This window comes from Streptomyces sp. NPDC053474 (genome assembly GCF_044544845.1).
Classification (GTDB): Bacteria; Actinomycetota; Actinomycetes; order Streptomycetales; family Streptomycetaceae; genus Streptomyces.
In genome coordinates this window covers 173,015-230,685 of record NZ_JBITXV010000015.1, presented here as the reverse complement: position 1 = coordinate 230,685, position 57,671 = coordinate 173,015, and the positions used below count along the sequence as shown (strand labels likewise).

Annotated in this window: 43 protein-coding genes and 1 pseudogene (2 of these 44 running past the window's edge); 30 read left to right on the top strand and 14 right to left on the bottom strand. The window is 73.8% G+C overall.

Translation table 11 applies throughout. The features are described from left to right. Positions 1-332, top strand: the 3' portion of a protein-coding gene (locus tag ACIG3E_RS31460) for a hypothetical protein (RefSeq protein ID WP_399622961.1). The gene continues 232 nt to the left of window position 1, outside the view; the window shows 332 of its 564 coding nt (coding positions 233-564); the start codon falls outside the window, past its left edge; its stop codon occupies positions 330-332. Between the two features lie 513 nt (positions 333-845). Here the strand turns inward: ACIG3E_RS31460 and ACIG3E_RS31455 are convergent. Next, positions 846-2,069 (bottom strand): IS701 family transposase, encoded by a 1,224-nt coding sequence (locus ACIG3E_RS31455; protein ID WP_399622960.1) that lies wholly within the window; start codon positions 2,067-2,069, stop codon positions 846-848. A gap of 1,335 nt (positions 2,070-3,404) precedes the next feature. On the opposite strand from ACIG3E_RS31455, the gene ACIG3E_RS31450 reads away from it, so the two are divergent. Further along, positions 3,405-4,094, top strand: a complete 690-nt coding sequence (locus tag ACIG3E_RS31450; protein ID WP_030688264.1) for an LmbU family transcriptional regulator — start codon at positions 3,405-3,407, stop codon at positions 4,092-4,094. A gap of 258 nt (positions 4,095-4,352) precedes the next feature. On the opposite strand, the gene ACIG3E_RS31445 is transcribed toward ACIG3E_RS31450, so the two are convergent. Continuing rightward, on the bottom strand, positions 4,353-4,997 hold the full coding sequence (locus ACIG3E_RS31445; protein ID WP_399622959.1) for an FMN-binding negative transcriptional regulator: 645 nt from the start codon (positions 4,995-4,997) through the stop codon (positions 4,353-4,355). 388 nt (positions 4,998-5,385) lie between these two features. Between ACIG3E_RS31445 and ACIG3E_RS31440 the strand changes: the two genes are divergently transcribed. Then, positions 5,386-6,711, top strand: a complete 1,326-nt coding sequence (locus tag ACIG3E_RS31440; RefSeq protein ID WP_399622958.1) for a lysine N(6)-hydroxylase/L-ornithine N(5)-oxygenase family protein — start codon at positions 5,386-5,388, stop codon at positions 6,709-6,711. A 211-nt stretch (positions 6,712-6,922) separates the two neighbouring features. Here the strand turns inward: ACIG3E_RS31440 and ACIG3E_RS31435 are convergent, their stop codons facing one another. Beyond that, a complete protein-coding gene (locus ACIG3E_RS31435; RefSeq protein WP_138962850.1) occupies positions 6,923-7,147 on the bottom strand; it encodes an MbtH family protein in 225 nt (74 codons plus the stop codon). A gap of 683 nt (positions 7,148-7,830) precedes the next feature. Here ACIG3E_RS31435 and argJ point away from each other — a divergent pair. The 5 genes from argJ to ACIG3E_RS31410 all read left to right on the top strand — a co-directional run bounded on the left by argJ (position 7,831) and on the right by ACIG3E_RS31410 (position 13,761). Then, positions 7,831-8,985 carry a bifunctional glutamate N-acetyltransferase/amino-acid acetyltransferase ArgJ gene (argJ, locus tag ACIG3E_RS31430; protein WP_399622957.1) on the top strand — a complete coding sequence of 385 codons (1,155 nt, stop codon included), beginning with the start codon at positions 7,831-7,833 and terminating at the stop codon, positions 8,983-8,985. Continuing rightward, positions 8,982-9,893 carry an acetylglutamate kinase gene (gene argB / locus ACIG3E_RS31425; protein ID WP_399622956.1) on the top strand — a complete coding sequence of 304 codons (912 nt, stop codon included), beginning with the start codon at positions 8,982-8,984 and terminating at the stop codon, positions 9,891-9,893. Before argJ ends, argB begins: the two co-directional genes overlap by 4 nt. Positions 9,894-9,993: 100 nt before the next feature. Beyond that, positions 9,994-11,232: an acetylornithine transaminase gene (locus ACIG3E_RS31420; RefSeq protein WP_399622955.1), complete on the top strand. Its 1,239-nt coding sequence runs from the start codon at positions 9,994-9,996 to the stop codon at positions 11,230-11,232. Positions 11,233-11,466: 234 nt separating this feature from the next. Beyond that, positions 11,467-12,306, top strand: a complete 840-nt coding sequence (locus ACIG3E_RS31415) for a DUF4097 family beta strand repeat-containing protein (protein WP_399622954.1) — start codon at positions 11,467-11,469, stop codon at positions 12,304-12,306. A gap of 231 nt (positions 12,307-12,537) precedes the next feature. Then, positions 12,538-13,761 (top strand): cytochrome P450, encoded by a 1,224-nt coding sequence (locus tag ACIG3E_RS31410; RefSeq protein WP_399622953.1) that lies wholly within the window; start codon positions 12,538-12,540, stop codon positions 13,759-13,761. A 163-nt stretch (positions 13,762-13,924) separates the two neighbouring features. Here ACIG3E_RS31410 and ACIG3E_RS31405 read toward each other — a convergent pair whose 3' ends face one another. Further along, entirely contained in the window at positions 13,925-14,398 is a 474-nt protein-coding gene (locus ACIG3E_RS31405; RefSeq protein WP_399622952.1) for a hypothetical protein, read from the bottom strand. A 759-nt stretch (positions 14,399-15,157) separates the two neighbouring features. Between ACIG3E_RS31405 and ACIG3E_RS31400 the strand changes: the two genes are divergently transcribed. Then, entirely contained in the window at positions 15,158-16,114 is a 957-nt protein-coding gene (locus ACIG3E_RS31400) for an ATP-binding cassette domain-containing protein (protein ID WP_399622951.1), read from the top strand. A gap of 42 nt (positions 16,115-16,156) precedes the next feature. Here ACIG3E_RS31400 and ACIG3E_RS31395 read toward each other — a convergent pair whose 3' ends face one another. Next, positions 16,157-17,653 carry an amidohydrolase family protein gene (locus ACIG3E_RS31395; protein ID WP_399622950.1) on the bottom strand — a complete coding sequence of 499 codons (1,497 nt, stop codon included), beginning with the start codon at positions 17,651-17,653 and terminating at the stop codon, positions 16,157-16,159. Positions 17,654-17,752: 99 nt separating this feature from the next. Between ACIG3E_RS31395 and ACIG3E_RS31390 the strand changes: the two genes are divergently transcribed. Further along, complete coding sequence (locus ACIG3E_RS31390) at positions 17,753-18,751, top strand: Ppx/GppA family phosphatase (RefSeq protein ID WP_399622949.1); 999 nt, start codon at positions 17,753-17,755, stop codon at positions 18,749-18,751. Between the two features lie 86 nt (positions 18,752-18,837). Here the strand turns inward: ACIG3E_RS31390 and ACIG3E_RS31385 are convergent, their stop codons facing one another. From ACIG3E_RS31385 to ACIG3E_RS31370, 4 genes are all read right to left on the bottom strand, one after another. Then, entirely contained in the window at positions 18,838-19,899 is a 1,062-nt protein-coding gene (locus ACIG3E_RS31385) for a mechanosensitive ion channel family protein (protein WP_242726562.1), read from the bottom strand. 143 nt (positions 19,900-20,042) lie between these two features. Then, positions 20,043-20,942, bottom strand: a complete 900-nt coding sequence (locus tag ACIG3E_RS31380; protein ID WP_399622948.1) for a hypothetical protein — start codon at positions 20,940-20,942, stop codon at positions 20,043-20,045. Next, a complete protein-coding gene (locus ACIG3E_RS31375) occupies positions 20,939-21,967 on the bottom strand; it encodes an SPFH domain-containing protein (RefSeq protein ID WP_399622947.1) in 1,029 nt (342 codons plus the stop codon). Before ACIG3E_RS31375 ends, ACIG3E_RS31380 begins: the two co-directional genes overlap by 4 nt. Positions 21,968-22,118: 151 nt before the next feature. Next, positions 22,119-22,952: an SAM-dependent methyltransferase gene (locus ACIG3E_RS31370; protein ID WP_399622946.1), complete on the bottom strand. Its 834-nt coding sequence runs from the start codon at positions 22,950-22,952 to the stop codon at positions 22,119-22,121. 274 nt (positions 22,953-23,226) lie between these two features. Between ACIG3E_RS31370 and ACIG3E_RS31365 the strand changes: the two genes are divergently transcribed. From ACIG3E_RS31365 to ACIG3E_RS31340, 6 genes are all read left to right on the top strand, one after another. Next, positions 23,227-24,354, top strand: coding sequence for an ROK family protein (locus tag ACIG3E_RS31365; RefSeq protein ID WP_399622945.1), 1,128 nt, complete (start codon positions 23,227-23,229; stop codon positions 24,352-24,354). Positions 24,355-24,400: 46 nt separating this feature from the next. Next, entirely contained in the window at positions 24,401-25,669 is a 1,269-nt protein-coding gene (locus ACIG3E_RS31360; RefSeq protein ID WP_399622944.1) for an ABC transporter substrate-binding protein, read from the top strand. Then, a complete protein-coding gene (locus ACIG3E_RS31355; RefSeq protein WP_399622943.1) occupies positions 25,666-26,613 on the top strand; it encodes a carbohydrate ABC transporter permease in 948 nt (315 codons plus the stop codon). Before ACIG3E_RS31360 ends, ACIG3E_RS31355 begins: the two co-directional genes overlap by 4 nt. Positions 26,614-26,650: 37 nt before the next feature. Beyond that, positions 26,651-27,511 (top strand): carbohydrate ABC transporter permease, encoded by an 861-nt coding sequence (locus ACIG3E_RS31350; RefSeq protein ID WP_399622942.1) that lies wholly within the window; start codon positions 26,651-26,653, stop codon positions 27,509-27,511. Positions 27,512-27,596: 85 nt separating this feature from the next. Then, on the top strand, positions 27,597-28,613 hold the full coding sequence (locus tag ACIG3E_RS31345) for a Gfo/Idh/MocA family protein (RefSeq protein WP_399622941.1): 1,017 nt from the start codon (positions 27,597-27,599) through the stop codon (positions 28,611-28,613). After that, positions 28,610-29,626: a Gfo/Idh/MocA family protein gene (locus tag ACIG3E_RS31340; RefSeq protein ID WP_399622940.1), complete on the top strand. Its 1,017-nt coding sequence runs from the start codon at positions 28,610-28,612 to the stop codon at positions 29,624-29,626. Before ACIG3E_RS31345 ends, ACIG3E_RS31340 begins: the two co-directional genes overlap by 4 nt. Positions 29,627-29,687: 61 nt before the next feature. On the opposite strand, the gene ACIG3E_RS31335 is transcribed toward ACIG3E_RS31340, so the two are convergent. Further along, positions 29,688-31,118 (bottom strand): CAP domain-containing protein, encoded by a 1,431-nt coding sequence (locus ACIG3E_RS31335; RefSeq protein WP_399622939.1) that lies wholly within the window; start codon positions 31,116-31,118, stop codon positions 29,688-29,690. 316 nt (positions 31,119-31,434) lie between these two features. Here ACIG3E_RS31335 and ACIG3E_RS31330 point away from each other — a divergent pair, with 316 nt between their 5' ends. The 6 genes from ACIG3E_RS31330 (at position 31,435) to ACIG3E_RS31305 (ending at position 36,295) form a co-directional block, all read left to right on the top strand. After that, entirely contained in the window at positions 31,435-32,778 is a 1,344-nt protein-coding gene (locus tag ACIG3E_RS31330; protein WP_399622938.1) for a radical SAM protein, read from the top strand. Between the two features lie 121 nt (positions 32,779-32,899). Beyond that, positions 32,900-33,097, top strand: coding sequence for a hypothetical protein (locus ACIG3E_RS31325; RefSeq protein ID WP_399622937.1), 198 nt, complete (start codon positions 32,900-32,902; stop codon positions 33,095-33,097). Between the two features lie 111 nt (positions 33,098-33,208). Next, the gene (locus ACIG3E_RS31320; protein ID WP_399622936.1) at positions 33,209-33,934 is read left to right on the top strand and encodes an SDR family NAD(P)-dependent oxidoreductase; all 726 of its coding nucleotides are present in this window, start codon (positions 33,209-33,211) and stop codon (positions 33,932-33,934) included. Positions 33,935-33,953: 19 nt separating this feature from the next. After that, positions 33,954-34,532 (top strand): GNAT family N-acetyltransferase, encoded by a 579-nt coding sequence (locus ACIG3E_RS31315; RefSeq protein ID WP_399622935.1) that lies wholly within the window; start codon positions 33,954-33,956, stop codon positions 34,530-34,532. Positions 34,533-34,641: 109 nt separating this feature from the next. Continuing rightward, positions 34,642-35,772 carry a hypothetical protein gene (locus ACIG3E_RS31310; RefSeq protein ID WP_399622934.1) on the top strand — a complete coding sequence of 377 codons (1,131 nt, stop codon included), beginning with the start codon at positions 34,642-34,644 and terminating at the stop codon, positions 35,770-35,772. Between the two features lie 43 nt (positions 35,773-35,815). Beyond that, positions 35,816-36,295, top strand: coding sequence for an ankyrin repeat domain-containing protein (locus tag ACIG3E_RS31305; protein ID WP_399622933.1), 480 nt, complete (start codon positions 35,816-35,818; stop codon positions 36,293-36,295). Here the strand turns inward: ACIG3E_RS31305 and ACIG3E_RS31300 are convergent. The 3 genes from ACIG3E_RS31300 to ACIG3E_RS31290 all read right to left on the bottom strand — a co-directional run bounded on the left by ACIG3E_RS31300 (position 36,253) and on the right by ACIG3E_RS31290 (position 40,017). Then, positions 36,253-37,224 carry an ArsR/SmtB family transcription factor gene (locus ACIG3E_RS31300; RefSeq protein ID WP_399622932.1) on the bottom strand — a complete coding sequence of 324 codons (972 nt, stop codon included), beginning with the start codon at positions 37,222-37,224 and terminating at the stop codon, positions 36,253-36,255. The genes ACIG3E_RS31305 and ACIG3E_RS31300 overlap by 43 nt on opposite strands. Positions 37,225-37,397: 173 nt before the next feature. Then, positions 37,398-38,924 (bottom strand): amino acid permease, encoded by a 1,527-nt coding sequence (locus tag ACIG3E_RS31295; RefSeq protein WP_399622931.1) that lies wholly within the window; start codon positions 38,922-38,924, stop codon positions 37,398-37,400. A gap of 97 nt (positions 38,925-39,021) precedes the next feature. Continuing rightward, positions 39,022-40,017: a hypothetical protein gene (locus ACIG3E_RS31290; protein WP_399622930.1), complete on the bottom strand. Its 996-nt coding sequence runs from the start codon at positions 40,015-40,017 to the stop codon at positions 39,022-39,024. A 326-nt stretch (positions 40,018-40,343) separates the two neighbouring features. Between ACIG3E_RS31290 and ACIG3E_RS31285 the strand changes: the two genes are divergently transcribed. The 4 genes and pseudogenes from ACIG3E_RS31285 (at position 40,344) to ACIG3E_RS31270 (ending at position 45,869) form a co-directional block, all read left to right on the top strand. After that, the gene (locus ACIG3E_RS31285) at positions 40,344-41,792 is read left to right on the top strand and encodes an FGGY family carbohydrate kinase (RefSeq protein WP_399622929.1); all 1,449 of its coding nucleotides are present in this window, start codon (positions 40,344-40,346) and stop codon (positions 41,790-41,792) included. Between the two features lie 93 nt (positions 41,793-41,885). After that, complete coding sequence (locus ACIG3E_RS31280) at positions 41,886-43,340, top strand: FAD-dependent oxidoreductase (protein WP_399622928.1); 1,455 nt, start codon at positions 41,886-41,888, stop codon at positions 43,338-43,340. Between the two features lie 50 nt (positions 43,341-43,390). Continuing rightward, positions 43,391-44,368, top strand: a pseudogene (locus tag ACIG3E_RS31275) (NAD(P)/FAD-dependent oxidoreductase); the annotation flags it as partial. Positions 44,369-45,116: 748 nt separating this feature from the next. After that, complete coding sequence (locus tag ACIG3E_RS31270) at positions 45,117-45,869, top strand: BTAD domain-containing putative transcriptional regulator (RefSeq protein WP_399622927.1); 753 nt, start codon at positions 45,117-45,119, stop codon at positions 45,867-45,869. A gap of 72 nt (positions 45,870-45,941) precedes the next feature. Here ACIG3E_RS31270 and ACIG3E_RS31265 read toward each other — a convergent pair whose 3' ends face one another. Next, positions 45,942-47,459 carry an AMP-binding protein gene (locus ACIG3E_RS31265; RefSeq protein ID WP_399622926.1) on the bottom strand — a complete coding sequence of 506 codons (1,518 nt, stop codon included), beginning with the start codon at positions 47,457-47,459 and terminating at the stop codon, positions 45,942-45,944. Between the two features lie 386 nt (positions 47,460-47,845). Between ACIG3E_RS31265 and ACIG3E_RS31260 the strand changes: the two genes are divergently transcribed. From ACIG3E_RS31260 to pabB, 4 genes are all read left to right on the top strand, one after another. Next, entirely contained in the window at positions 47,846-48,871 is a 1,026-nt protein-coding gene (locus ACIG3E_RS31260) for a 4-aminobenzoate N-oxygenase (protein ID WP_399622925.1), read from the top strand. A 145-nt stretch (positions 48,872-49,016) separates the two neighbouring features. Beyond that, positions 49,017-50,081 carry a 3-deoxy-7-phosphoheptulonate synthase gene (gene aroF / locus ACIG3E_RS31255; RefSeq protein ID WP_399622924.1) on the top strand — a complete coding sequence of 355 codons (1,065 nt, stop codon included), beginning with the start codon at positions 49,017-49,019 and terminating at the stop codon, positions 50,079-50,081. Further along, entirely contained in the window at positions 50,078-55,924 is a 5,847-nt protein-coding gene (locus ACIG3E_RS31250) for a type I polyketide synthase (RefSeq protein ID WP_399622923.1), read from the top strand. The genes aroF and ACIG3E_RS31250 overlap by 4 nt, the downstream gene beginning before the upstream one ends. A 56-nt stretch (positions 55,925-55,980) precedes the next feature. Continuing rightward, a protein-coding gene (gene pabB / locus ACIG3E_RS31245) for an aminodeoxychorismate synthase component I (protein ID WP_399622922.1) crosses the window boundary here: on the top strand, positions 55,981-57,671 show its 5' portion. It continues 397 nt past the right edge of the window; 1,691 of the gene's 2,088 nt are visible here — the first part of the coding sequence; its start codon is at positions 55,981-55,983; its stop codon lies off the right edge, out of view.

Below are 57,671 nucleotides of genomic sequence, written 5' to 3'. Positions count from 1 at the left end.
AGCTGCCCCCGCAGGACCGTTTCTTCGGTGGGGAGGACGACCGGGACCACGACCGTGGGCACACGGGTGTGGTGCCATCCTTGGTGTCACTGGCGCCACTGACGGCGAACGGGGACGAGGGGGCGACATCACGCATCAACTTCCGGCCGCCGGAGCACCTCAAGGCGAGGATCGAGGAGGCCGCGGGCCGGGAGCAACTGTCGGTCAACGCCTGGCTGGTCCGGGCGGTGTCCGCGACGCTGGAGCACGACGACCGCGGCCGTCGGGCCGACCGGCGCGTCCCGCACGGCGCTCCGGCGAGCGCCCAGCGCTTCACGGGCTGGGTGAACTGACCCGGTGACGCGCGGCCGAGCGGTACCGTGCCCGGTTCGACCCCGGCACGGGCCGCGTCCCTAGAAGCTTCGGCCCGCTGTGCTGCCGCGCGGCGGACCGATCCAGCGGCCCTGGAGACCGACCTCCCCCGGCGGTTTCCAGGGCCGCACCCTTCCGGCGTGGGCCGGTGCACTGATTATGCACGCCGTTCCTGTGAACTCGGCCGCGCGGCGCCCTTGTTCGGAAATCCGCCGGGCTCTCCCGCGTCATCGCGGAGTGGCTTCTCCGTGAACTGCCGACGCCATGCTCCCATTTCGGCCAGGCCCCGCACTGAGGCATATCCATCGAGGCGCCGTCGTATGCCGCTCCGCTGCGCCGAGTTCGGTGTTCGGCGTACGCGCATATGTCCTTGAGCGGGGCTTCAATTGCGGAGCGGAACGTGGCGTTAGAGGGGCAACGCTGTCAACGTGGCCACCGGGAAATTCCACTTAACGAACGGAAACGGGAAGGCGGCGAGCGGACCGCGAGGAGGGCTAGCGGTCCGCCAAGTGCAACCGTTCCCGGCCGTTCTGCGGCAGGGGCGTCGGGCAGCACGGAAGGTGTCGCGGGACGGGCCGATGCGTGAGCCGCTGATACGTGTACGCGGCCGAAACCAAGGTCATGTGGTGATACCAGCCGGGGAACGAACGGCCCTCGAAGTCGAGGAGGCCGAAGTGCCGCTCCATGCCCGCGACGGCCGCGGTGGTGCCGTGACGACGCGTGGCCAGTGAGGCAACGTTGTCGAGGCGGCGATGCGTGAGGCTGGTGAGCCACATGACCCCTTGGCCGCCTTCGGGGAGCACTTCGGTGAAGAGCCTATAGGGGTATTCCGGGGTGGCCCCGGCCCGCGCACCCGGCATCCGTACCAGGATCGACTGGACCATCAGCTCCTGCTGGCGGCCGTCCGGGGCGGTCACCAGGACGGTCTCGGTGTTGCCCTGCGAGACATGGGTCCGCGCGCTGACCGGCTCCGGGCCGTTGGGGGTGCGCTCGCCGACGGGCAGGACCTTCAGGTGCGGGGGGACGGCGACGACGAAGTCGCGGGCGCGCAGGCTGAGACCGCGCAGGAAGAGCGCGACGTCGGGGTCGTCGCTCATGTCGGCGACCACCGGCGCGGTCGTCGGCTCGGTCCTGGCCTCCAGGGTGTCGACCAGGTCCAGGGCCTGCGCCCACAGCGGGCGGTGGGACACCTCGTCGGGGATCCGGGCGCGGCGGCGCAGCTGCGGGTCCTCGGTCCAGGCAGCGGGCAGCAGCAGCCGCCATTCGACCGGGACCTGGAGGGCACCGATGCAGAGGAACGCGCCGAGACCGAGCTGGCAGTTGAGGGTGCGGCCGGTGGCCGGGTCGAAGTAGCGGTGCACGCCCACGGAGCGGTCGCCGCGCTTGGGCAGCACCGCACGGCCGATCGCCCAGGTGGGAGCGGGTCCGTGGCCCTCCGCCCAGCGGGTCAGCTCGTGCATCACCGGCTCCCAGTCCCAGGGGCTGAGGCTCACGAACTGGCGCAGGGACTGCACCGCGGTGGGAGAGGCCGAGACGGCTCCGGCCAGGCGGCGCACCGACTTCTTGCCGGGAGTGATGAGCAGCCCCGCCAGATAGGCGCCGGCCCAGCGGCGCTGGTCCGCGCGGCGCAGGTTCTGGAAGACCTGGTCGGTGAAGTCGCTGAAAGGTGACGCGAGATGGGGGTCGGGTACCTCGCTGACCGGAGTCGATAGTGGCAATGCGCAGGGCACAACCATGTTGCAATCCCTCCCGGACATCCCTGAGCGGCGGCTGCCGAGCGTTGAGTCTAGGATCCGAGAGCGCCGCGCACCATCTTGCTGCGGGCGTGACAGATGTGACAACCACGGCTGCAAATTGGGGCGTAGACGCCTCTTCGGGGCACTCGGCACGTCGGCGGACCGCCCGCGCCCGAGCCCTCCGCCGCGGTGTCGCGCGGTCGACGGCCGCCCCGGTCACGAGCCGGGCGGAATGTCGCTTGCCGATTCCACTGGTCCTGGCCACCCTCGCCCGCGCGGCGGAATTCATGATTCCGACATCGGGCGATCGCCCGGGCGCCTCCGCCGCGCTCCGCTTCCCCCCTTTCACCTCCCGGGTCGCCGGAGAGCTCGAACTCCGCATGACCCTTCTCGTAGTTGCTCTCGGCGGGCGCCGGTGGCGCGGTGACGCCAGGGATCGCGTTAAGGGCGTTAAGAATCCGTATGGATAATGCTAGTGTTCCCTGACGAGCCCGAGATTCCGCTACAGCGCACAAGTGGTGAGGGTCGGCACTGTTTGCCATGGCTGAGCCAGCAAACTTGAGGACTCGCCCCGTCCTCCCGTGTGCCCCCTTCTCGTGTGCAACTGTTTGCCCGTCGTGGATTTGGCTCAATTCTTGCCTTGACTGGCGGAAGATAATCGCCAATGCGGTCCCCGCGAGTGCCGCGGAGAGATCCACGCCACCCATGACAGGGATAGCGAAGTTGGGCTAGCTTGTTCGAACTTCGAAAAGTCGCGACGAGCGACGGCCTCTTCCTTGAATCTCCAACAGGTGCCGGGTTCTACTCGGGTAGGCCTTTGGAAGAGACCACTGCGAATCCGGGTCGTCGGGACCGACGGGGGACACGTCGGGACCGACGGGATGGAACGGAGTGGTCCAGGCGAACGGGGCGAGTAGTTGAACGGGGCGAGTAGTTGATGTACGTATCCACACACATGCCGACTGAATGCCTTCCGCGCAGCCTTGAAGGGTGCGCCGAACGGCCGGACCTGCCCGTGCTCAGCGCCGGAGGCCGCCTCGGCTAGAGGCTGCCTGACGGCGGGATGCGCGCGTGGCCACCCCGACAGGTCCATCCGTCCGTCGACGGAACGATGACGACCTGCCGCGGAGAGCGGCTCGAACGAGCTTTCATCCGGCCGATCGGCTGTGATCGATTGGCATGCCTGTGCCTCGCGTTGTGCGACGGCGACCGATCCCCAGGGGATCTTGGACATGGCTGCCAAGCCCGCATGGCTTTTTCCCGATCGAACGCGGTCCGTTATGCCCGCGTTCGTTCGAAGTTCATTCACATGGAGGCATGATGACGAACCAGGTCAGCGACCTCGAGGGCTCGAAGGTTGTGCTGTTCCGTAGAAACGCGAATTCCGTCCCGCGGCAGCGCCGAGTGGACGAGCGTCGTGGCCAGGTACTGACGACGAAGGTGGGCCTCCAAATGCCCGCCGGGCTGACCTTCGAGGACTGGGAGCGGGCCGGACGCCAGCTCTCCGGGATTGTGAACTCCTCTTCCTGGTGGCTGGGGGACTGGCTGGTATACGGCAAGGACCACTACACCGACCGCTATCAGCGCGGAATTCGCGCGGCGGGGCTGCAGTACCAGACGCTGCGCAACTACGCGTGGGTTTCGCGGCGTTTCGACTTCAGCCGTCGGCGCGCGGCGCTGAGCTTCCAGCACCACGCCGAACTGGCGTCCCTGCCGGTCGACGAGCAGGAGCTGTGGCTCGACCGCGCGGAGCAGCTGCAGTGGACCACCAAGCAGCTGCGCAGCGCGATCCGCATGGCGCGCGAGGACGAGGTGCGCGACGGCACGCCGACCCCTGAGACGATGCGGCGCCTCGCGGTGCCGGGCAGTCGGCTCCAGTGGTGGCACAAGGCCGCCGAGCAGTCGGGCATCGACTTCGAACAGTGGGTGCTCGCGACGCTCGACAACGCCGCCGAGCGCGCCCTGGAGGAGGAAGAGGAGCAGGAGAAGGCGGGCATCAGCGCCTGATCCGACGCACCACCACGCGCGTAGGGCCCGCACCCGGGAGGGTGCGGGCCCTACGCGCGTGCGCCGACGCTGTCGGGTGCGGTCAGCCGTGGTGCCATGGCTGACCGCACCCGACAGCCGCGTACAGGTCGCGCGCACGTCTCACGTCGTGCGCGCGACTCCCGTGCGCGGCGGTGGGTGCCGACGGTACGGGCCCCTCGGGCCCGTGAGTGTGGCGGGCGCTGCCCGTACCGTCGGCCGTATTTCGGGGGCGGAACCTCAGGGCAGCTTGCTCATGAGGCTCGCCGTCGCCTGGTACCGGGTGCACTCACGCTCGCCGAACGAACGGCGCACCCGCTCCTGCACCTCGTCCGGCTGCTCCTGGCTGAGCTTGAACATGCCCTCGGCGCTGGTCACCCTGAATTGGAAGGCGCCCACGGCGGGCACGATCTTCCGGAAGTACTCCAACGATTCGGACATGTCCCAGCCGTCACCGAAGGCGCCTTCATAGGCCCGCACCGTCGCCTTCACGACGTCCAGGGTGTTCTCGATGCCCTCGATCTTCTCGACGACGCCGTGCACATGGACGGAGGTGAAGTTCCATGTCGGCGCGGCCGGCGTCACGTCGTAGACCGTCGGGGAAACGTAGCCGTGCGGTCCGGTGAACGTCAGCAGGTTCACGGTGCCCGACTCGAGCGCCTTCCAGTGCGGGTTCGCCCGGTTCATATGGCCGAGCAGCCGGCCGCCCGAGAGGTCATCGGACCATTCCCCGTTCCACTCCGGATCCCGGATTACCGGCAGATGCGTGGCGAACGGACCCGCTTCCGCGGTGCCGTTGCTCACGAACAGGGCCAGGGGATTGCCGTGGATCAGGTCAACCATCCATGAACTGTCCGGTTGGCGGTACTGGCTCGGAACAAACATCCGGAGCTCACCCTTTCGTTGAAATCACTCACGGTGCGGCGCGCCAAGTCGCCGACGTTACCCACGCTTCGCGTGGCACGACCCGAATTGGGGACGAGCGGCTCGGCTGTCCTGTCGACGGGACAGCGGTGCCCGGCCAGCCGCGGCCGCCGGGGCCTCTTGAAAGGTCCGCCCGGCCCCTCTAAGTTGGCGTGGCGGTGTTCTCCAGCGCAATACTCAATGCGTGTTCTTCCGGACCACCGGTCGAGATGTTCGAGACCATCAGCCGCACTTCAGAAACGACAGTTGACAGCATTTCCGGCCGAGGTCCTCTCGGGCAACCGCAGCACTGAAACCTCAGCGATTACGCGGAAGTCCCTGTCGAAGCTACACCAGCGGGAGATTATCTATGGGTACTCGTGAACACGAGATATACGACATCGTTGGCATCGGGTTCGGCCCGTCCAACCTGTCCCTGGCCATCGCCCTGGAGGAACACCAGAACAACGCGTCGGGCCGGCCGGTCAAGGCCGCCTTCTTCGAGCGCCAGGCGGCCTTCGGCTGGCACCGCAACATGCTGCTTCCCCAGGCGACGATGCAGATTTCGTTCCTGAAGGACCTGGCCACTTTCCGTAATCCCGTGTCGCGGTACAGCTTCGTGTCGTACCTGCACGCCTCGAACCGCCTCGTGCAGTTCGTGAACAACCAGGACTTCTTCCCGACCCGCCAGGAGTTCCACCAGTACCTGGAATGGGCCGAGTCGAACTTCAGCGACCGCGTCACCTACAACTCGGAAGTCACCGACATCCGCCTTCCCGAGGACGCGGGAACGGGCCCCGAGCAGTATCTCGAAATCACGGTCCGGGACACCGCGAGCGGCGCGGCCCGCGTCGTGCGGGCCCACAACGTCGCCGTCTCGACGGGCCTCGTGCCGCGCATGCCCGAGGGCATGGAGCGCGACGAACGCGTCTGGCACAGCTCGGAGTTCCTGGCGAAGTACGGCCGGATGGACCCGCAGGAGCTGCGGAACGTGGCGGTGGTCGGCGCCGGGCAGAGCGCGGCCGAGATCACCAAGTACCTGCACGACATGCTGCCGCACGCGCAGGTGTCGGCGATCCTCCCGTCGTACGGCTACTCCGTGGCCGACGACACGCCCTTCGCCAACCAGGTGTTCGACCCGGACGCGGTCGACCACTACTACTTCGGCAGCGAGACGACGCGTGACGCGTTCTGGCGCTACCACAAGAACACGAACTACTCCGTCGTCGACGACGACGTGATCCGTGAGCTGTTCCGGCGCTCCTACGAGGAAGAGGTCGCGGGCGAGAAGCGCCTGCACTTCCTGAACCTGACCCGGGTCAAGGAAGTGAAGCGCTCCGGCGGCGACACCCGCGTCGTGCTGCACTCGCTGCTGGGCGGCGAGGCCCAGCAGGAGATCGACGTCGACGCGCTCGTCTTCGCCACCGGCTACGAGGGCATGGACCCCACGAACCTGCTCGGCGACCTCGACCGCCTCTGCCGCCGCGACGCGCAGGGCCGCCACCAGGTGGAGCGCGACTACCGCGTGGTCACCGAGCCAGGTCTGTCCTGCGGCATCTACCTCCAGGGCGGCACCGAGCACACCCACGGCCTGACCTCGTCGCTCCTGTCGAACATCGCCATCCGCAGCGGTGAGATCGCCGACTCCATCGTCGAGCGCCGCGCCGAGCCGGCCCGGGTCGGCAGCGAGGCCTAGGCGCCCGCAGGGTCCCTCCGCACCCGCTCCGCACCGCGGCCCGTCAGCCCTCCGGCTGGCGGGCCGTACGCGTACGAAGAGGAATACGGGTACGGGGTCGTCGGTGCCCGGCGCGGACCCGGTCAGGGCGGACAAGGGGCAGCCGAGGGGCAGACGAGAGGGCCCCGGCACCGTTCCCGGCGTCGGGGCCCTCAGGGGTGCGCGGAGCGCGTCACGCAGCCTTGTCCGCCGCCATGGCGTCGCGGAGGCTCTTGGGACGCAGGTCGGTCCAGTTCTGCTCCACGTAGTCCAGGCACTCCTGGCGGCTCGCCTCACCGAACGTGACCCGCCAGCCGGCGGGCACCTCGGCGAAGGACGGCCACAGCGAGTGCTGCTCCTCGTCGTTCACCAGGATGTAGAACCGGCCGTCCGCGTCGTCGAACGGGTTGCTGCTCATAGTCACTCCAATTCGAAAGGTCTGGTCACCGGCCGGACAGGTCCTCGGGCCCCGCGGAATCCGTCTGCCGCGGTGCACCGGCGAAGGAGAAACCCCCCGGCGGGCCGGGGCCCGCCGCCGCGGCCAAGCCGTCCGCGGGCCGGGTACCGGCTCCGCCATTGTCGTTCGCTGCGGCCCCGGCGTCCAGATCCGCCCGTCTCCGGGGAATTGCCGGGGACCGTCCCGGGACGATACTGCGCCGACGGGAAATCCGTATCGACGCCGGGGTGAAAAGTCAGGCGCGAATCCGGACCGCCCCGGCCCCCACCACTACGGAGACCGGCGGGGCCGCCGCCGCTATGGCACCCGCCGCTCGCCGCACGTCCTGTGGACAGGACAGCGCACCGGTGCCGCGCGCCGGAATCGCGGGTAGTTTGTTGCGAGCCGCCGGTCGGTCCCGCCCGACGCTCCGCGCACTTCCCCGAAGCCCGTCGGCGAGCCGCGCGACCAGTCAGCGGGCGGGCAACGCAAAGGAACCGGCAGCACGTTGTTGAGTTTCGACGCCGAGCCGTCGGAGTCGTCAGAATCGAGGAATGGGGCGGCGTCGACCAGGCAATGTCAGGGCCGTGGTCGACGCCCTTGCCAATGGCCCCCCTCGGCCTTCCCGGGAAGCCGGGAACTTCCGCTTGAGGAGAAGCAGAGCCATGAGCGTCACGGCACCACGAGGTTTTTCGGCCGCAGGCGTCGCGGCCGGAATCAAAAGCAATGGAAATCCTGATCTGGCCCTCGTCGTGAACAACGGCCCGTGCCGGGCCGCAGCCGGTGTCTTCACCGCGAACCGGGTGAAGGCCGCCCCCGTGGTGTGGAGCGAACAGGTCATCAGGGGCGGCACCGTGAGCGCCGTCATCCTCAATTCCGGCGGGGCCAACGCCTGCACGGGCGCACCCGGATTCCAGGACACGCGGGCCACGGCCGAGAAGGTCGCCGAGGTCCTCGAAGGGCACCGCGCCGGAGAGGTCGCGGTGGCCTCCACCGGACTCATCGGCACCCGGCTTCCGATGGACCGGCTCCTGCCGGGCGTCGAGACCGCGGCGGCCGCCCTGTCGCAGGACGGCGGCGAGCAGGCCGCCATCGCCATCAAGACGACCGACAGCGTGCACAAGACGGCCGTCTTCGAGGGCGAGGGCTGGACCGTCGGCGGCATGGCCAAGGGCGCGGGCATGCTCGCCCCGGGCCTCGCCACCATGCTGGTCGTCCTCACCACGGACGCCGACCTGGAGCGCAAGACCCTGGACCGGGCGCTGCGCGAGGCGACCCGGCTCACCTTCGACCGGGTCGACTCCGACGGCTGCATGTCCACCAACGACACCGTGCTGCTGCTCGCGTCCGGCGCCTCCGGGAAGACCCCGGGCTACGCCGCGTTCGCCGAGGCGGTCCGCGCCGTGTGCGAGGACCTGGCCAGGCAGTTGATCGGCGACGCCGAGGGCGCCAGCAAGGACATCCGCATCGACGTGGTCAACGCGGCCACCGAGGACGACGCGGTGGAGGCCGGGCGGTCCATCGCCCGCAACAACCTCCTCAAGTGCGCCATCCACGGCGAGGATCCCAACTGGGGCCGCGTCCTGTCGGCCATCGGCACCACCGGCGCCGCCTTCGAGCCCGACCGGCTGAACGTCGCCATCAACGGCGTGTGGGTCTGCAAGGACGGTTCGATCGGCGCGGACCGCGACGGCGTGGACATGAGCGGCCGTGAGGTCGTCATCACCGCGGACCTCGCGGCGGGCACCGAGGCGGCCACCCTGTGGGCGAACGACCTGACGGCCGAGTACGTCCACGAGAACAGCGCGTACTCGTCATGAGGAGCGCCACCCACGAACACCCCGCACTGGTGAAGGCGCAGTCCGTGATGGACGCGCTGCCCTGGCTGAACCGCCACCAAGGCAAGATCTGCGTCATCAAGTTCGGCGGCAACGCCATGGTCGACGACGAGCTGAAGGCCGCCTTCGCCCACGACGTCGTCTTCCTGCGGCACGCCGGGCTCAAGCCCGTCGTCGTCCACGGCGGCGGCCCCCAGATCAGCGCCGCGCTGCGGCTGCACGGCATCCCGAGCGAGTTCAAGGAGGGCCTGCGGGTCACCTCGCCGGAGGCCATGGACGTCGTCCGCATGGTCCTCGCCGGACAGGTGCAGCGCGAGCTCGTCGGGCTCATCAACCAGCACGGACCGCTCGCCGTCGGCCTGACCGGCGAGGACGCCGACACCATCACGGCGACCAAGCACCGGCCGAAGAACGAGGACGGCGAGCGCGTCGACATCGGCCGGGTCGGCGAAATCGTCGGGGTCAACCCCGGCGCGGTCGAGGCGCTGCTCGACGACGGCCGCATCCCGGTGATCTCGCCCATCGCCCGCAGCGTCGACGACGAGTACGTCTACAACGTGAACGCCGACACCGCCGCCGCCGGGGTCGCCGCCGCCCTCAACGCGCACACGCTGGTGTTCCTCACCGACGTCGAGGGCCTGTACCGGGACTGGCCGGACAGCGACGAGGTCATCAGCAGGCTCAGCGCGAGCGAGCTGGAGAAGATCCTGCCCGATCTGCACGACGGCATGGTGCCGAAGATGGCCGGGTGCCTGCACGCGGTCCGCAACGGCGTGGGCAGCGCGCGCGTGATAGACGGCCGCGTCCAGCACTCGGTGCTCCTGGAGATGTTCACGCGCGAGGAGATCGGCACCCTCGTCATGCCGGACATCGAGGAGGGCTTGCGATGATCGGGGCCGAAGGACGACGGCGACCCGCCCCCGCGACCCGGGGCGACGGGCGCCGCCGCACGAGGGCCGCGACGGGCGCGGCCGTGGAAGAGGGGACGCGATGAGCGAGGACATAGGCGACGCCGGACGCGCGGCCGGGACCGGCACGGGCGGGCAGGCGGCGGCGCTCACCGAGCGCTGGCAGGCGTCGTTGATGGACAACTACGGCACGCCGCGGGTGCCGCTGGTGCGCGGCGAGGGCGCCGCGTTCTGGGACGCGGACGGCAAGAAGTACCTGGACTTCCTCGGCGGCATCGCCGTGAACTCCCTGGGCACCGCGCACCCGGCCGTGGTCCGCGCCGTCAGTGAGCAGATCGCCCGGCTCGGCCACGTGTCGAACCTGTTCATCGCCGAGCCGCCGGTGCTGCTCGCCGAGCGGCTGCTCCGCCTCACGGGCCGCTCCGGCCGGGTGTTCTTCTCGAACTCCGGCGCCGAGGCCAACGAGGCGGCCTTCAAGATCGGCAGGCTCACCGGCCGCCGCCGGATGGTCGCCACCGAGGGCGGCTTCCACGGCCGCACCATGGGCGCGCTCGCGCTGACCGGGCAGCCCGCCAAGCGCACGGCCTTCGAGCCGCTGCCCGGCGAGGTCACCCACGTGCCCTTCGGTGACGCCGAGGCGCTGCGCGCCGCCGTCGACGCCGACACCGCGCTCGTCGTCATCGAGCCGATCCAGGGCGAGAACGGCGTCGTCGTGCCGCCGCCCGGCTATCTCGCGGCGGCCCGCGAGATCACCCGTGCCGCCGGGGCGCTGCTCGTCCTCGACGAGGTGCAGACCGGCATCGGCCGCACCGGGCACTGGTTCGAGTGCCAGGCGCAGGGCGTCGAGCCGGACGTCCTCACGCTCGCCAAGGGGCTCGGCGGGGGGCTGCCGATCGGGGCGACGCTCGCCTTCGGCCCGGCCGCGGACCTGCTGTCGCCCGGCGCGCACGGCACCACGTTCGGCGGCAACCCCGTCGCGTGCGCCGCCGCGCTCGCCGTCCTCGACACGATCCACGGCGACGGCCTCCTCGACCACGTCAAGCGCCAGGGAGAGGCGCTGCGCCAGGGCATCGAGGCGCTCGGCGACCCGCTGGTGGACCGGGTCCGCGGGGCCGGGCTGCTGCTCGGCATCGTGCTGACCGAGCCGCTCGCCGCGCAGGTGCAGCAGGCGGCCCAGGACGCGGGCCTCCTGGTGAACGCCGTCGGGGCCGACACGATCCGGCTCGCCCCGCCGCTGATCGTGGGCGAGGACGAGGTGACCGCGTTCCTGCGCGCCCTGCCCGGCGTCCTTGAGCGGGCGCGGCGCGGCGCCACGCGCTGACCGACAGCCGACCCAGGCCGCTCGCCATCGGCGGGCGGCCTTCCGGCGATCCGGAACGGCCTCCGTCGCACCCACTGGCGCCTACCAGGCGTCGGCGCGCGCCAGTATCGGCTTGCAGTGGCGCCACAGTGATGCCATCATGGCGTCGCGGAGGGTGTGCCGCCGGTCGGCACGCCGCCTCCCCTCGCCGTCCCACCGGGGACGCCCGGCAGAACCCATGAGGACGGGGCAGCCATGCCAGCCTTCGACACCCCCGAGCCGATCTCGGTCTCGTTGCAGCTCAACGCCGGGGTCCTGCGCTTCACCGCGGGCGCGGGCGCCCGTACCGTCGTCGAGGTCAGCCCGAGCAGCGGCTTCAGCCAGGCGGACCGCAGCGCCGCCGAGCAGACCCGGGTCGAGTTCGCCCACGGACGCCTGCTGATCAGGGCGCCCAAGCGGCGCAGCCTCTTCGGCTCCGGCGGCTCCGTCGACGTGACCGTCGACCTGCCCGCGGGCTCCGACGTGTCGGGCGACGCCATCGTGGCCGACCTGTACGTCGAGGGCGAGCTGGGGGAGTGCGCGTTCAAGACGGAGGTCGGCAAGATCCACCTGGAGCGCGCCGGGCGCCTCCAGCTCAACACCGGCTACGGCGACGTCAGGATCGGCAGCGCCACCGGCGAGGCCGACATCCGCGTCGCCTCCGGCGACATCTCGGTCGGCCGCGTCGACGGCCCGCTCACCCTGAGGAACTCCAGCGGGGACTCCGCCATCGACGAGGTCACGGGCCCGCTGCGGGTGACCGTGAACCGCGGCGACATCACCATCGGCCGCGTCCACGACGCCGTCGCCGCGCGTTCCGTGACCGGTGACGTCCGCCTCGGCGAGGTCTCCCGCGGCCGCGTCGAACTCCGGGCCGCGACCGGGCAGTTGGAGATAGGGGTCAAGAGCGGCACGGCCGCCTGGCTCGACATCCACACCAAGGTCGGCCACATACGCAACTCCCTGGGCGCGGCCGACGCCCCGGAGGAGCCCGGCAAGGCCGTGGAGATACACGCCGTCACCAGCCGCGGCGACATCGTCATACGCCGGGTCTGAGCACCCGCGCCGGGCCCCGGCCACGGCACTCGCCCGGCGGCCCCGCCTTGGGCGGACCGCGCCTGGTGACGCCCGCGCGACGGCGGCCTCCGCCGTGCCCGCCCGGCCCGCCCCCTCGGCCTGATGGCCTTGCGTGTCCTCGCCGCCGCCCCCTCGTGCCCCGCGGCGCACGACCACCCCCTGCCTCCACGCGCTCTGGAACGACGCGCGACCTGAAACAGGTGATTTTTCATGACGTATCACTCAACGTGCTCCTCGCCGCTCACCCTGCTCGTCGACGCATGGGGAGCGCACCCGCTGCACTTCTGGCTGCGCGGTCAGGAGCCCGCGCGGGCCGTCGAGTTCGACGAGCGGCTCGGCGTCTGGAACGTGTACGGCCACCGGGAGGCCGTCGAGGTCTTCGCCGACCCCGGCGCCTACTCGTCCGACGTCGTACGCCACTTCGCGCCCGACGCGCCGGAGTACGAGCGCGGCGGCATGCTCACGCAGCTCGACCCGCCCGAGCACCGCAAGCTGCGCAGGATCGTCAGCCGCGCCTTCACGCCCCGGCTCGTGGCCGGGCTCGGGCCGCGGATCGGCGCCCTCACCCACGAGCTGCTCGACCGGGTCGAGGGCGCCCCGGCGATGGACCTCGTCGCGGACCTCGCCCATCCGCTGCCGGTGACCGTCATCGCCGAGCTCCTCGGGGTGCCGGGCGAGGACCGGGAGCTGTTTCGGCAGTGGGCCGAGGAGCTGCTCGCGCGCACCGAGGTGGCAGCGGCCGGTGGCACGGCGGAGACCGCGGAGACGGTCACGGCCGTCCTCGACCTGTCGGCGCGCATGAGCGCGTACTTCGGTACGCACGCCGAGGAGCGCAGGCGGCGCCCGCAGGACGACCTGCTGACCGCGCTCGTACAGGCCGAGGTGGACGGTGAGCGGCTGAGCGCGGCGGCCCTCGGCAACTTCGCCCAACTGCTGCTCGTCGCCGGGCACATCACGACGACGATACTGCTGGGCAACGCGGTGCTCTGCCTGGACGCCCACGCCGGGGCCGGGGAGCGGGTGCGGGCGGACCTGGCCCTCGTCCCCGGGGTGATCGAGGAGGCGATGCGGCTGCTGCCGCCCTTCTCGATCTTCTACCGGGCGACGACCCGCGCGGTGGAGCTCGGCGGGCGGCGGCTGCCCGCGGGGCAGGTCGTCGCGCTGTGGCTCGGCGCGGCGAACCGGGACGCGCGCGTCTTCGCCGATCCGCACGGCTTCCGGCCGGAGCGCGACCCCAACCCGCACCTGGGCTTCGGGCGCGGCATCCACTTCTGTCTGGGCGCGCCGCTGGCCCGGTTCGAGGCGCGGATCGCCCTGGAGATCCTCCTTGAACGCTTCCCCGGGCTGCGCACCGACCCGCACCGCCCGCCGGTCTTCCAGACGACGCCGGAGGTGGTGGGGCCACGGACGCTGCCGCTGCTCACGACGGTCTGAGCGCCGTGCCGGAGCCAAGCGGTCTTGTGGAAGTGCGGTGCGGTTCGGCAGCGCCCGAAGGGGCGCGGGGCTGTGCCGATATGCGGCTCCGCCGCGCGGGCACGACCAGCCACGACGGTCCGCAGGCGATCGACGGCCCATCGCGGCAATCCCAGCGAAGCGCTTAGCGGCCCGGGTCCTCGGGGTCCAGGAACGTGGAGACGACCTCGCCGAGGCCGGGCGTGTGCACGGTGATCGCGGTGATCTCGATGCCCGCCTCGTCGAGCACGCCGAGGACGGCACGCAGCCTGGCCGCGGTGCCGTCGCCCGGCACTTGGAGGGCGAGCACCTCGTGGTCGGGCACGGCGCAGTCGAACAGGGCGGCGGCCGCGTCCAGATCGCCCGGGCTTGAGAGCTGGAGCCGGATGTAGCCGCCGGAGAGGGCCGCGCTGAGCAGGCCGAGGGGGATCCCGCGGGGCGGCGTGCCCGGGGGCGGTTCGGACGGGCGGTGGTGCCAGGCGAGGTCCTCGGCGTGCGGCGCGGACGGGTCCGGCGCCGCACGGCGGTCCCCGCCGGGGGTCCACCCTCCCTCCCCGCCCGCGTCCGCTGCGACGACGAACCCGTGCCGAAAATCATCGACGTATGGCGTGAAGTTCATGACGCCATGATGGCACATGGGTGGCGCCATTCAAGTGGGGTCCCGGCCGGGGCCCCGTGCGGTGGCTGATTCTGAACGCTGCCCTCCGCTTGATTCCCGACGAAAGGGCATCTTCGGGGCGGAGTCGTGCCTGCTGTTTCCGTTTCAGGCACAGGGCTTCCCGGTATCGCCCAGGGCGGCGACGTGCCCGATGGTTCCTCCGGGGGCGTTCTGTGCGCCCCGGTCGCGGCGGTGGAGAGGCGGGTTGGCGCGAACATGGCACCTTACGTGCGCCAGTTCGGTTTGTGATGGCGTCAGTGTGGCGCCAATGCCCCTCGCGTAGGAGAGGGTGCGCTCCGGAGGAGGGGTGAGTGGATTCTGCTGTCGCGTCCCCGCTGCGGTGCCCTCGGTGGCGCCCCCGGAGTCAAGTCGCCTAGTACTCCGCTCCGTTGAGGCGACCCAGGGTCACGGGGGGGGGCGTGCCGATGTGATCTTGTCCTGGTGGGCGGGACAGCGGTGCCCGGCATGCGCCCCCGACGTCGGGTGCGGGCGGCACCTACGGCGGGACCGAAGATGGCGCCACGGTGGCTCGTCGTGGCGCCACGGTCGTAGCATGATGCCGGTATGCGTCCGCAGCTCATACGCCCGCCGAGCAGGTCGGCGACCTCAGGGGCCCGCCCCGCCCGGCCGGGGCGGGCGGGGAGCGCCGCGGGGCGGTCCGGTGGCCCGTCGCGCGCGGGGAACGACCGTGAAGCACCGAAGGGAACGAGCAGGGGCACCATGACCGCCACCATCCGAACGACCGGCCAGCCCCAGGGAATCACCGCTCAAGGGCTGCGCAAGGCGTACGGCGGGAAGGTCGTGCTCGACGGGATCGACCTGGAGGTCATGCCCGGCACGATCTTCGCCCTGCTCGGACCGAACGGCGCGGGCAAGACGACCACCGTGCGCATCCTCTCCACCCTGATCGGCGCCGACGGGGGCCGGGCCACGGTCGCCGGGCACTCCCTGCGGCGGGCCCCGCACGCGGTGCGCGCCGAGATCGGTGTGACGGATCAGTACGCGGCGGTGGACCGGCTCCTGACGGTCGAGGAGAACCTGCTCCTCATGGCGGACCTGCTGCACCTCGACCGGGCCGAGGGCCGACGCCGCAGCGCCGAACTCCTGGAGCGCTTCGGCCTGTCCGAGGTCAGACGGCAACGCGCGGCGTCGCTCTGCGGCCGTACGCGCCGCACGCTGCACCTGGCGATGACGCTGGTCGGCCGCCCGAGCGTGGTCTTCCTGGACGAGCCGACGACCGGCCTCGACCCGCGCGGCCGCCGTGCGCTGTGGGACCTGATCCGCGAGCTGGCCGCGGGCGGCACCACCGTCTTCCTGACCACGCAGTACCTGGAAGAGGCCGACCAACTGGCCGACCGCATCGCGGTGCTCGACGGCGGGAAGATCGTCGCCGAGGGCACCGCCGAAGAGCTCAAGCGCCGCATCCCCGGCGGCCACATCCGGCTGCGCTTCACCGACGTCCGGCAGCTGAACGCCGCCACCGACCGGCTCGCGCTGAGCACGGTCACGCGCGACGACGACGAGCTCACGCTCCAGGTGTCGAGCGACGGCCGGATTCCCGTGCTGCGCGCGGTCCTGGACGTCCTGGAGGGCTCCGGCATCCAGGCGGAGGCGCTCACCGTGCACACCCCCGACCTGGACGACGTCTTCCTGGCCCTGACCGGCCGCGGTCGCTAGGGCCGCCCCATCGGACAGGTGCTAGGCCGTCGCGGCGTACGGTCAGCGGCGCACCGGGCGTCCCGGCAGCGCGTCGGGGAGGAGTTCGCCGTGGAGCACGACGGGGGTGCCGCCGACCAGGACGTGGGCGTGGCCCGTCGAAGGGCGGGTGCTGTCGGCGTACGTCGCCCGGTCGCTGACCGTGTCGGGGTCGAAGACGACGAGGTCGGCGTCGCACCCGGCCCGGACCCGGCCCTTCCTGCGCAGCGCGGGCACCCCCGCCTCCAGGACGCGCGCGGGCAGCAGGCTCGCCCGCGCGACCGCGTCCGACAGGCTCAGGGACCCGAGGTCGCGCACGTACCGGCGCAGCGTCTTGGAGAAGGTGCCCGCGGTGCGCGGATGCGTGACCGCGGCGCCCGGCGGCAGCGGCCACGCCAGCGGGTCGGCCGCCGGGTCCGTCCAGGTCAGCGGCATCGCGTCGGAGCCGATCACCGTGTGCGGGTCCAGCAGGGCCCGGTCGAGGAACGCCCGGTCGTGGGCGTCGGACTCGTCCAGGAAGTGCAGGAAGGCCAGCGCCCCGGGGTCGGCGGCCCGCAGCTCCCGGAGCCGGTCGAGGTCGCGCAGGCGCTCGCCGGTGGCGGCGTGCACGATGTCCGACACCTCGCGCCCGGAGGCGGCGACCGCGCCCGGGTCGAGGAACGCGGCGCCGATGGCCGTCATGCCCGCGCCGTACGGATAGGCCTCCGTGGACACGCGTGCGCCCTCGGCCCTGGCGCGCTCCAGGACGGCGAGGACGCGGTCCGCGTGCCGGTGCGAGGTGGACGGCACATGGCAGTAGTGGGCGTGCACGCCCGTCTCGCCCGCCGCGCGGGCGATCTCCTCGGCGCCGTCGACGGGCGTCAGCGGATCCTGCTCCACGAGGCCGCGCGCGTGCGTGTACGTCGGCACCCCGGCGGCCGCGGCGAGCCGGGACACGGCCAGGTACTCCTCGGGCCGCACCCGCGGCGCGTACCCCACGATGAGGCCGATGCCAAGGGCTCCGTCGGCCAGATCCCGCTCCAACAGGCCGAGCAGCGCGTCCTCCTGGGCCCGGGTCGCCTGGCGCTGCCAGGCCGCGGCGCCCAGGTGCGCCAGGGCCGCGAGCGCGCCGCCGCCGTGCGGGAGGCCGCCCACGGCCGCCATGCGGGCCTGCGCCCAGGACGCGGAGAAGCCGTAGTTGAGCGGCCGCCCCTCCGTCGCGGCCAGGCGGTACGCTTCGCCGACGGGCGAAAGCCCGAGTTCCAGCTCCAGGGCCGTGGTCACCCCGTCGAGCGCCTGCAGGCGGTGGCCCGCGACCGTGTGCGAGTGGCTGTGCAGGTCGATGAAGCCGGGCGCCACGACGAGGCCCGCCACGTCCAGGACCTGACGACCCGTCAGTGGCTCGGTGGAGACGGCGGAGATCGACTGTCCCGTCACGCCGACGTCGGCCACGGCGTCGAAGCCGCTCTCCGGGTCCAGGACGCGGCCGCGGCGCAGCACCAGATCGTGCACGGGAACGGGCGGTGGGGTGGCTGAAGTCATGGACCTACGCTAGGCACCGGACGACAAGGGGGAGCGGCATATGCCAGGTGTGGCCGGAACCGTGAGCGTGTGGCCGTGCGCACGGGGTACTGAGCGTTCATGCGAGTGAGCGTGCTGGATGTGGGGTCGCGCACGGCGCGGCTCGTGGTCGTGGACACGGGCAGCGGTGCGCCGCTGCCCGTGCACACCGCCAAGTGGAAGCTGCGCCTCGGCGAGGAGGTGGAGCCCGGCGGGCCGCTCGGCGACGAGAGCGTACGGAGGCTGGCGGGGGCCGTGACGGCCGCGTCGGCGACCGCGGAGCGGTGGGGCGCGGGACGCCCCCTGGCCTTCGCGACGGCCGTCGTGCGCGACGCGCCGAACCGCCGCGAGGTGCTGCGGACCGTCGGCGCGCGCACCGGAGTGTGGCTGCGCACACTGCCGGGCGAGCTGGAGGCCGAGCTGACGTTCCTCGGCGCCCGGCGCTGGCTGGGCTGGCGGGCCGGTCCCCTCGTGCTCATCGACATCGGCGGCGGCTCCCTCGAAGTGGCCTTCGGCCGGGGGCGCCTGCCGGACTTCGCGGTGTCGGTGCCGCTCGGCGCGCTCCGGCTCACCCACGAGTTCTTCCCCGCCGACGCGCCGCCGACCGAGGAGGCCGTCAAGGCCCTGCGGCGCCGGGTGCGCCACCAACTGCGGGACGTCGCCGCCCGGGTCCGCTGGGAGGGGCCGCACACCGCCGTGGCCACGTCGCGGACGTTCCAGCAGCTGGCCCGGCTGACCGGCGAGGCCCCCGGGCGGCACGGCCCGTTCGTGAACCGGACGCTGCACCGCTCGGGCCTGCGCCAGGCGCGGGACCGCCTCGCCGTGCTGCCCCCCGCCGAGCGGGCGCGGCTGCCCGGCATCTCGGCGCCGCGGGCCGGGCAGAGCCTGGCCGGGGCGGTGGTCGGGCACACGGCGATGAAGCTCATGGGCCTGAAGTCGGCCGCCGTGTGCCCCTGGGCGCTGCGCGAGGGCGTCCTGCTGCGCCACATCGAGGACGGCCCGCAGTGGTGGGACGACCTCGCCGAGGACGGCGAGCAGGCCCCCGCCGACGTGGCACCGCTGCGCGTGGCCACGTCGTGACACCGGGGCCCGGGGCGTGCGCCGTCGCGTCCCTGCCCGACGTCGTCACCGTCCGCCACGGCGAGCTCGCTCGGCGAGGTTTCCGGTCAGCTCCGCTGATGGGGGATCGCCACCGGCAGCTCGCCCTGGCGGACGGTCACGGTCCGCGTGGGCGCGGGGACCGGGATGCCCTCGGCCCGGTAGCGGCGGTGCAGCCGCTTGATGAACTCGTGCTTGATCCGGTACTGGTCGCTGAACTCGCCCACGCCCAGGATCACCGTGAAGCCGATCCGGGAGTCGCCGAAGGTGTGGAAGCGGATCGCGGCCTCGTGGTGCGGCAGGGCGCCGGTGATCTCGGTCATCACCTCGTCGACGACCTCGATGGTGACGCGCTCGACCTGGTCCAGGTCGCTCTCGTAGCCGACGCCCGCCTGCACCAGGATCGACAGCTCCTGCTCCGGCTGGCTGTAGTTGGTCATGTTGGTGCCCGCGAGCTTGCCGTTCGGGATGATCACGAGGTTGTTGGAGAGGTTGCGCACCACCGTGTTGCGCCAGTTGATGTCGACGACGTAGCCCTCCTCGCCGCTGGTCAGCCGGATGTAGTCACCGGGCTGCACGGTCTTCGCGGCGAGGATGTGCACGCCCGCGAAGAGGTTCGCGAGGGTGTCCTGGAGCGCGAGCGCCACCGCGAGACCGCCGACGCCCAGGGCGGTGAGCAGCGGCGCGATGGACACGCCGAGGGTCTGCAGGACGACGAGGAAGCCGATCGCGAGCACCACGACGCGCGTGATGTTGACGAATATGGTCGCCGAGCCCGCCACGCCCGAGCGCGACTGGGCCAGGGACTTGACGAGCCCCGCCACGATCCGCGCCGCGGTGACCGTGGCGGCGAGGATCAGCAGCGCCGTCAGGACGAGTGTGACGTTGCGCCCGGTACGCGGCGTCAGCGGCAGCGCGGCGGCCGCCGCGGCCAGGCCCGCGACGATCGCGGCGCACGGCACGATGGCGCGCGCGGCGTCGACCATCACGTCGTCGCCGCTCCACCGGGTGCGGGTGGCGCGCACGCCGAGCCAGCGCAGCGTCGTCCGCGAGAGCAGCGCGGCCGCGATGCCGCAGACCACGGCGATCCCGGCGAACATCAGGTCGTGCAGGGTGAGGGCTCGGTCCATCAATGGGCTCCCGTGGTCGGCCGGTTCGCTCCGTGTCCGGTGGCGCGTACGTCTCCACGCGATGACACGGCCGCCCATCCTGCCCTACCCGTACGACCCCTCCGCACCGGGCCCCACCTGCGATCTTCCCGCCGCCCCGGCCCTCAGACGACCAGCCGCAGCGCCTCCTCGGCCACCCCCGCCCGCACGCTCTGCCCCCAGCCGAGCTCCAGGGCGTCGTTCTCCATGCCGTCGCCGAAGACGACGAGGCGGTCCGACTCGGCGGTGAGCCACAGGCGCTGACCGGCCGCCAGCTCGCCGCGCAGCAGGGTGGTGCCGGTCGTGGGCGACGGCCAGGCCTCGCGCACGCACCACAGCAGGCGGGGGTCCGTCGGGCCCGGCGGCCGCGAGGTGCCGTCCGGGCGCGGCCACAGCGACCGCAGCCAGCCGGTGGCCCCGGTGCCGGTGCCGATGACCACGCCGGACGAGGCCTGGGCCTCCGGGGCCGACGGGTTTGCCGCGGAGGCGATGCGGTAGCGGGCGGTCTGGTGCCCGGCGGACCCGACGTAGATCTCGTTGAGGGCGCGCAGGCGGCGGCCGTCGTCGGTGACCGCCTCGGCCATGGTGAGCTCGGCGGCCCCGGGGGCGCCCGCCGCCGCGTGCGGGAGCAGCTTCGCCGCGTCGCGGGCCCGGTGCCGCACCAGGACGCCCGGGTTGCGCCCCGGCTCGGCGTCGACGCCGATGACGGGCTGGCCCGTCAGGTACTTGGCCGCGTTGGCGACGAGCCCGTCCTGCCCGACCACGACCACCACGTCCTCGGGCGCGAACAGGAACCGGTCGAGGTCCGCGCGCTCCACCCGGGTGTGCCGCCAGCGCAGCGGCACCGCGGCCGCCGCGTCGGCGAGGGCGCGCCGGGTGCGCCGGTGCCGCTCGGCCACCTCCTCGACGGCGCGCCCGCGCGAGGACAGGAAGAACGCGGCCTGCCCGTGCGTGCCGTGCCGGGCGATCAGCTCCTCGTACTCGGTGCGCCGGTGCACGAGGACGGCGCGTGGCGCGAGGCTCATGGCCGGGCGCCCCCGCCCGCGCCGCTCCCGGAGTCCCGGCCCAGCTTCGCGAGCAGTCCCGTGACGACGTCCGGCGACAGCGTGAGGCTCTCGATGCGCGGCACGTTCTCGGCGAGGCGGGTGGCGGCCAGGGCGTGCAGGGTGGCCGCGTCGGCGCTCGCGTGCGCGGCCAGCCAGGCGGTCTGCGCCGCCGCGCGGGCCTCGCCGACGGCCCGGGCCGCCTCCGCCTCGGCCCGCGCGACGCGCACCGTGCGGGCGGCCTCCGCCTCGGCGCGCACGGCGTCGGCGGCGGCGTTCTCCTCGGCCTCGCGGCGCGCGTTGGTGCCGCGCTGCTCGACCAGGCGCTCCTCCTGGCGGGCCAGTTCGATGCGGCTCGCCAGTTCGTTCTCGGCGATGGCGCGCTCGCGCTCGACGGCCACCGCCCGGCGCTCGTACGTGGCCCGGTCCGCGTCCTGCTGCACGCGCTCGCGCGCCGGGGTGCGCAGGGCCCGCTCCACCTCGGGCTCGGGCCGGATCGCGACGACGCGTACGGCGACGACGTCGAGGCCCGTCGCGGGCAGCCGGGGCTCGGCCGCGAGGCCCTCGGTGACGCGCTCGCGGACCGCCGTGACCCCGTCGGCGAGCGCGGCCGCGAGCGGCGTGCGGGCAAGCAGGTCCAGGGCGTGCTGCTGCGCCGACTCGGTGAGCAGCGTGGACAGTTGCTCCAGGGGAGCGGACCGCCAGGCGCCGGTGTCCGGGTCCACGGAGAAGTCGAGGCGGGCGGCGGCGAGCGCCGGGTCGCTGATCCGGTACGTCACGGTGGCCTGCACGGTGACGTCCTGGAAGTCGGCGGTGCGGGCGTGGAAGAGCACCGCCAACTCGCGGTCATCGACCGGCACTTCGGACAGCACGGCACTCAGCGGCCGGAACCAGAAGCTGAGCCCCGGCCCGTCGTGGCGCAGCCTGCCGCCCTGGTGGTGGCGGATGTGGGCGGTGGGCGCGGAGCGCAGATGGCGCAGGCCGAGGCGCCGGGTGATGTCGGCCATGGTGGGACCTCCCCGTTTTTCGTCACCTCGACGATATTGGGGCACGCCCTTATCGTCAAGGTGACCCGAATCGAGGGTGGGCGGCATGCGGCCCCGGGGGGCACCCGACTTCAGGGGGCTACCCGACGTCGGGGGGGGGCTTCTCCGCCCCTCACTCCTTCCGCCCCACCCCCGCGTACAGCGGCACCCGCGTCCCGTCGCGCGTCTCGCCGACGCCCAGTTCGGGCCGCCAGTCCGGGGGCTGCACCAGGCCCGGCGCGAGGAGCGTGCACCCGGTGAAGAAGCGCTCGGTCTCCGTGCGCGTGCGCGGCACGAGCGTGACTCCGCCCGTCGTGTACTGGTCCACGGCCTCGCCGACCCAGGCGGTCTCCTGGTCGCCCGACAGCTGGGAGAGCACCAGATGGCTGCCGGGCGCGAGCGCGTCGAGGAGGCGCGCGACGATCGCGTGGGCGCCGTCGCCGTCGGTGAGGAAGTGCGTCACGGCGACGAGCGACAGTGCGACGGGCCGCGTGAAGTCCAGGACCTCCGCGGCGCGTTCGAGGATCAGCCCGGGGTCGCGCGCGTCCGCCTCGACGAACGCCGTGGCCCCGGCCCCGGTCCCACTGAGGAGCCCCGCCGCGTGCACGCGGACCAGCGGGTCGTGGTCCACGTACACCACCCGCGCCTCGGGGGCGAGGTCCTGCGCGACGCGGTGGAGGTTCGGCTCCGTCGGGATGCCGCTGCCGATGTCGAGGAACTGGCGCACCCCGGCCGGGCCCGCGAGGTGACGCGTCGCGCGCTGCATGAACCAGCGGTTGTGCCGCGCGCCGTACCGGGCGGTCGCGTCGAGCTCCACGATGCGCGTGCCGAACTCCGCGTCCGCCGGGTAGTGGTGGGTGCCGCCCAGGAACCAGTCGTAGACGCGGGCGGGGTGCGGCCTCCCGGTGTCGGTGCCGTCGGCGTCGGTGTCGTCGGCGGTGGCGTCGTCGAAGGATGCTGCTGTCATGCGGTAACTCCTCGGGGATGCGGGGGTGTCCGGTCCGTCGGCGGGGCAGGAGCGCGTAGGCGAGAAGCCCGTAAGCAAGAGCCTGTAGGTGAGGGCCCGTGGGCAAGAGTCCGTACGTCCCGAGTCCACACGCGAAGACCCCGTACGCGAAAGTCCCCGCACGGGGTCTTCCCCGCGCCCGCTCTTTCTGCAACTCTCCTACCAAATCCCGGCGGCGACGGGCCTCCACCCGCCAGCGGGGCCCCTCCACCACGACTCCCGGGGTGCAGAAGTGATGCGGAAACGGACGCGCGGCCACGACCTGGCCGGTCTGCGCCGTCTGAACACCACCGTCATCCTCCGCGCCCTGCACCGCCGCAGCCCCCAGACCCTCGCCGAACTCGCCGCGGGCACCGGCCTGTCCCGGCCCACGGTCGAGGCCGTCCTGGAGGACCTCGTCGCGCGGGCCTGGGTCACGGAGGCGGCGGCGGGGGAGCGCGCGCGGGGCCGTCCCGCGCGGCGGTTCCGCTTCCGCAGCGAGGCCGGGTGCGTCCTCGGCGTCGACATAGGGCTGCACAAGATGGTGCTGCTCCTCACCGACCTCGGCGGCACCGTCCTCGCGGCCGAACGCGCCGACATCGACCCGCTGTTGGGTGGCGGCCCCCGGCTCGATCTGCTCCAGCGCGCCATGGACGCCTTCCTCGACGCGCACGCCGTGCGCCGCGACACCCTCCTCGCGCGGTGCGTCGGCGTGCCCGGCGTCGTCGACGCGGGCGGCTACCTCACCTCCTTCGTCGTGCCCGAGTGGTCCGGCGTCGACCTGCGGCGGCTGCTCTCCGACGGCGAGCCGGGCCACACGCTCGTGGAGAACGACGTGAACCTCGCCGTCCTCGCCGAGCGCTGGCAGGGCGCCGCGACGCTCGCGGGCGACGTCGTGTGCGTCCTCACCGGCCACCGCGTCTCCTGCGCCCTGACCATCGGCGGGCAACTGCACCGCGGCGGCCGGGGCGGCGCGGGCGAGCTCGGCCTGCTGCCGCTGCTCGGCCTCGACACCGCGCAGGAGGCCCTGGCCTGGCCGGGGCCGCGGCGCCCCGGCGAGTCGGAGGTGGCCGCGCTCGCCCGCGCCGCGGACGCCGCGGAGCCGCGCGCCCTGGCCGCCATCGGGGACTTCGCCGAGCGGCTCACGCCCGGCATCGCCGCCCTCGCGCTCGCCGTGGACCCCGAGCTGATCGTGCTCACCGGCGGCGCGACCCCGCTCGGCACGCACCTCGTGCCGCTCCTGGAGAGGCGTCTGCGCCCGCTGACGCTGCACGTGCCGAGGATCGCGGTCAGCTCCCTCGGCGAGCGCGGCGTGGCCCTCGGCGCGGTGCGCAAGGCCCTCGACCTCGTGGAGGAGGAACTGCTCGCGGACACGGCCGACTAGGCGACGCCCGGCGGCCCCCTCAACCCCATCCGAAGCGGAGGCACGTATGCGCAGGAGGACCCTCCTCTGCTCTGGCCTTGCGGCGGCGTCGGCGCCCGCGCTCGCCGCCTGCGCGGACCAGGGCGGCGGCGGCAGCGAAGGCGGCGGCCGCGGCACGCTCTCGTACGGCATGTGGGACCCGGCGCAGGTGCCGGGCATGAAGCGGATCATCGCGGCCTTCCAGCGGCGCAACCCCGGGATATCCGTGCGCATCGAGCTCACCCCGTGGGCCAGCTACTGGACCACCCTGAGGACCTCGATGCGCGGCGGCACCGCCCCCGACGTCTTCTGGATGAACGCCGTCAACTTCCAGCTGTACGCGGCCCACGGCGTCCTGGAGCCCCTCTCCGAGCGCATCGCGCGCGACGCCACCCCGCTGGACCGCCACCCGGCGCAGCTCGTCCGGCTCTACGCCTACGACGGGACCCAGTACGGCATCCCGAAGGACTTCGACACCATCGGGCTCTGGTACAACAAGGCCCTCTTCGACAAGGCGCGCGTCCCCTACCCCGACCCCACCTGGACGTGGGACGACCTGCGCGACGCGGCCGCCGAGCTGACCGATCCGCACGAGCGCGTGCACGGCTTCGCCGCCGAGATGCACCGCCAGATCGTCATCTACCCCTGCGTCTACGGGGCGGGCGGCTACGTCCTGCGCGACGGGCGCTCCGGCTTCGGCGACGACCGGACCGTCGAGGGCCTGCGCTTCCTCACCGACATGATCGACCGGGGCTGGTCACCGCCGCAGAGCGCGATGGTGGAGAACATCGGCCGGGTCCGCTTCTGGTCGGAGAAGACCGCCATGGTGTACGACCTGTCGGCGATGGCCGGGCAGATGTACGCCGTGCCCGCGCTCAAGGACCACGGTGGCGTCACGGTCCTGCCCAAGGGCCGCGAGCGGGCCACCGTCATCCACGGCCTGGCGAACGTGGTCTCCGCCAAGAGCGACAAGAAGGCCGCCGCCTGGAAGTTCGTGCACTTCATGGCGGGCCGCGAGGCCGCCGAGATCCAGGCGAGTTCCGGGGTGACGATCTCCAGCTACTCCGGCACCCAGGACGCCTGGATCCGCTCGATGCCGGAGTTCGACCTGCGGAGCTTCATCGCCATGAAGAAGTACGCCGTGCCCTACCCCAGCTCGAAGAACACCGCCGTCTGGGAGAACCTCCAATATCCGCTCCTCGGCGCCGCGTTCAGCGGCAAGGGCGGGATCGAGGGGGCCGCCCGCACCCTGGGCGAGCAGATGGACCGGGCCCTGAAGGAGGAGCGCGACCGATGAGTGTCTTCCCCGCGACCGCCGCCGCGAAGGCGGCCGACCGGCGCGCCGCCCGGGCCGCGGGCACCGGCCCCGCGAGCCGCAACCAGCGCGCCGCGTACCTGTTCATCGCGCCCCTCGGCCTCGGCTTCGCCCTCTTCTACTTCTGGCCGATGATCCAGACCTTCTACTTCAGCTTCACCGAGTTCGGCCCCTTCGGCGGGCACACCTGGATCGGCGGCGACAACTACGCGCGCGTCGTCAAGGACGTCACCGTCTGGCAGGCGCTCGGCAACACCCTCGTCTACTGCGGCATCGGCCTGACCGCGCTGCCGCTGGCCCTCGTCGTCGCCTCGCTGCTCAACCGCCGCGGCCTGCGCGCCGTCCCGCTCTACCGCGCCCTGTACTTCGTGCCGTTCGTGACCCTGCCCGTGGCCGTGGGCCTGGTCTGGAACTGGCTCTACAACGGCGACTTCGGTCTCCTCAACGAGGTCCTCGGCTGGTTCGGCGTGGACCGCCGCTACTGGGTCTCCGACCCCTCGACGGCCGTCTTCGCCATCGGCGCCGTCATGGTCTGGTCGACCACCGGCTACTACTTGATCATCTTCATGGCGGGCATCAAGGGCATCCCCCGGGACTACTACGAGGCCGCCGAGCTGGACGGCGCGGGCGCGGTGCGGCGCTTCTTCACCATCACGCTGCCGCTGCTCAGCCCGACGATCTTCTTCGCGTCCGTGATCTGCATGATCCAGTCGCTCCAGGTCTTCGACCTGATCTACATCATGATGGGCGAGAAGAACCCGGCGGTCGGCGACACCCAGTCCGTCGTGGGCCTCTTCTACAAGTGGGCGTTCACCGAGAACGCCCAGGGCGCCGCGGCCGCCCTCGCCTTCCTCCTGATGCTGCTCATCGCGGCCCTCACGTATCTCCAGTTCCGGCTCCAGAGGAGGTGGGTGCACTATGGATGACACGGCCACCACGCGTTCAACAGAGCCTGCATCCAAGATGACTGATGGTACGTCAGCTCTCGTGCGGGCCCGTCGGCCCCGGTTCGACCCCGGGTCGCTCGCCACCCACCTCGCGCTCGGGCTCGGCGCGCTCGTGATGGTCTTCCCGTTCTGCTGGCAGCTCCTCACCGCCCTGAAGTCGCTCGCCGAGGTCTCCCGGGTCCCGCCGACGTTCCTGCCCGAGGACTGGAAGTGGGCGAGCTTCGACGAGGTGTTCACGGCGCTGCCGTTCCGCGAGATGCTCACCAACAGCGCCCTGAACACCCTGGGCCGCACGGCGGGCCAGCTCGTGTTCTGCTCCCTGGCCGCCTACGCGTTCGCGCGGATGCGCTTCCGGGGCCGCGACGCGCTGTTCGGGCTCTTCCTCTCCGTCCTGATGGTGCCCAGCTCCCTGCTCGTCCTGCCGCAGTACGACATCATCCAGAGCCTCGGGCTCCTGAACTCGGCGCCCGCGCTCTTCCTGCCCGGCATGTTCAGCGCGTTCGGCACCTTCCTGCTGCGCCAGGCCTTCCTCGCGCTGCCCAGGGATCTTGAGGAGGCCGCCCGCATCGACGGCGCGGGCTCGTTGCGGATCTTCTGGTCCGTCATGCTGCCGCTGATCCGGCCCGCCCTCGCCGCGCTCGCCGTCATCACCGCCATGGCGGCCTGGAACGACCTGCTCTGGCCGCTGATCGTCAACACCGACCCCGAAGCCATGCCCATCAGCGCCGGACTGACCTCCTTGGAGGGCCAGTACGAGACCAACTACCCGGTGATGATGGCCGGTTCCCTGATCGCGAGCCTGCCCATGCTCCTCGTCTACGTCGTCCTCCAGCGGCACTTCGTCCAGAGCGTCGCCGCCTCCGGAGTGAAGGGATGACGGCGCCGCGGAGTTGACGTAACGCCCGCCCCGTCGCCGCACGGGAACCACACCCGCAGTCGTACAGACAGGAGCCGCTGCCCTCATGCCACCGCTTTCCATCGGCCTGCTCGGCGCGGGCGGCATCGCCCGCGCCCACCTGCCCGGCTGGCTGGACCTCGGCGCCACCGTCGTCGTCCACACCCAGGACGGCTCGGGCGAGAAGCTCGCCGCCGAGTACGCCGGGCGCGGCCACCCCGTCACCGCCGTGCCCACCCTCGACGCGCTCCTGGAGCGCTCCCGCGCCGTCGACGTGTGCACCCCCACGCCCACCCACCGAGAGCTCGTGCTCGCCGCGATCGCCGCGGGACGGCACGTCGTCTGCGAGAAGCCGCTCGCCCTGACGGCCGCCGACGCCGAGCGGATGGCGGCGGCCGCCGCCACCGCGGGCGTCCGGCTTCACCCCGCGCACGTCGTGCGGTACTTCCCGGCGTACGCCGCCCTGCGCGAGGCCGTCGTCCGCGGTGACCTCGGCCGGGTCGCCGTGCTTCGCTTCACCCGGGCTGCCGCGCGCCCGCAGTGGGCGCCCTGGTTCGGGGACCCCGCGCAGTCCGGCGGGGTCCTGATGGACCTGATGGTGCACGACATCGACATCGCCAGCTGGATCGCGGGCGAGGTGGTCCGCGTGCACGCCCGCACGCGCGGCACCGAGCTGGCCACCGGCACCCCCGCCGAGGTCGTCACCGCCACCGCGGTCCTCACCCACGCCTCCGGCGCGATCAGCCACGTGAACGGGTTGTGGGGGCTGCCGGACCAGCCGTTCCGCACGACGTTCCGGGTCGCCGGGCCCGACGGCCTCCTGCACCACGACTCGGCCGCCGTGCCCGGCTTCCGCGTCACCGCGCAGGGCGTGCGCGCCCCGAACGAGGGCATCCCGTCGACGCCCATGAACGAGAGCCCCTACCTCACCCAGCTGCGCGAGTTCGCCGCGTCCTGGGACGACCCCGGGCTCGTGCCCCGGGTGCGCGCCGACGACGGCGTGGCGGCGGTGCGCGTCGCGCGCGCCGCCATCGAGTCGAGCCGCACCGGGCGGGCCGTGGAACTGGAGGAGGACACCCGATGAAGGTCGCCGTCCTGTCGTTCGCCCACGTCCACGCGGCCGCGTATCTGCGCCTGCTGCGGGACACGCCGGGCGTGGAGGTGCTCGGCAGCGATCCGGACACCGCGTCCGCCGCGCCCGGCGAGGTGCGCGGCCGCGCGTGCGCCGCGTCCCTCGACGTGCCGTACGCCGACTCGTACGAGGAGGCCTTCGCCTGGCGGCCCGACGCCGTGGTGGTCTGCTCGGAGAACGCGCGCCACCGCCCGCTCGTGGAGCTGGCCGCCGCGCACGGCGTCGACGTGCTGTGCGAGAAGCCCCTCGCGGCCACCGTGGCCGACGGCGAGGCGATGGTCGCCGCGTGCCGCGCGGCCGGGGTGCGCCTCGCGGTCGCGCACCCGGTGCGCTTCAGCCCGGCGTACGCGGCCGTCAAACGCGCCGTGGCCGCGGGCGACACGGGGCAGGTGCTCGCCGTGTCCGGCGCGAACAACGGGCACATGCCCACCCGTGCGCGCCGCTGGTTCGCCGATCCCGAACTCGCGGGCGGCGGCGCCCTGATGGACCACACCGTGCACATCGCCGACCTGCTGGACGACCTGCTCGGGGCCCGTGCCGTGGAGGTGTACGCGCAGACCAACAACCTCCTCTACGCGGACGAGGTCCCCGTCGAGACCAGCGGCCTGGTCACCGTCACCTACGACAACGGCGCCGTCGCCACCATCGACTGCAGCTGGTCCCATCCGCGCTCCCACCCCTCCTGGGGCGGCCTGGAACTCACGGTCGTCGGCGAGCGCGCGACCCTGGAGATGGACGCCTTCGACCAGAAGGTGCACGGCTTCAGCGAACGCCTCGGCCGCGGTGTCGAACTGCCCTACGGCGTGGACCTGGACGCGCGCATGCTCCGCGCTTTCCTCTTCGGCCCCGACCAGGGCGGCACCACCGTCCCCGACGGCGAAGCGGCCCTGCGCACCCTGAGCATCGTCGCGGCGGGCTACGCCTCGGCACGCGAGGGGGTACCGGTCCCGGTCCAGACGCCCTGACGGGGCGCGGGGAACCAGGGACGGCCCGCGGTCGCGGACCACGCGGAGGGACAGCGCACGGTCAGCCCCCGAACAGCTGCGTCCAGTACGTGCCCGCCGAGCCCCCGCCCGCGAAGCCGACGCCGAGGTGCGTGAACGAGGGCTTGAGGATGTTCGCCCGGTGCCCCGGGCTGTTCATCCAGCCCTCGACGACCTCGGCGGGGGAACGCTGGCCACAGGCGATGTTCTCCCCGACCGCGCGGTGGTGGCTGCCCGCCGCCGCGGCGCGGTGCCAGGGCTCGCTGCCGTCCGGCGCGGTGTGGGCGTAGAAGGCGCGGGCGATCATGTCGGCGCTGTGGGCCTGCGCCGCCGCCGTGAGGCAGGGGTCCGGCGCGAGGGGCCGCAGCCCGGCGGCCGCCCGGTGGCCGTTGGTGAGCGCGAGCACCTCGGCCGTGCACCGGGCGAGCCCCTGTGGGGTGAACGGCTCGGCCCACAGCGCCGTCCAGTACACGTCACCGGAGCGCGGGTCCGGCACCTGCCCCAGGCCGACGTGGGCGTAGGCCCGGTCCAGGACCGTGTGCCGGGAGCGGGCGTCGCCCAGGCAGTAGTCGAGGAGGTCGGCCGGGGTGGGGGGCCCGGACACGAGGTGCTCGCCGATCGTGAGGTACGCATAGCCTCCGGCCGCCGCGCGCTGGTACAGGGAGGTGCCGTCCGCGCTCTCGGAGCCGAGCGCCCCGCGCGCCGCCATGCCCGCCGCGTGCGCACGGGCGGCCTCGGCGAGGCGGGCGTCCCACTGGACCGGCGGGGCACCGGCGGCCGCCCGCGCGGAGTTCACCCGGGCGACGAAGTCCTTCAGGGGGCCCGGCGGCGCCGATCCGCCCGGTCCGGCGGGGCCGCGCGCGGGTGCGTACGCCGGAGGCGGCGGGGCGGTGGGCGCCGCCGTGGCGCGGGGCCGGGGCATGACGACGGTGACGGCCTCGCTCGCGGGCCCGCGCCCGGCCGCCGCGGCGCCCGCCCCGTCCACCGCGGCGGGCTCGTCCGTCACCTCCAGGCCGAAGTCCCGTGCCACCCCGGCGAGCCCCTCCGCATACCCCTGGCCCAGCGCGCGCAGCTTCCAGGCGGTGCCGCGGCGGTAGATCTCGGCGAGCAGCAGCACGGTCTCCTGGCGCGGGCGCGGCGGCGCGAAGCGCGCGACGGCCTCCCCGCGCGGGCCGCCGACCTGGAGCGCGATCGAGGGCAGTCGGCCCAGCGGCGTGTCGGGCTCGGCCGGGCTGACCACCAGGGTGACGCGGCTCGCGCCGGGGCGCAGCCGGTGCGCCTCGACCGTCAGGGTGTCCCCGGTGATGCGGGCGCCCGGGGCCGCGGGCTGGTTGTAGAACACGAAGTCGGCGTCGCCCGCCACCTTGCCGCTGTCGCCGGTGATCAGGACGGACAGGTCGAAGGGGCCGGGCACGCGCAGCGTCAGGGTGCCGTTGGGCAGGGGCGTATTGCCTCCCGGGACCAGCTCGATCATGGGCGCCGCCTGGGGGTCGGGTCGGTGGTGCCCGTCTCGGCCGGGCGCTGAGAGGAGAACGCGCGGGCCCGCCGCCCGGGTTCCCGCGGCACAGGGCCGCTGCCGGAGCGCGGTGGCGCGCCCGGCGCCGACCCCGCTCCCGCGCGCGGCACGGACGCCTCCGGGCGCCCGGGACCGGAGCCGGATTCGGCGCGGCGCGCGCCGGTATTAGCGTGGACCCCGTGCACGGCGATCCCGTACACACCGGCAAAACCAGCAAAACAGGCTGAACCCGACAGAAGAGTCAAGCCCCGACAGGATCCGAGGTGCCCGCCCCATGCCCAGGCGTACGGAGTTGATCGAAGGACTCATGCAGCGGCATCCGCTGGTGCCGCGCGAGGCCGTGATCAAGGAGGACCTGCTGCGCGGTGGCGTCGCCTTCGACGAGTCGGCGCTCAGCGACAGCGCGAACGAGGCCTCCGGCGACGTCAAGCCGAAGTCGTACTTCATCTTCTCCTTCGACCACGGCACCCTGCCCGAGCTGGGCGCCGCCGCGCTGCGCCGCCCGCCGGAGGAGATCGTCCTCACCGGCGGCCCCTACGAGCTGCGCCGCACCGTGGTGTCCGTGCGCGTCAACCCGTCGTCCCCGTACCGCGTGGCCGCCGACCAGGACGGCGTGCTCGGCCTCTACCTGGACGGCCAGCGCATCTCCGACGTGGGCGTGCCGCCGATGCCGGAGTACTACCGGCACAAGCTCGCGAACGGCAAGTCGGTCATGGAGGTCGCGCCCACCATCCAGTGGGGCTACCTGATCTACCTCACCGTCTTCCGGGTCTGCCAGTACTTCGGCGCCAAGGAGGAGTGCCAGTACTGCGACATCAACCACAACTGGCGCCAGCACAAGGCGGCGGGCCGCCCCTACACGGGCGTCAAGCCCGTCGAGGAGGTCCTGGAGGCGCTGGAGATCATCGACAAGTACGACACCGCGAAGGCCTCCACGGCGTACACGCTCACCGGCGGCGCCGTCACCTCGCAGATCGGCGGCAAGGACGAGGCCGACTTCTACGGCCAGTACGCCAAGGCCATCGAGGAGCGCTTCCCCGGCCGCTGGATCGGCAAGGTCGTCGCCCAGGCGCTCCCCAAGGAGGACGTCCAGCGCTTCCACGACTACGGAGTGCGCATCTACCACCCGAACTACGAGGTGTGGGACCGCCGCCTCTTCGAGCTGTACTGCCCCGGCAAGGAGCGCTACGTCGGCCGCGACGAGTGGCACCGCCGCATCCTCGACTCCGCCGAGGTCTTCGGGGCGCGCAACGTCATCCCGAACTTCGTCGCGGGCGTCGAGATGGCCGAGCCGTTCGGCTTCACGACGGTGGACGAGGCCATCGACTCCACCGTCGAGGGCCTGCGCTACTTCATGGCGCACGGCATCACGCCCCGCTTCACCACCTGGTGCCCGGAGCCCACGACGCCGCTCGGCAAGGCCAATCCGCTGGGCGCGCCGCTGGAGTACCACGTGCGGCTGCTCCAGGAGTACCGCGCGACGATGGAGGAGTTCGGCCTGTCGTCGCCGCCCGGCTACGGCCCCGCGGGCCCCGGCAACGCGGTGTTCTCGGTGAGCTCCTTCATGGACAGCCTCCCGGCGGAGCAGGGGGCGCCCGAGGCGCCCGAGAAGGTGTAGCGCGCCCCGCGCGCCGTGCGGGACCGATGCGGCGGCCTCTTCCGGGTGACGGGCGGATATCGGGACAACACGGTGGGCAGCTCTGCGGAGACCACCCGTCTCGTCCGCAGAAAGGCTGTTCATGCGCCGTATCGCTGCCCTCGCCGTCGGAACGCTCGCCGTCGTCGGTGTCCTCGGTGTCCTCGCCGGGCCCGCGAGTGCCGTCCCGGACCCGGTGGCCACCGTCGACTGCGCCGTCCAGGAGGTGACGGGCCTCGTGGACCTCGCCAACCCGGGCGTCCCGGCCGAGGTGCCGGCCACGGGGTGCCTCGCCCCGTGAGCTGAGCGGCGGGCGAGCGGGCCCCTTCTCCCGCTCGTCCGCTCCCGGCCCCGGGGTCGCACGGCTGTGCCTACACTGCGGCCACAAGATCCCGAACGGTCGGAGGCACCCGTGAACGTGACGGTCATCACCGGCGGCAGCCGCGGCATCGGCGCCGCCGTCGCCCTGCGGCTCGCCCAGGACGGACACGACATAGCCCTCGGCTACCGCTCGGACGCCGAGGCCGCCGAGAAGGCCGCGGCCGCCGTCCGCGCGACCGGCCGCCGCTGCGTCACCGTCGCCCTCGACACGGCGGACGAGCGCGACGTGGACCGGCTCTTCGACACCGCCGCCGCCGAACTCGGCCCGGTCACGGGCCTGGTGAACAACGCGGGCGTCAGCGGCCCCAACGGCCCCCTCGCCGAGGCCGACGCGCAGGGCATGCGCCGCGCCCTCGACGTGAACGTCCTCGGCTATCTGCTCTGCGCCCGCCGCGCCGTGCGCGACATGACCCGCACCGGCGGCGGCGCGATCGTGAACATCTCCTCGGCCGCCGCCACCCTCGGCAGCCCCGGCCAGTACGTCCACTACGCCGCCACGAAGGCCGCCACGGACGCCATGACCGTCGGCCTCGCCAAGGAGGTCGCGGGCCTCGGCATCCGCGTCAACTGCGTGGCCCCGGGCATCATCTGGACCGACTTCCACGAGGACCCGCAGCGCCCGGCGAAGCTCGCCGACCGCATCCCCATGGGCCGCTCCGGCCGCCCCGAGGAGATCACGGGCGCCGTGTCCTGGCTCCTGTCGGACGACGCCTCGTACGCGACGGGCGCGGTGCTGCGCGTCGCGGGCGGCATGTGACGGGGCGGGGGAGCCGACCATGGAACTGCGCACCGTCCAGCTCACCGACGACATCGTCCTGCGCCCGTCGACCACGGCGGACGCCGAGGCCCTCGCCCGCGCCTACGACCGCAGCCGCGCGCACCTCGGCCCGTGGGACCCGGTGCGCCCGCCCGAGTTCTTCACCACGGCCGGTCAGCTCGCGCTCCTGCGCGCGTACGAGCAGGAGCGCGCGGAGGGGTCGCGGGCGCGCTGGCTGCTGTGGGACGAGTCCGGCGCGGACACGGGCGAAGGCCCCGTCGTCGCCGGAGGCATCGCCCTCTCCCAGATCGTCCGCGGCCCGCTCCACAGCGCCAACCTCGGCTACTGGACGGACGCGGCGTACGCCGGACGCGGGCTGGCCACCGCCGCCGTGACCGTGGTGTGCGCCGCCGCCGACGCCGATCTGCGCCTTCACCGCCTGGAGGCGGGCACCCTGCCGCACAACGCGGCCTCGCAGCGGGTGCTCGCCAAGTGCGGCTTCACGCAGTACGGCCTCGCCCCCGCCTATCTGCACATCAACGGGGCCTGGCAGGACCACCGGCTGTTCCAGCGCATCCTCAACGACCGCGAGCCGTAGGGCAGATGGCGGGTGCCCCGGTTTGTCACCCGCGTACCTAGACCCCGCCGCTCGGGACGGCCCACTGTGGTCCCCTCTGTCCGCCCGGCCCATGGAGAGGGGACCAGTCGTGAGACGAAGACGATTCGTGTCAGGGACGCTCGGTGCGCTGTCGGGGATCGCGCTCGGCCCGGCCGCCGTGCGCGCCGCCGCGTCGGCGCCGCGCGCCGGGGACTGGCAGGCGGTGCCCGCGCCCGGCAGCACCCCGGCCGCGCAGCTGCGCCGGATCGCCGCCGCCGGGCCCGGCCTCGCCTGGGCCGTGGGCGAGGAGGGCCAGGGCACCTCGGCGCCCACGCGGGCCCTCGCCATGGTCTGGAACGGCACCGCCTGGGCCAAGACCGACCTGTCCCACCTGGCCTACGAGGGGCGCCTGAGCGACGTCGCCGGGGTCTGCGCCGACGCGGCGTGGAGCGTGGGCTCGCCCACCGGCAGCGCGAGTCCGCTGCTCCGCTGGGACCGGACCACCTGGCGGGAGGCCGCCTTCCCCGGCAAGGGCGAGCCGGACGTGCGGTTGAGCGCGGTGGCCGTCGGCTCCGACCGGCGGGTGTGGATCAGCGGCACCCGGGGCGGTGCGGCCCGGCTGCTGCTCGGGGACGGGAAGCGGTGGCGGTGGCTCGACCCGCTGCCCGTGGCGGGCGTGAACCTGTACCGGGTGGTGCCGCGCACACCGGACGAGGTCTGGGTCTGCGGCGACCAGGCGTCGGGCGGCGGCTGGGTCGGGTTCGTGGCCCGCTGGAACGGCTCGTGGACGGTGCTGCCGTCGTTCCTGGGCCTGCGGCAGACCATCGCCGACGTCCACCCGGTCGCCGCGGACGACGTCTGGGCGGTGGGCAACGAGTTCGGCGTCGGCGGGCCGCCGGGACGCCCCGGAAACCCCATCCTGCGGCACTGGGACGGCACCGCCTGGAACACGGTGGAGCCGGGCTTCACGCTCGGCTCGCTGTCCTCGATCGCGGGCGACGCCCAGGGCCGCCCCGCGTGGATCTCGGCCTGGAACTACCAGGACCAGAGCCGCAGCACGTATCTGCGCCACGACGCGGGGACCTGGACCGTCGTGCGCGGCCCCGCGGGCCCCGCCCCCTCGCCGTACGTCAACGACGTCGCGCGCGTCCCGGGCACCTCGGGCTTCTGGTCGGCGGGGATGACCAGGTCGGCTCCCTACCCGCCGACCGAGGCGTACACGGAGCGCTTCGACGTCTGAAATCGCTGGTCACACCCGCTGTCCGGCGATTAGCCTCGGCCCGGTGAACCAACGCAAGCGGAAGAAATACTCCCGCCGCTTCTTCGAGGCCATCCTGAGCGGCGACAGCTCCCGGGTCAGGGCGCTGCTGCGGGCCGGGGTCGACCCGCGGCGCCCCGACAGCGAGGGCACCACCCCGCTGTACGAGGCTTGTGTGAACGGCAGGACGGCCGTCGCCCGGGTGCTCCTGCGGGCGGGGGCCGCCCCGGACGCCGAGAGCGCCGGGCTCGGCGCGGAGGGCACGCCCCTGTGCGCGGCGGCCTGTTGGGGGCACACCGCGACTGTGCGCGAACTCCTTGCGCACGGCGCCGACCCGAACCTGCGCGAGGACCACGGCAGGGGCCGGGCCCCGCTGGACTGGGCGCGCGCGTGCTCCCGCCCGGAGACGGCCGACCTCCTCGTCGCGGCGGGCGCGGTGCCGCGGGAGGGTTCCGTCGAGCCTCAGTCGCCGAGCAGCGCGTCGCCCTCCGCGCTCCTGCGGTAGAGGACCACGTTCCGGTCGCGCTCGCGCAGGACCAGGCCCGAGCGGTGCAGCACGCCCAGGTGGTAGGAGACCGTGGCGGGCGCGAGCCGGTGCCGGGCGGCGAGTTCGCCCGTGGTGCGGGGCGCGGCGAGATCGCCGAGCAGCGCGGCCCGGCTCCTGCCGAGGAGCCGGGACACGGCCGGGCGCCGGGGCCGGTCGGCGGCCGCGCCGATGCCCGTGGCCGGGTAGCCGAGCACCGCGTTGCCCGGCACGCCCAGCTGCACGCTGACCCGGGGCCAGGACGCCGCCATGGGGGCCAGGACCACCTCGGCGCCCTGGAAGCGGACGGTCTCGTCGTAGTTCTTGCGGACCGTCAGACAGCCGTCGGCCCAGGTGACGTCGGAGTGCAGGGACCTGAGGACGTGCCCGACGCCGTACGTGGCCAACTCCGCGGCGCGGGCCGCCAGATCGGCGTCGAGCACCGCCTTCAGACCGCTCCAGCCGTCGGCCACGGCGTCCTGCCAGAACTCGTTCAGACCGTTGGCCGCCCGCTCGGCGAACGTGCCCGACTCCACCGCGTCGAGCACGTCCCCGGGCACCGGCCCGTTCAGGAAGCGCATCTCGCACACCTGGAACGCGGCCTCCTCCGGCGGGGTGCCGCCGATGGCCTGCACCTGGTCGGCGAACGCCCGACGGGCGGGCCCCACGGCGGGCTTGGGCGTCAGGAGGTCCGGCATGTACGTGGGCCCGCCCGGCACGGACAGGCACTGGGCGACCAGGCGCACGTCGGGGCGGCGCAGCGCCCAGCGGGCCGCGGCCCCCGGGTCGCCGAACACCGGGTGCCGCCCGCCGCTCACGGCGTACCGCAGCCACCAGACGGCCTCGTTCGCCGGGGATATCGCGAGCCGGATCCGGCCGACGGACTCCGCGTCCAGATGCGCGTGGATCACGTCACCGGATGCTAGGCGCCGCCCGTGGCGCGCGCGACGCGGAACCCGGCCAATTCGAACGTGGTCGAATTCCTCACTCCGCCCCGGCGTACGCCGGTTGACTGGAGCGCGGGCAGGGGCGGAGCGGGGCGGGGCCCGGACGGGGGTCGGGCCCCGCCCCGCGCGGCAGGGCGCTAGATGATGCCCTCGGCGATCTCCGCCTGCTCCTTGTCCGTGCCGTACGCGGCCGGGGTGTTGTAGGTGCGGCGGGCCACGAACCACCAGATCGTGGCGAGGACCAGGACCACGGCGAGCGCGATGGACGCGTAGTTCATGGTGTCGGCGGTCACCGGCGAGGACTGCGGGAGGCAGAACAGGACCGTCACGAAGGCGACCCAGCACACCGCGATCCAGCCCACGGGCTTGCTCCAGCGGCCCAGGTTCCACGGCCCCGGCTGGAACCGGTCACCGGCCTTGAGGCGCAGCAGCACCGGGATGGCGTAGGCGGGCGTGATGCCGATGACGTTGATGGCGGTGACGGCGCCGTACGCGGTCTCGGAGTACAGCGACGGCAGCGCGATGACGCCCGCGAGGCCCACCGAGAGCCACACCGCGGGCACCGGCACCTGCGTCTTGGTGCTCACCTTGCGCCACACCGCGGAGCCCGGAAGGGCGTTGTCGCGGCTGAAGGCGAAGACCATGCGGCTGGCCGCGGCCGTCTCGGCGTTGCCGCAGAACAGCTGGGCCACGATCACGATGAGCAGCAGCGCGGTGGCGCCGGAGGTGCCGAGCCCGTCGATGAAGATCTGCGCGGGCGGTACGCCGGTCGCGCTCTCCTGGGTGCCCACGTAGTCCTGGATGGCGAAGGTGAGCCCGGCGAGCAGCACGAACCCGGCGATCCAGGAGACCCAGATGGCGCGCACGATGCCGCGCGCGGCGGTCACCGAGGCGTTGGACGTCTCCTCCGACAGGTGCGCGGAGGCGTCGTACCCGGAGAACGTGTACTGGGCGAGCAGGAGGCCGATCATGCACACGTACAGCGGGCTGTCCCAGCCGGTGTCGTTGACGAACTCGCCGAACACGAACGACGGCGACTGGTGCGAGTCGGGGACGATCGCGAGGACGCCGACGATCACCGCGACGCCCGCCAGGTGCCACCACACGGAGATGGAGTTGAGGAGGCTGACGAGCCGGACGTTGAACAGGTTCAGGAGCGCGTGCACCAGCAGGATGCCCAGGAAGATCACGAAGGTGGATCCGGCCGTCGGGTGGAAGTCGGTGTGCATGCTCAGCAGGGCGCCGCTGAACAGGGCCGCCCCGTAGTCGATGCCCGCGATCGCGCCGAGGAGGCCCAGGAGGTTGAGCCAGCCCGTGTACCAGCCCCAGCGCCTGCCGCCGAGCCGGTCCGCCATGTAGTAGAGCGCGCCGGAGGTCGGATAGGCGCTGGTGACCTCGGCCAGGGCCAGGCCCACGAACAGGACCATCAGGCCGACTCCGGCCCAGCCCCACATCATCACCGCGGGCCCGCCGGTGCCGAGGCCGAAGCCGTACAGCGTCATGCAGCCGGACAGGATGGAGATGACGGAGAAGCTGATGGCGAAGTTGCCGAAGCCGCCCATGCGGCGGGCCAGGACGGGCTGGTAGCCGAGTTCCCTGAGCCGCTGCTCCTCATCGGGGAGCGGTGGTATCGCGGCAGAACTCGACACGGTGGTGCGGGACACGGATCAACCTCCGGGGAGAGCGGGGGTGCGGGGGTGTGAGGGGTGTGTCAAGGGGGGGGTGACGAAGGGCGTCGCTGGGGGTAAGACGCCCGGTGGGTCAGCCGCGCGGGCCGGGGCCGCGCGCGGCGTGGTAGCACCGCGCCCGGGCCTGCACGAAGGACTCGGCGGCGGCCTCCGCGTCGCCCGGTGACGTGGTGCGGTACGTCCACGGCACGACGGCGTAGAAGGGGTCGAGGGCCTCGAACACCCGCACCGCGTCGTGGAAGTGGTGCGCGCCCCACAGCGCGTGGGCCAGGTAGTTGAGGTCGAGCAGCGAGGCCGCTTCGGGCTGGGTGTGGTCGAACCACAGCTGGAGCGCCCGCAGCGCGCCGCGCGTGGCGTCCTCCGCGATCCAGTGCAGGTCGAGCGCCCGCTCGCTGCCGCCCTCGCGGCGGTAGCGCTCCACCCGTACGTACAGCGGGAGCACGTGCAGGGGCGAGCCCGCGGGTGCCGCGGCGGACGCCCAGTGCACGAAGTTGACCGCCTCGGTCAGCGGGGCGCCCGGCCTGCGGTGGTAGGCGAACTGGAGCATGCGGTGGTACGCCTCGCGGTTGCCGGGGTCGCGCTTGTCGGCCTCGGCGAGGAGCTGCCACGGGCCGGGGAACAGCATCGGCTCCGGCGCCGCGACCCGGTGCTCGTCCCACCGCTGGCCCTCGTCGAGCTGGGCGAGCGCCAGCAGGCAGATCCACGGCACGGGGTCCTCGGGGGAGGTCTGCGAGGCGATGCGGCAGGCGGTGTTCGCCTCGCGCCACAGGTCGTTGGTGTGGCGGTGGCCCGCCCGGTGCGCGCGCAGGGCGCGCTCCACCGTGACCCGGGTGTGCAGGACGGTGGCGGCGACGCTGCGCGGCTCCTCGGCGAGCCAGGCCCGCACCACGTCGGAGCCGGCGACGGCGGCCGCGAGGACCTGGGTGCGCTGGGTCCACAGGCCCCAGTCGGGGGTCTCGGTGAGCAGGTTCCTCGTCGACACCCAGCGGCCTGCCTTGAGGTCCTGGAGCACGGCGCGCAGCGGCGCGTCGTGACCGGCCGGGTGATACACCGGGCGCGCTAGGGGCATCGGGGGTCCTCTGGGCTCGGGCAGGAGGCTGTGGGCTGCGGTTTCCGTGAGTGATGAACTGATGTGCGAGAGACTGTTGTTGTTCGGCGGTCAGTGTAGAGCGGAGACTTCCGATTACTGGGCAGTCCTCGGATCTTTCTTGACCAACTTGTGTCAACGCGGCACGCCGTTGCGCACTTTGGTTTCTCACTTGTTCAACAGCGGCCCCTCTTGCGTACTTTGGGCGATGTACGTCCCTTGACGGCTCCCGGCCCCCTGTAGCAGGCTGCCGCCGTGATCACGACTTACAGCGCGGCCCGCACGGCCGGGCGGGGACGAGGCCGCGGATGACCGGCGGCGGCCCGGTTCTGGCCGTTGACCAGGGCACCTCCGGCACCAAGGCCCTCGTCGTCTGCCCCGAGCGCGGAGTGATCGCCTCCGGCAGCGCGCCCGTCCGCCCCCGCCATCTGCCCGGCGGCCGGGTCGAGGTCGGCCCCGGCGAACTCCTCGCCTCCGTGCTCGACGCCGGACGCGAGGCCCTGGACCGCGCGGGCGAGCCGGTCGCCGCCGTGGGCCTCGCCAACCAGGGCGAGACCGTCCTCGCCTGGGACCCGGCGACCGGCGAGCCCCTCACCGACGCCCTGGTCTGGCAGGACCGCCGCGCCGAACCCCTGTGCGCGGAACTCGCCGAGCACGCCGACGAGCTGAAGGACCTCACCGGGCTGCCGCTCGACCCGTACTTCGCCGCCCCCAAGATGGCGTGGATACGCCGCCACCTCACCCGCGGCGGCGTGGTCACCACCAGCGACGCCTGGCTGGTCCACCGGCTCACCGGCGCCTTCGTGACGGACGCCGCCACCGCGGGCCGCACCCAGCTCCTCGACCTGGACGCCGTCACCTGGTCCCCGCGCGCCCTCACCCTCTTCGGCCTCGACGGCGAGGAGCTGCCCCGGGTCGTGGACGCCGCCGAACAGGTCGGCACCACCCGGGCCTTCGGCGGCGAGCTCCCGCTGACCGGCCTCCTCGTCGACCAGCAGGCCGCGCTGCTCGCCCAGGACGTCACCGCGCCCGGCACCGCCAAGTGCACCTACGGCACCGGCGCGTTCCTGCTCGCGCAGACCGGCGCCCGGCCCCGCCGGGGCCCGTCGGGCCTGGTCGCCTGCGTCGCCTGGCGCCTCGCGGGCCGCAGCAGCTACTGCCTGGACGGCCAGGTCTACACGGCCGCGTCCGCCGTGCGCTGGCTCACCGACCTCGGCGTGATCAAGGGCGCGCGGGACCTCGACCCGGTCGGCTCGGCCGTGCCGGACGGCGGCGGCGTCACCTTCGTGCCCGCCCTCGCCGGGCTCGCCGCCCCCTGGTGGCGCGGCGACGTGCGCGGCTCCCTGACCGGGCTCGGCCTCGACACCACCCCCGGACACCTGGTGCGCGCCCTGTGCGAGGGCCTCGCCGCCCAGGTCGCCGAGCTCGCCGACGCCGCGGCCGCCGACCTCGGCGAGCCCCTGCGGAGCCTGCGCGTCGACGGCGGCCTGACCCGCTCGGCGCTGCTCATGCAGACCCAGGCCGACCTGCTCCAGCGGCCCGTCGAGGTCTCCGCCCTGCCCGACGTCACGGCGCTCGGCGTGGGCGCGGTGGCACGCCTCGGCCTCGACCCGCGCCTCGGCCTGGACGACGTCGTCCCCGCGTGGCGGCCCGCCGCCGTCTACGAGCCGCGGATCGGCCCGGACGAGGCCGCGACGCGCCGCGCCGCCTTCCGCGCCGAGGTCACCGCACTCCTGGAGCGCACACCCCCGTCCTGACCGCCGTGCGCCGGGGTCCGCCTCCTGACCGGCGGGCCGCGCGCGTCACGAACGGACCGCCCCTACGCCCTCCGACGCACGAGACCGGACCCCATGAGCACCGAGCGACACGACCGTACGACCGCCGCGCGGCAGGGCCGCGTCACCCGCTCCGGCGCGCTCCCGGACGACCCGTACGACGTGACCGTCGTCGGCGCGGGCGTCGTCGGCACGGCCATCGCCCGCGAACTGGCCCGGTACCCGCTGCGGATCGCGGTGGTCGAGTCCTCCGACGACGTGGGCGAGGGCACGTCCAAGGCCAACACGGCGATCCTGCACACCGGCTTCGACGCCGCGCCGGGCTCCCTGGAGGCCCGGCTCGTCCGCGAGGGGCAGCGGCTGCTCGCCGCCTACGCGGCCGAGACCGGCATCCCCGTGGAGCCGGTCGGCGCGCTCCTGGTCGCCTGGGACGCCGAGCAGCTCGCCGCCCTGCCGGGCCTCCTCGACAAGGCCGTGCGCAACGGCTACCACGCGGCCCGGCTCCTGGACGCCGCCGCCGTGCGGGCCCGCGAGCCCCACCTCGGCCCCGGGGCCCTCGGCGCCCTCGACGTGCCCGGCGAGAGCGTCATCTGCCCCTGGACGACGCCGCTCGCCTACGCGACACAGGCCGTGCGCTCCGGCGCGGACCTGCACCTTCGCTGCCGCGTGACGGCGGTCGCCGCGGCCGGGGACGGGCACGTCCTCACCACCGGCCGCGGCCCCCTGCGCACCCGCTACCTCGTCAACGCGGCGGGCCTGTACGCCGACACCGTGGACCGCATGCTGGGCCACGACACCTTCACCGTCACGCCCCGGCGCGGCCAGCTCATCGTCTTCGACAAGCTCGCCCGCGACCTGGTGCGCCACATCCTGCTGCCCGTGCCGACGGCGCTCGGCAAGGGCGTCCTCGTCGCGCCGACGGTGTACGGCAACGTCCTGCTCGGCCCCACCGCGGAGGACCTGGACGACAAACGGGCCACCGGCTCCACCGCCGAGGGGCTCGCCGGGCTGCGCCGCCAGGGCGCCCGCGTCCTGCCGCCGCTCCTGGACGAGGAGGTCACCGCCGTGTACGCGGGGCTGCGCGCGGCCACCGATGACGACGACTACCGCATCGACGCCTGGCCCCGGCAGCGCTACGTGACCGTCGGCGGCATCCGCTCCACCGGCCTGACGGCATCCCTGGCCATCGCGGCGCACGTCACGGACCTGCTCGCCGAGGCGGGGCTGCGCCTGGGCGGGGCCCGCGACCTCGCGCCGGTGCGGATGCCGAACCTGGGCGAGGCCTTCCCGCGCCCCTACGAGAGCGCGGAGCTGATCGCCGCCGACCCGGCGTACGGCACCATCGTCTGCCACTGTGAACGCGTCACCCACGGGGAGATCCGCGACGCCCTGCGCAGCACGGTCCCGCCGGTCACCGTCGACGGGCTGCGCCGCCGCACGCGGGCGCGCGGCGGCCGGTGCCAGGGGTTCCACTGCGGAGCCGCCGTACGCCAACTCCTCGACGGACACGCCCGGTCGGCGCGGTCATGAACGACAAGACGAGCGACACGGCGCGCGGCGGCGCGCGGCGGGAGGCCCCCATGAGACGCGAACGCGCGGTGGACGTCCTCGTCGTGGGCGCGGGCCCGGCGGGCCTCGCCACCGCCGCGGGGCTCGCCGCCGCGGGAGCGGGCCGCGTCGAGGTCCTGGAGCGGGAGCGGCAGGCGGGCGGCGTCCCGCGCCACTGCCACCACGGCGGCTTCGGCGACCGCACGGTCGCGGGCCTCGCCGTCCCCGGCACGAGCGGGCCCCGGTACGCGCGGCGGTGCGTCGAGGCGGCCGTGCGCGCGGGCGCCACCGTGCGCACCGGCGTCACGGCCACCGCCTGGGCGGGCCCCCGCACCCTCGACACGACCTCGCCGCACGGCCTGGAGCGGCTCACCGCGCGGGCCGTCGTGCTCGCCACCGGGGCCCGCGAACGGCCGCGCGCCGCGCGCCTGGTGCCGGGCAGCAGACCCGCGGGCGTCTACACCACCGGCGAACTCCAGCAGGCCGTCCACCTCTTCGGGCAACACGTCGGCACCCGGGCGGTCGTGGTCGGCGGCGCGCGTGTCGCGTACGCGGCCCTGGACACGCTGCGGAGCGCGGGCGTCGACGTGGTCGCCCACGTGACGTCCTCGGCCCGCGGCGAGGTCCCGGCCCCGCGCGCCGCCGTGGCCCGGCTGTGGCACGGGATCCCCCTGCTCACGGAGACGGACGTGGTCGAACTCGTGGGCCGGGGGCGCCTTTCGGGCGTGCGCCTGCGCCACCGCACCGGACGCGGCGCCCACCTCGTCTGCGACACCGTGGTGTTCACCGGTGACTTCGTCCCCGACCACGAGCTCGCGCGGCGCGGCGGTGTGCCGCTCGCGCCCGGCACGCCCTTCCCCGGCGTCGACGCCGCCTTCCGTACGGGCCTTCCCGGAGTGTTCGCGGTCGGGAATGTGGCCCACGCCGTCACCCCCGCACGGGTGGTGACGGCGGAGGGGCGGCGCGCGGCGGAGTCGGTCCGGCGCTTTCTGGCGTGCGGAGAGTGGCCGCCGACGGCGTCCGCCCGATAGCGAAAAATTGACGCCAAAAATGAACCGTCAACCACAGGGTGATCCGGGCGCACACCGGCGCAGTGCCGGGCGCACGGCAATGGGGTGGCGGATTCTCCCCTTTCCCAGGGAGGATCGGCCACTCCGCGCCTCGTTTAGGGCGGGCCTTCTCCCGGGGTAGTTGCTTATTCGACGAGGCGGTTCCGGCGGGCGCGGGGCTGGCTTGAATTGCGTGATCGTTTCACCGTGCCCGGGGAAGAGGTGAACAATGCCATCTCGTCACCTCAGGGCACGTGCTCGCGATCCCCTGCGTTTCTCCGGTCCTCTTCTCGCCCCGGGCCTGCCTTGACGGGAGGGAAGTCACGATCTTCGACAGGATTATGCAACTTCCCAATGTATCTCAGGCGAAACTGCCGAAGAACCCGCAGTTTCACGCCACGGCGGCGCATCAGCGGGGGACGTGCCTTCTCGGGAACCTGGCCTAGAGTAACGCGCGGTCATGTGGGGAACGCTTCCCCCTCTTCACTCATGCAGTGCGCAGCGAAAAGTACAGGAGCAGGTCGGCCAGGATCCTTGACCGCCGGCGCCGACACCGTATCGATCTTCGCGAGGGGGAAACCGGGTGGCTATGGGGAACGGGTGGCACCAGGGGGAAAACGTAATGATGGTGAATGCTGTGAAAGCTGTGACGCAATTTCCTGAGGTGTTACCCGGTAATCTTTCCTTCAACATTCTTGGGCCGCTGGCGGTGTGGTCGGCCCAGGGGCCGCTGCCGCTGGGCCCCGCGCGCCAGCGCGCGGTCCTCTCGGCCCTGTTGCTGGCGCCCGGGCAGGTGATCGGCACCGAACGGCTCACGGAAGCCATCTGGCCCGCGGGCCCGCCCGGCAACGTGGTCGCGAGCCTGCACAGCTATGTGTCCCATCTGCGCCGCCAGTTGGAGCCGGACGGCCCGCCCCGGGGCCGCAACCGCGTCCTGCGCAGGGAGCCGCAGGGCTATCTGCTCGCGGTGGAGTCGGAGCGGGTGGACGCCTGCCGCTTCGAGGACCAGCTGCGCGCCGGACGGCGGCTGCTGCGGGCGGGCCGCTACCCGGAGGCGTGCCGGGCCCTGAAGGCGTCCCTCGCCCTGTGGCGCGGCGCGCCGTACGCGGAGCTCGGCGACTACGAACCCGCCGTGTGCGAGGCCACGCGCCTGGAGGAGCTGCGGCTCATGACCTGGGAGGCCCTGTGGGAGGCCGAACTGGCCTGGGGCAGGGACAACGGCAGCGTGGTGGCCGAACTGGCCGCGCTCAGCGCCCGGTACCCCACGCGGGAGCGCCTCGGCTGGCTCCTGATGGTCGCCCTGTGCGAGGTGGGCAGGCAGGCCGAGGCGGTGCGCGTCTACCACCGGATACGCCGGGCCCTCGCGCAGGAGCTGGGCGTGGACCCCGGACGCGAACTGCGCGCGCTCTTCGGCCGGATCCTGCGCGACGAGTTCGTCGGGCGGGTGTGCGTGCTGCACTGACGCGGGCGTGCGCCGGGGGAGGGGGCCCGTCGCGCCGCGGCGGCGCTCCGCCCCCGGCGCGGCGGGAGCGCCTCAGTGGATGCGCCGGTCCTCGTGGGCCCAGTAGGGCTCGCGGAGCCGACTCTTCTGCACCTTGCCGTTGCTCGTGCGCGGCAGGGCGTCCCGGAAGTCCACGGAGGTGGGCGCCTTGTACCGGGCCAGGCGCTCCTTGCAGTACGCGATGATCTCCGCCGCGCGCGCCTCGGCGCCCGCGGCGGGCACCACCACCGCCTTGACGGTCTCGCCCCAGCGCTCGTCCGGCACGCCGATGACGGCCACCTCCGCGACGGCCGGATGGCCCAGGAGGCAGTCCTCGACCTCCACCGACGACACGCTCTCGCCGCCGGTGACGATGACGTCCTTGAGCCGGTCGAAGAGCCGGAGGTGCCCCTCGTCGTCGAAGGAGCCCGCGTCACCGGTGTGGAACCACCCCTCGCGCAGCGCGTCCCCGTCGGCCCGCTCGTCCTGCCAGTAGCCGTCGAGGACCATGTTCGAGCGGGCCAGGACCTCGCCGCGCTCACCGGTCCGCATCCGTACGCCCAGGGCGGGCGCGCCCGCCCGCGTCAGACCGCCGCTGCCGGGCGCCCCCGGAAGGCGCCGGTTGAAGGTGAGCAGGGTCGTCTCGGTCAGGCCGTACACCTGGAGGAACTCCCAGCCCAGCGTCTCCTCGACCTGGGCGACGAGCCGCTCGTCCACGGGCGCGCCCGCGCACACCACCCGGGTCCTGCCGCGCCCGGGCACCTCGCCCGGCCAGTCGCGGGCCGCCCGGATCACCGCGTCCCACACGGCGGGCGCGCCGAACGCCAGGGTCACGCCGTGCTCCTGGACCCGGCGCAGGACCTCCATGCCGTCGATCCGGCGCAGCAGCACCTGCCGCGCCCCGAGCCCGGCGAGCAGGAACGGCACGCCCCAGCCGTTGCAGTGGAACGTGGGCAGGGTGTGCAGATAGACGTCCCCCTCCCAGATCCGCCCGTGCACGCCGAACGTCATCGCGTTCAGCCAGATGCTCCGGTGCGTCAGGGCCACACCCTTGGGGCGCGCGGAGGTGCCCGAGGTGTAGTTGAGGGTCGCCACCGCGTTCTCGTCCGGCCGCTCCCAAGGGCGCGGCTCGACGTCGAAGCGCATGACCTCCGCCTCGGTCTGCTCCCCGAGGACGAACCGCTTCGGCACGTCGACCGAGCCGAGGACCGCCTCGACGTCGGGGTCGACGAACACCACCGAGGCGTCGCACTGGCGCAGGACGTACGCGATCTCCTCGGGCGTGAGCCGGTAGTTCACCGGCACGCAGATCCGCCCGCTCGCCGTGACGGCGTACAACAGCTCAAGGAGACGCGAGCAGTTGGGGCTGACGACGGCCACCCGCTCGCCGGTGCCGATCCCCAGCGCGTCCAGACCCGCCTGCCAGGCCCGTATGCGCCGCAGCAGCGAGCCGTACGTCGTCGTCGGCACCGGGAGAGCCGGCTGCTGAGGCTCGTCGACGAGCGCCGTGCGCCCTGCGGCGGCCGCCTCGGCGCGGTCGAGGAAGTCGGCCATGGTGAGCGGAACGAGCATGATGCGTCCTCACAGTGGTGTGCCGGAGACAACGGAGAAGCGAGGGAGCGAACACAGCGGACGGGAGCGGGCCGCGGCGGCCTCGCACGAGGCCGGAACAGTACGCGTGCGGACGAGGAGCGCGAAGAACCGGAAAGGGCGGCGCGGCGCCCGGACCCACCGGGCGGGGCCGCAGGGGAACGACGGCGGTGGTGCTCACTCCTGGCGGTGCACGCGCCGGGGCCACACACCCGCGTCACCGCGCCTGGACCTCATCCTGACATCCCCGATCCGCATCCAGAAAGCCTCGGTCGGCCCGCGCCAAGTCGCCTCCAAGAAACCGCCAAGAGCGGCCGGTGACGATGCAGCGGCACCACGGGCCACGGGTGCGAACGCGGGGAGGACCGATGCGATACGAGGAGTCGGGCGTGCCCGGTGGGGTGACCACCTGGGCCGCCCGGGGCTGGGCCGAGGAGAACGGCATCGGCAGCGCGACCCTGCGCCGCCTGGTGCGGGCCTGGCCGCGCCGGGCGGCGGTCACCACCAGACCCGAGGCCATGGAGGAGAGTGCCGACTACGACCCGGCGCTGCCGGACTACCCGCTGGAGATCGTGCCGTTCGCGGAGCACCCCCGCTTCCTCGCGGCCCGCCCGGACCAGCGGCGACAGGTCCTCACCGGCCTGTGGATCGGCTACAACGAACGCGTCATCGCCACCGAACACCTCATCGCCGAGCCCGCCTTCGACCTCGTCATGTGCGGCGTCTTCCCCGGCTGCGACGACCCGCTGATCCGCCAGAGCGTGCAGCAGGCCGTCGTGGACGAGAGCTTCCACACCTACATGCACATGCTCGCCATCGCCCGCACCCGCGAGCTGCGCGACGTCCGCACCCGGCCGGAGCAGCCCCCGCTCGTCACCTACCGGCGGCTGTGCCAGCTCCTCGCCACGATGCCCGAGGAGTGGGAGCGGCACGTCGCCGTGCTCGTCTGGGGCGCGGTGGCCGAGACCTGCATCAACTCCCTGCTCGCCCTGCTCGCCAGGGACGAGTCGATCCAGCCCGCGCACTCCCTGATCACCACCCTGCACCTGCGCGACGAGACGGCACACGGCTCGGTCGTCACCGAGGTCGTCAGAGAGCTCTACGCGCGCATGAACGCCGCGCAGCGCCGCACCCTGGTGCGCTGCCTGCCCCTGGCCCTGGAGGCCTTCGCCGAGCAGGACCTGTCCACGCTGCGGCTCGAACTGGCCACCGCGGGCGTCCACGGCGCCGACGAGATCGTCGGCGACCTGCGCGCGACGTCCACCGGGCGGCGGCTCGTCCGCGACTTCTCCGGCGCGCAGCGGATGGTCGAACAGCTGGGCCTGGCGGGCGAGGTCGACTTCGACTTCCCCGAGCGGCCCGCGTGGTCGCCCGGCGCGGCGACGCCCCACTGAGGCCGCGTCCGACGAGCGCCGACACCGGGGCGGGGCGGGCCCGCGCCCGGCCGCGCCCGCGCACCGAGGGCCGCCCGAGGACCCGCACGGCCCGTCAACGGCCGCCCGCACGGCCGACCTCCGACCGCCGCAGAAAGGTGACCTGATGATCGTTGCCCGCCTCCGCCCCCATGTGCCGATCGACGAGCAGACTCGGCTGACCTCCGCGTGGCGGCACGACGGACACCGGTCGTTCCACTGCCGGGCCGGCCGCCACGCCCTCGTCACCTTCCCCGACCTCGCCCCGGCCTCGCCCGCGGCCGAGGAGTTCGTGGCCCTGCTGCGCGCCACGGCCGCCGTCGAGGCCGTCGTCGACAGCGCGCAGGCCCCGCCCCTGGGCAGCCTCGCGGCCACGGGCGAGCCCAGCGCCGTCCGCGTGGCCGACGACTGGAGCGTGGGCGGCGGCTCCTTCACCTGGATAGCCGGGCCCTGCGCCGTGGAGAGCGCGGACCAGCTGATGGCCGTGGCCCGGGGCGTAGGGGCCCGGGGCGCGCACCTGTTGCGGGGCGGCGCCTTCAAGCCCCGTACGTCCCCCTACGCGTTCCAGGGGCTCGGCACCGACGGGCTCGCGCTGCTGCGCGAGGCGGCCGCCGCGACCGGGCTCGGCGTCGTCACGGAGGTCGTCGACGTCGCCCACGTGGAGGCCGTGGCCGAGGTGGCCGAGGTGCTCCAGATCGGCACGCGCAACGCCCAGAACTACCCGCTGCTGCGCGAGGCGGCGCTGACCGGCCGCCCCGTCCTGCTCAAGCGCGGCTTCGGCTGCACCGTCCAGGAGTGGCTGCACAGCGCCGAGTACCTGCTCGCGGCGGGCAACGGCCGGGTGCTGCTGTGCGAGCGCGGCGTGCGCACCTTCGAGGACGCGAGCCGCTTCACCCTGGACATCACCGCCGTACCGCTGATCAAGCGGCTCAGCCATCTGCCGGTGATCGTCGACCCCAGCCACGCCTGCGGGCACGGCGACCTGGTGGCCCCGCTGGCCGCGGCCGCCGCCGTCGCCGGTGCCGACGGCGTGATGGTCGACGTCAACGAGGCGGGCCACACCGCCCTGTGCGACGGCAAACAAGCGATCACACCGGACGAGTTCGGCGCCCTGGTGGCGCGCACCGGCCGGATCCTGCACAGCGCGGAGCCGATGGAGCCCGTCGCCGACCACGCGATGGTGAGCCGATGACCGAGGAGGCGACGATGGAGCACGACGAGGGACACGACCGGGCGCTGCGCCGACGCCTCGCGGACGCCGGGGACGTGGAGCGGCACCGGCTGCTGCTCGACCTGATCCGCACCCACGCGGCGGCCGCCCTGGAGCGGACGGACCCGGCGCCGCTGGACGCCGCCCGGGCGTTCGGCGCGCAGGGCGTGCGCGGCCGGGCCGCCGCGCGGCTGCGCGAGCGCCTCGGCGAGGCCACGGGCGTCGCCCTGTCCGCGACCGCCCTCTTCGACTACCCGACGCCGGAGGGGCTCGCCGCCCACCTGTGCTCACGGGTGCTCGGCGAGCCCGCCACCGCCACCGACGCCACCGCCCCGGGCGCGGCCGTCGACGAGCCGATCGCGATCGTGGGCATGGGCTGCCGCCTGCCCGGCGAGGTGCGCTCGCCGGACGACCTGTGGCGCCTGGTGCACTCCGAGACCGACGCGATCTCCGAGTTCCCCCGCGACCGCGGCTGGACCGTCGCCCACGACCCGGACCCGGACCACGTGGGCACCACCGTCACCCAGCACGCCGGATTCCTGTACGACGCGGCCGACTTCGACGCCGACTTCTTCGGGATCAGCCCCGGCGAGGCCGTGACGATCGACCCCCAGCACCGCCTCCTCATGGAGACCGCGTGGGAGGCCGTCGAACGGGCCAGGATCGACCCGACCACGCTGCGCGGCACCAGCACCGGCGTGTTCGTCGGCATCATGTACAGCGAGTACGGCGCCCGGATCCGGCACGTGCCGCCGAGCGCCGAGGGCTACCGCGTGGTGGGCAGCATGCCGAGCGTGGCCTCGGGGCGCCTCGCCTACGCCCTCGGCCTCGAAGGGCCCGCCGTCACCGTCGACACCGCCTGCTCGTCCTCCCTGGTGTCCCTGCACCTGGCCGCCCAGTCGCTGCGCAAGGGCGAGTGCCGGCTCGCGCTCGCGGGCGGCGTCACCGTGATGGCGACGCCCTGGGGGTACGTCGAGTTCAGCAGGCAGCGCGGGCTCGCGCCGGACGGGCGGTGCCGCTCGTTCTCCGCCGACGCGGCGGGCAGCAGCTGGTCGGAGGGCGTGGGCGTACTCCTGTTGGAACGCCTGTCCGACGCGGTCAGGAACGGGCACCGCGTCCTCGCCGTGGTCCGCGGCTCCGCCGTCAACCAGGACGGCGCGTCCAACGGCCTGACGGCGCCCAACGGCCCCGCCCAGCAGCGCGTGATCCGCCAGGCCCTGGCCCACGCGGGCCTCACCACCGCGGACGTGGACTGCGTGGACGCCCACGGCGCCGGAACCCAGCTCGGCGACCCCATCGAGGCGCAGGCGCTGCTCGCCACCTACGGCCGCGGCCGCCCCGCCGAACAGCCCCTGTGGCTCGGCTCGTTGAAGTCCAACATCGGCCACACCCAGGCCGCCGCCGGGGTCGCGGGCGTCATCAAGATGGTGATGGCGATCCGGCACGGGGTGCTGCCGCGCAGCCTGCACATCACCGAGCCGACCCCGCACGTCGACTGGTCGTCGGGCGCGGTGCGGCTGCTCGCCGGGGCCGAGCCCTGGCCCGACACGGGACGGCCGCGCCGGGCGGGCGTCTCCTCCTTCGGCGTGGGCGGCACCAACGCCCACGTCATCGTGGAGCAGGCGGACCCCGAACCCGACGGCAGGGCCCCGCGCACCACGGACGGCGCGGACCGCCCCGGGCGCCCCCTGCCCTGGCTCGTCTCGGGCAACGGCGCGCCCGGCCTCAGGGCCCAGGCGCGGCGCCTCGCGGAGTTCCTCGCCCCGGGACCCGACGCGCCCGACGCGTCCGACACCGACCTGGCGTACTCCCTCGCGACGACGCGGGCCGCGCTCGCGGACCGGGCCGTCGTGGTGGCCGCCGACCGCGCCGAGGCCCGCACGCGCCTCGCGGCCCTCGCCGACTGCAGTGACGGAACGTACGGCGAACACACCGCGGTCGGCACCGCGACCGCGCGCGACCGCGTCACCTTCGTCTTCCCCGGCCAGGGCTCCCAGTGGCCGGGCATGGCGGCCGAACTGATGAGCACCTCACCGGTGTTCCGCGCGTCCATCGAGGCCTGCGCCGCGAGCCTCGCCCCGCACGTCGACTGGTCCCTGACGAAGGTGCTGCGCGGCGAGTCCGGCGCGCCCACCCTGGAGCGCGTCGACGTCGTCCAGCCCGCGCTGTTCGCGGTCATGGTCTCCCTCGCGGCCCTGTGGCGGTCCTACGGCGTGGAGCCCGCCGCCGTCATCGGGCACTCGCAGGGCGAGATCGCCGCCGCCCACGTCGCGGGCGCGCTCTCGCTGGACGACGCCGCCCGCGTCGTCGCCGTGCGCAGCCGCGCCCTGCGGGTCCTCTCCGGGCGCGGCGGCATGGTCTCCGTCGTGGCCCCCGTCGACCAGGTGCGGCGCGGCCTCGCGCCGTGGGCCGGTGCCGTCTCCGTCGCCGCGGTCAACGGGCCCCGCTCCGTGGTGATCTCCGGCGACCCCACCGCCCTCGACGCGGCCATGGCGGCCTTCGAGCGGGACGGCGTGCGCGTGCGCCGCATCCCCGTGGACTACGCCTCGCACTCGGCGCAGGTCGAGGAGATCCGCGACACGCTCGTCGAGGCCCTGTCCGGCATCCGGCCGCGCCCGGCCGCCGTGCCGTTCCACTCGACGGTGACCGGCGAGCCGCTCGACACCACGGCCCTGGACGCCGCGTACTGGGTGACCAACCTGCGCGACACCGTCCAGTTCCACCGCACCGTGACGCGGCTGCTCGCCGCCGGGCACACCACGTACGTCGAGATGAGCCCGCACCCCGTGCTCACCATCGGCATCCAGGAGACCGCGGAGGAGGCGGGCGCCCACGACGCGTTGACCGTCGAGTCGCTGCGGCGCAACGAGGGCGGCCCCGCCCGGTTCCTGACCGCGGTCGCCGAGGCCCACGCGCACGGGGTCGCCGTCGACTGGACGGAGGCCTTCCGGCACGCCGCGCCGCGCCCCGCGGACGTACCGACGTACGCCTTCCAGCGTCGCCGCTACTGGCTGGAAGACGCGGCCCCGCCCGCGGCGGACGTGGCGGCGGCCGGGCTCGACGGCGTCGACCACCCGCTGCTAGGCGCCGCCCTGGAGCTGGCGGACGGCAGCGGCGGCACGCTCCTCACCGGCAGCGTGTCCGCGCGCACGCACCCGTGGCTCGCCGACCACGCCGTCGCGGACGTCCTCGTCGTGCCCGGCACGGCGCTCGTGGAGGCCGCCCTGCACGCCGGTGCGCAGACGGGCTGCGACACCCTGGAGGAACTGGTCCTCGAAGCGCCGCTGATCCTGCCCGAACAAGGCGCCGTACGCGTCCAGGTGAGCGTCGCCGGGCCCGATGAGGCCGGGCGGCGCGCCGTCACCCTGTACTCCCGGGCGCAGGACGCGGGCGCCGACGAGCCGTGGACCCGGCACGCGGGCGGCACCCTGACGCGCGCCGCCCGCCCGGCCGCCGCGCCGCCCGCCGCCTGGCCGCCCGCCGGGGCCGAAGCGGTCGAACTCGACGACTGCTACCGCGAGCTGGCCAAGTCCGGGCTCCACTACGGCGCCGCCCTCCAGGGCCTGCGGCGCTGCTGGCGCCTCGACGACGAGCTGTACGTGGAGGCCGAACTCCCCGAGGCCGCGGGCGGCACCGACCGCTACGGCCTGCACCCCGCCCTGTTCGACGCCGCCCTGCACGCGGCGGCCCTGCCCGGCGGACCCGGCGCGGGCGACGGCGACGCCACGACCCGGCTGCCGTTCTCCTGGACCGGCGTCACCCTGCACGCCACCGGCGCCGCCCGGCTGCGGGCCCGCGTCCGGCGCACCGGGCCCGACGCGCTGTCCCTCACCGCCACCGACCCCGCGGGGCGCCCGGTCGTCAGCGTCGAGGCCCTCGGGATGCGCCCGGTGACCGCCGAGGCGCTGCGCCGGGCCGCCGCCCTGTCCGACGCCGCACTGCTGCGCCTGGAGTGGCGGCCGCGGCCGCTGCCCGCCCCGAGCGGGACCGGCGCCCCGCGCGGGACAGGCGCCCCGAGCGGGACAAGCGGGACAGGCGCCCCGAGCGGGACAGGCGCCGCGCGCTGGGCCTGGATCGGGCCGTACGACGCCGCCGCCGACGACGCGCTCGCCGCGCGGGGCATCGCCCGCACCGCCCACCCCGACGTCGCCGCCCTGCGCGCCGGTCTCGCCGCGGGCGACGCCCCGCCCGACGCCGTGGTCCTGGCCGAACCCGCGACCGACCGCGGCACCGACCTGGCCGCGGCCGCGCACCGGGCCGTGCACCGCGTCCTGGCCGCCGTGCGGGACTGGTCGGCCGACGACCGGCTCGCCCACACCCGGCTGACCGTGCTCACCCGGGACGCGGTCGCGGCCGCCCCCGAGGCGTCGCCCGACCCGGCCCTCGCCGCCGTCTGGGGCCTGGTGCGGTCGGCGCAGGCCGAGTACCCGGACCGGATCTCCCTGCTCGACCTGGACGGCACCGCCGCGTCCCTGGCCGCGCTGCCCGCCGCCGTGGACAGCGCAGAGGCCCAGCTCGCCGTGCGCGCCGGGACCCCGCTGACCCCGCACCTCGCCCGCGTGCCCGCCCCGGCCAGGACCGGCGACGCACCGGCCTGGCGCACCGACGGCACCGTCCTGGTCACCGGCGGCCTCGGCACCCTCGGCCGCGTCCTGGTCCGGCACCTGGTGGTGACGCACGGGGTGCGCCGCCTGACCGTGGTGGCGCGCTCCGGCGCGACGGGCGCGGAGGAGTTCCTGGCGGAGCTGCGCGCCGCGGGCGCCGAACTCCACGTGGTGGCGGGCGACGCGGGCGACCGCGACGTCCTGGCGGGCGCCCTGGCGGCGCTCCCCGACGACGCCCCGCTGACGGCCGTCGTCCACCTGGCGGGCGTCCTGGACGACGGCGTCCTCGCCGCGCAGACGCCGGAGCGCGTCGACCGCGTGCTGCGCCCCAAGGCGGACGCGGCCTGGCACCTGCACGAGCTGACGGCGGGCTCCGGCGTGCCGCTGGTGGCGTTCTCGTCCGTGTCGAGCGCCCTCGGCCCGGCCGGGCAGGCCGGATACGCGGCGGCGAACGCGTTCGTGGACGCCCTGGCCGCCCGGCGCCACGCCGAGGGCGCGCCGGGGCTCGCCCTCGGCTGGGGCCTGTGGAGCGAGCGCTCCGGCCTCACCGGCGACCTCGCGGACACCGACGTGCGCCGCATCGCCCGCTCCGGCGTCAAGCCGCTCTCCAGCGACCAGGGCCTGGCCCTGTTCGACCTGGCCCGCGCCACCGGCGAACCGGTCGTCTTCCCCCTGCGCCTGGACCCGGCCGCGCTGCGCGGCGCCAGTGCTGACGATGCGTCACCCCTGCTGCGCGGGCTCGCCCGCACCCCGGTGCGGCGCGCCGCCGCCGACGCCGGGACGGCACCGGGCGAGGACTCCCTGGCCGACCGGCTCGGCCGCCTCACCCCGCCCGAGCAGCGCGAGCTCCTGCTCGACCTGGTCCGCGGCCACGTCGCGGCCGTCCTCGGCTACGACGACCCGAGGACCGTCGGCGAGCGCCGCCCCTTCACCGACATCGGCTTCGACTCACTGCGCGCGCTGCAACTGCGCAACCGGCTCGGCGGCGCCACCGGCCTGCGCCTGACGGCCACGCTCGTCTTCGACCACCCCACGCCGCTCGCGCTCGGGCGGCACCTGCGCACGCTGCTCGTACCGGACGCGGACGACGGTCCTGAGCCCGCCCCGCGGCCCGCCCCGGGCGGCGAGCGGCCGGGCGTCGACGAAGCCGTCCTGGCCCAGCTCGGCTCGGCCTCCAGGGAAGAGGTCTTCGACCTCATCGACGACATGCTCGCCGACTAGGCCCCGCGCCCCGCCCGCCACGATCCGGTCCCGCTGGAACCGGGGAAGGAAGCCCGATGCGCGCGCTGTTGATCGACAACTACGACTCCTACACCTACAACCTGTTCCAGCTCCTCGCCCAGGTGTACGGCAAGGAACCGACGGTCCTCGTCAACGACGACCCGGCGTGGGCGAAGCACGACCCGGCGGCGTTCGACTGCGTGGTGATCTCCCCGGGGCCCGGCCGCCCCCAGCGCCCCACCGACCTCGGCTTCGTCCAGGAGGTCCTGGACCGCTGGCAGGACGTGCCGGTGCTCGGGGTGTGCCTGGGGCACCAGGCCATCGCCCACCACTACGGCGGCCGCGTCGAGCCCGGCACGCCCCGGCACGGCCATCTGACCCGGGTCCGGCACGGCGGCGAGGACCTCTTCGACGGCCTGCCCCAGCAGTTCACCGCGGTGCGCTACCACTCGCTGCGGGTCACCGAGCCCCTGCCCGAGGCGCTGCGGGCCACCGCCTGGGCGGAGGACGGCACCGTGATGGCCCTGCGGCACCGCACCCTGCCGCGCTGGGGCCTGCAGTTCCACCCGGAGTCCGTCGCGAGCGAGTGGGGCGCCCAGCTCCTGCGCAACTTCGCGGAACTCATCGGCGGCCACTACGCCGCGGCCCCGCCGGAGCGCGCCCACTGGTCCCCGCCGCTGGGCGGCACCCCCAGCACCCCCCTTCAGGCCGTGGTCGAGGTCGTGGACCGGGCGGTCGACACCGAGGCCCTGTTCACCGCGCGCTACGCGGACAGCGCCCACGCCTTCTGGCTCGACAGCAGCGCGCCCGGCGTCGGCCCCGCCCGGTTCTCCTTCCTCGGCGACGACCGGGGCCCACTCGCCGAGACGCTCACCTACCGCACCGGCGACACCTCGGTGACGGTCCGCGACGCCACCGGCGAACGCGCCGAGCCCGGCACCATATTCGAGGTGCTCCAAGGCCGACTGCGCGCCCGCGGCCTCACCGCGCCGGACCTGCCCTTCGACCTCAACGGCGGCTACGTCGGCTACTTCGGCTACGAACTCAAGGGCGAGTGCGGCAGCCCGAACGCCCACAGCGCCGAGACCCCCGACGCCGCCTGGCTGTTCGCCGACCGCCTCGTCGCCGTGGACCACCTTCAGGACACCACCTACGTCCTGGCCCTGAGCACCCCCGCGGCGGCCGACCTCGACGCCGCCCGCGCCTGGGTGCGGGACACGGCACAGCAGGCGCGGGCGCTGCCCGACGCCGCGCCCGCCCCGGCGCCGGTGGCCGCGACGCCGCCGGACCGGCCCGTCCTCAGCCGCGACCGCGCCGCGTACGTCGACGACATCGAGGACTGCCTGGAGCAGCTGCGCAGCGGCGAGAGCTACGAGATCTGCCTCACCAACCGGGTCCGCCTGCCGCCCCTGAAGGACCCGCTCGCCTACCACCTGAAGCTCCGCGCCCTCAACCCCGCGCCCTACGCCGCCTATCTGCGCCTCGGCGAGGTCAGCGTCGTCTGCTCGTCCCCGGAGCGGTTCCTGCGCGTCGAACGCGACGGCACGGTGGAGAGCAAGCCCATCAAGGGCACGGCCCCCCGGGGCGCGGACCCGGTCAGCGACGAGGCGCTGCGCCGCTCCCTGGCCGCGTCGGCGAAGACCAGGGCCGAGAACCTCATGATCGTCGACCTGCTCCGCAACGACCTCGGCCGGGTCTGCGAGGTGGGCTCCGTCGGCGTCCCCGCGTACATGGTCACCGAGTCGTA

Coding starts and splice junctions, on each gene's coding strand:
- argB (WP_399622956.1), top strand. CDS start 8,982: ATGAGGAGCGCCACCCACGAACACCCCGCACTGGTGAAGGCGCAGTCC.
- ACIG3E_RS31395 (WP_399622950.1), bottom strand. CDS start 17,653: ATGACTTCAGCCACCCCACCGCCCGTTCCCGTGCACGATCTGGTGCTG.
- ACIG3E_RS31355 (WP_399622943.1), top strand. CDS start 25,666: ATGAGTGTCTTCCCCGCGACCGCCGCCGCGAAGGCGGCCGACCGGCGC.
- ACIG3E_RS31450 (WP_030688264.1), top strand. CDS start 3,405: ATGATGACGAACCAGGTCAGCGACCTCGAGGGCTCGAAGGTTGTGCTG.
- ACIG3E_RS31265 (WP_399622926.1), bottom strand. CDS start 47,459: ATGCTCGTTCCGCTCACCATGGCCGACTTCCTCGACCGCGCCGAGGCG.
- ACIG3E_RS31380 (WP_399622948.1), bottom strand. CDS start 20,942: ATGAGCCTCGCGCCACGCGCCGTCCTCGTGCACCGGCGCACCGAGTAC.
- ACIG3E_RS31345 (WP_399622941.1), top strand. CDS start 27,597: ATGCCACCGCTTTCCATCGGCCTGCTCGGCGCGGGCGGCATCGCCCGC.
- ACIG3E_RS31410 (WP_399622953.1), top strand. CDS start 12,538: ATGACGTATCACTCAACGTGCTCCTCGCCGCTCACCCTGCTCGTCGAC.
- ACIG3E_RS31390 (WP_399622949.1), top strand. CDS start 17,753: ATGCGAGTGAGCGTGCTGGATGTGGGGTCGCGCACGGCGCGGCTCGTG.
- ACIG3E_RS31365 (WP_399622945.1), top strand. CDS start 23,227: ATGCGGAAACGGACGCGCGGCCACGACCTGGCCGGTCTGCGCCGTCTG.
- ACIG3E_RS31415 (WP_399622954.1), top strand. CDS start 11,467: ATGCCAGCCTTCGACACCCCCGAGCCGATCTCGGTCTCGTTGCAGCTC.
- ACIG3E_RS31280 (WP_399622928.1), top strand. CDS start 41,886: ATGAGCACCGAGCGACACGACCGTACGACCGCCGCGCGGCAGGGCCGC.
- ACIG3E_RS31360 (WP_399622944.1), top strand. CDS start 24,401: ATGCGCAGGAGGACCCTCCTCTGCTCTGGCCTTGCGGCGGCGTCGGCG.
- ACIG3E_RS31250 (WP_399622923.1), top strand. CDS start 50,078: ATGACCGAGGAGGCGACGATGGAGCACGACGAGGGACACGACCGGGCG.
- ACIG3E_RS31325 (WP_399622937.1), top strand. CDS start 32,900: ATGCGCCGTATCGCTGCCCTCGCCGTCGGAACGCTCGCCGTCGTCGGT.
- ACIG3E_RS31260 (WP_399622925.1), top strand. CDS start 47,846: ATGCGATACGAGGAGTCGGGCGTGCCCGGTGGGGTGACCACCTGGGCC.
- ACIG3E_RS31290 (WP_399622930.1), bottom strand. CDS start 40,017: ATGCCCCTAGCGCGCCCGGTGTATCACCCGGCCGGTCACGACGCGCCG.
- ACIG3E_RS31335 (WP_399622939.1), bottom strand. CDS start 31,118: ATGATCGAGCTGGTCCCGGGAGGCAATACGCCCCTGCCCAACGGCACC.
- ACIG3E_RS31375 (WP_399622947.1), bottom strand. CDS start 21,967: ATGGCCGACATCACCCGGCGCCTCGGCCTGCGCCATCTGCGCTCCGCG.
- ACIG3E_RS31400 (WP_399622951.1), top strand. CDS start 15,158: ATGACCGCCACCATCCGAACGACCGGCCAGCCCCAGGGAATCACCGCT.
- ACIG3E_RS31405 (WP_399622952.1), bottom strand. CDS start 14,398: ATGAACTTCACGCCATACGTCGATGATTTTCGGCACGGGTTCGTCGTC.
- ACIG3E_RS31330 (WP_399622938.1), top strand. CDS start 31,435: ATGCCCAGGCGTACGGAGTTGATCGAAGGACTCATGCAGCGGCATCCG.
- ACIG3E_RS31420 (WP_399622955.1), top strand. CDS start 9,994: ATGAGCGAGGACATAGGCGACGCCGGACGCGCGGCCGGGACCGGCACG.
- ACIG3E_RS31385 (WP_242726562.1), bottom strand. CDS start 19,899: ATGGACCGAGCCCTCACCCTGCACGACCTGATGTTCGCCGGGATCGCC.
- ACIG3E_RS31285 (WP_399622929.1), top strand. CDS start 40,344: ATGACCGGCGGCGGCCCGGTTCTGGCCGTTGACCAGGGCACCTCCGGC.
- aroF (WP_399622924.1), top strand. CDS start 49,017: ATGATCGTTGCCCGCCTCCGCCCCCATGTGCCGATCGACGAGCAGACT.
- ACIG3E_RS31435 (WP_138962850.1), bottom strand. CDS start 7,147: ATGAGCAGCAACCCGTTCGACGACGCGGACGGCCGGTTCTACATCCTG.
- ACIG3E_RS31340 (WP_399622940.1), top strand. CDS start 28,610: ATGAAGGTCGCCGTCCTGTCGTTCGCCCACGTCCACGCGGCCGCGTAT.
- ACIG3E_RS31445 (WP_399622959.1), bottom strand. CDS start 4,997: ATGTTTGTTCCGAGCCAGTACCGCCAACCGGACAGTTCATGGATGGTT.
- ACIG3E_RS31350 (WP_399622942.1), top strand. CDS start 26,651: ATGACTGATGGTACGTCAGCTCTCGTGCGGGCCCGTCGGCCCCGGTTC.
- ACIG3E_RS31440 (WP_399622958.1), top strand. CDS start 5,386: ATGGGTACTCGTGAACACGAGATATACGACATCGTTGGCATCGGGTTC.
- ACIG3E_RS31370 (WP_399622946.1), bottom strand. CDS start 22,952: ATGACAGCAGCATCCTTCGACGACGCCACCGCCGACGACACCGACGCC.
- argJ (WP_399622957.1), top strand. CDS start 7,831: ATGAGCGTCACGGCACCACGAGGTTTTTCGGCCGCAGGCGTCGCGGCC.
- ACIG3E_RS31315 (WP_399622935.1), top strand. CDS start 33,954: ATGGAACTGCGCACCGTCCAGCTCACCGACGACATCGTCCTGCGCCCG.